The following is a 46,399-nucleotide window of genomic DNA, read 5'->3' on the forward strand; positions in this document are numbered from 1 at the left end:
GGTATTGTCATTGCGAGCGATAGCGAAACAATCCAGTCCTGATTTCGAACAAGATCCGGCCAATGAGAATGAATATGACGGGCATGACTTGCTGAATCTGCGGGTGACAACCAGGGTGACTGAAAAACTGACATTGCATGGACAAATCAAAAATATTCTGGATGAAGAATATGCTGACCGTGCTGACTTTGCTTTCGGAGAACATCGTTTCTTCCCCGGTCGGGAGCGTACTTATCAGATCGGGGCTACTTATAGTTTCTGAGTCTGAGGAACTCCAAAAATTTGGCTGGCTCCCATGCTCCGCGTGGGAGCCTGTTCCAACAAATCCACATATTTCGCCGATTCTTGCGGCTCAGAGCAAGTCTATCGTGTGGCTGGCACCCGACACCAAAAAGGAATCGTCATCGCGTGGCCATCTCTTTTTGAATAATCTGCGCTTATCTGCGAAATCTGCGGATTTATGAATGGCTACGGCCCGCCGATTTTTTCTGCTCCAGCCGGCGCAGAAATTCGCGCATGATGTCATCGTAAAGCGCCATGCCCAGATAAGCGTCTTCAACCCCGGCATCAATGCTGGGATTGTCATTGATTTCGATGATCACAATCCGGTTGCCGCTTTGTTTGATATCAATACCATACAAACCATCGCCGATCAGTTTGGCGGCTTTGGTTGCGATACGAATCACCTTTTCCGGTACTTCGCTGATGGGGATCGCGCTGGATTTACCGCTGGCAGTGCCTTTTTTACTGTGATGGTTGTAGATCTGCCAGTGCCCCTTGCTCATAAAATACTGGCAGGCATAGATAGCCTGATTGTTAAACACGCCAATGCGCCAATCGTAATCGGTGTACATATATTCCTGTAACAGGATAATGGCCGATTGCTGGAAAAACGCTGGCGCCTGCTGCCGCAGTTCGTCGGCATTTTTGACTTTGATGATGCCCTTGGAAAAAGCGCCATCCGGGATTTTCATCACCAGCGGAAATGAGGCCTGTTCACACAGGGCGTCCAGTCCGGCCTGATCATTGCGATAGAGCAGGTACGAGTCCGGCATCGGCAGATCATGGGCGGCCAGCAGTTCTTTCAGGTAGATCTTGTTGGTGCAGCGAATAATCGATGTAGGATCGTCGACGACGATCAAGCCTTCGCTTTCAGCACGACGGGCAAATTTATAAGTATGGTTATGCGTGGCCGTGGTTTCACGGATAAATAAGGCGTCGTACTCGGCGAGGCGGATATATTCCTTCGGCGTGATCAGTTCGACATCAATACCGATACGGCGGCCACTGCTGATAAAACGTTTCAGTGCGGCGGCATTACTGGGCGGCATGGCTTCCTGCGGATTATGCAGAATCGCCATGTCGTAACGAAACTGACGGCGTTTCAGCGGCTTGCGCCACAGGCGGTGACTGAAGCTGTCGAGCGCCTCGGCAAAAAAGTCCTGTTCCGCTTCATTGAGCTTGTTAATGGCGCCGGCTTTGATGCGGCTGATAGTCCAGTGGCCCTTGAAGCTGAATTCAACATCCAGGATCGGGCAGGGGAACTGCTCAAAAATCTGCCGCGCCAGTTTTTGTAATGAGGCTTCCGGTGTTTGACCAAAACAGATTTTCAGCACAAAACTTTGTGACTGCGCCGCTGAAGCCAGCAGTTTATTCAGCTGTGCCGACAGATCTGACAGATCATAGGCATAGAGACTTTTGCGGGACAGGTCATTAATCGTGCGCAAACCGGGCAAAACTTTATGTCCGCGCGCTTCGGCGACCATGGAACAATAATAACCGCGACTGAGGTAGTCCAGACTGCGGCAAAGGTTGAGAATTTGCGCACGACTGTCGGCGCGCTGCGGTGGTGCTTGTAGATATTTATCTACGCCGATGACTTGCTCGCTGGGAAAGTAAGGACCCCAGTCGGCAATATTTTCAACTATTATCAAGTGCTTAGTCATTAGTTGCCTTTGCTTCCTCCTGCGCCAGCGTCTTGTTTAAATGCGAATAATAAGGGCATTCTGCAATTGAGGTGATAAAAATTTTTGCGTCTGGTTTTATTTGCTGGTCAAAATGGGAAAACTCACCTATCCTTCGCGAAAAATTTCTGTACAGGAGGCCAGTTACCATGTATGCCGATGCCGTTTTAAGTGTTTTTTCGCAGCGCTACGCTGGTGCACGAGATAAATTTATCAGTAATGTCGAGACCAGTTCGATAGTCGAAAAGCTGACCAGCCTGCCGCATCCGTTAAAAGGTCCGAAAAACGAGAAGTTATTCTGTGACATTGCCTGGACAGGTAATCCGAAGGCTGACAACGTTTTGGTATTGGTTTCCGGCCTTCATGGTGTTGAAGGGGCCGTGGGTTCAGCTATTCAATCTGATTTTGTCACCCGCCATCGGCGCCTGCCGCCGGATGTGTGTGTCGTACTGGTGCATGCCATTAACCCGTGGGGCTTTGCCTGGGCCAGTCGCAATGATCATGACGGCGTAGACGTTAACCGCAACTTTGTTGACTTCAATGCCGACCTGCCTGTTTCTCAGGCAACGGAAATCTGGCGGGAACTACAGGATGGCAAAACAGATATTGCAGCAGTGGCGGAAGATCGTCAGCAATTGGATATGTTGTCACAAGGGCAGTATGCAGATCCTCAGGCGCCATACTATGGCGGTACACAAGCCTCCTGGTCACGTCAGTGTATCGAACAGCTGGCAGCACAGCTCAAGCCGGCCAGCCGTAAAAAAATCATTGTGATTGATATTCACAGCGGATTGGGGCCTTACGGTTATGGTGAGCTGATTTGTGATCATCCTGTTGACACTGCCGGCCGGGATTATGCCGTGGAATTATTTGGCGCGACGGTAACCGAACCGGCGCTGGGTACCTCCAGTTCGGGCACTAAACTGGGCTTGCATGATTATTTCTGGCATAGCCAGGGTGAGCATGTGTGCTTTCTGACGCTGGAGTTCGGTACTTTTGGCAATCAGCAAATGCTGCGAGTGTTGTCTGACGATCAGCAACTGCAACAGCAGGGTAAGATTGACTGGCAGGATGATACGACCATGGACGTCAAACATGCGATGCAGGACTTTTTCTGTCCTGATGAAAGACAATGGCAGGAACTGGTACTGTTCCGTGGCCGTCAGGTGATCGGAATGGCGCTGGACGGATTGACAGAAAATGGCGATCACAACGGACGCTGAGCTGCTTATTCGCGAAGCGACACTCGCAGACGTCGACGCACTCAGTAAGCTGGAAAATCAATGTTTCGACTCTGATCGCCTTTCCCGCCGCAGCTTCAAGTGGATGATCGATAAAGGTCATACCTTATTGTTGACTGCGATGGCTGGCGACACCCTGGCGGGTTATGTTTTACTGCTTTACTCGCGAGGCACTTCACTGGGACGGGTCTATTCTCTGGCTGTGTCTCAGCCTTATCGCAAGTTGGGTGTGGCTGCCAAACTGATGGCGGCAGCAGAAACAAGAGCACTGGATGCCGGGCGCAGCTTCCTCAGACTGGAAGTCCGGCCCGATAATATGGCGGCGATCCGGCTATACGAAAAACTGGGTTATCAGCCGTTTGATATTGTCAGTGATTTTTATGAGGACCACGCCGACGCCCTCAGAATGATGAAGGTGTTGCATCATCTGCCGGAAATCACCCATCCGCAAGTAGCGCACTACTCACAGACTACCGATTTCACCTGTGGCTCCGCCTGCCTGATGATGGCCCTGAAAGCCTTTGCACCCGATACTATGTTGGACAGGAAACTGGAACTGCAATTATGGCGTGAAGCGACCACCATTTTCATGACATCCGGTCATGGCGGCTGCAGCCCGCAGGGCCTGGCGCTGGCTGCATTTCAGCGAGGTCTTAACACGACACTGATTTGTAATTCGGACGAGATTCCGTTTATTAATGGTGTACGCAGTGAAGATAAAAAAGCGGTGATCGAGTGCGTACATCAGAACTTTATCGAGCAAATCAACAATTTTGAAATCGAGCAGCAACAGGCCGCAGTCGATGTGGCACTATTAAGACAATACCTGGATCAGGGTGCTTTAGCTTTGGTATTGATCAGTTCTTACCGGCTCAATCAGAGTAAATCACCGCATTGGGTGCTGGTGGTGTCGGTGTCCGATACCTTTGTCTATTTTCACGATCCCGACGTGGATTGGGACGATAATAAAAGCATTACCGACAGCGGTTATATTCCGGTGACCCATAAAGAGTTCAACCGCATGTCGGGCTACGGCAAACCGCGCTATCAGGCAGCGGTTATGCTCAAACAAGCCTGAGGGTTCTGAACTTCACAACTGACATAAGGTCTATTAGACGACTTTAGGAAAGACGATGTTAGCGAAACTGAAACAGATTTTTACCGACCCGTTGTCGTTGCAAACAACTGAGGTGCCGGTTGATGACACACAATCTCGTGCATTGGCCGCGGTTGCCTTGATGGTTGAAATCATTGCCGTTGATGATGAGCAGCATGATGCGGAAAAAAGAATGCTGCGAGTGCTTTTGCAGCGTCAGTTTGATGTACCTGCGGATGAAGCGGAAGCTTTGATCGAACAGGCGGAGCAAGCGCATCAGTCAGCAACAGATTTTTACCGCTTTACCTCTGAAATCAACCGGCAGTTCAGTGCCGAAGAAAAAATCAAGCTGATTGAATCATTGTGGCAGTTGGCCTGGGCCGACAAGGAGCTGCATGAACTGGAACAGCATGTGATCCGGCGGCTGGCAAACCTGCTGCATGTTTCTCACAAAGACTTTATCGCCGCCAAATTGCGGGTAGTGGGTAAGTAAATTCAGATATTTCCGGGCCTTAGCGACTATAAACAAGCTCTTGGTTGTAGAGCCTTTCCACAGGCGTTCACTGGAAACGCTTACCAGGCAATTGCAAATCTCCTATCAGGGCAGCACTACGCATGCCCCTGACCTTTGGCTGGCGGCAAGGGAGGCCTGTTTAATAGGGGTCTAACAAAACGACAATACCATCAAATCACGGACAAAGTGGTCACAGGGTTGGCAGGGCTATCTGCGGTATCAGCCGTCGGATCACCGGCCAAAAAGCAAGATTTTCGCGTGAGAAGAGTAGCGTTACAGTGTAAAAAGAGGTTCGCTTCCTGTCTGGTCGAGCTCAAAAAATGGGTTGTGTGTTCGGGAAAGGGCTTTTATGCTTCTAAATATGTTTATTTCGCGTCAGCAAGCGGGATTGGCCGTTAGGGGTAGACATAGGACGGAAGAGAGAAGACTGAGAACAACCCGTTCCTGACTTCTCGATTCTGGCTCCAGGATTCTTGAATAAACAAGGAGATTGGTGCAATGACCACACTGCGGGCGGCTGTCATCGGCGTCGGATATCTCGGACGCTTTCATGCACAGAAATACGCTGCGCTGTCGGGAGTCGATCTCGTCGCTGTCGTTGATATCGATGCGCAACGTGCACAACAAGTCGCCACCGAAGTCGGCACCGCTGCGTATGATGATTATCGTCAGATTCTCGACAAAGCCGATGTTGTTTCGATCGCCGTTCCCACCCAGTTCCATTATGATGTCGCTAGGGATTTCCTCAGTGCCGGCTGCCATATCCTCCTGGAGAAGCCGATAACCCAAACTGTTGAAGAAGCCGATGAACTGATCGCTATCGCGACTGAAAAGAAACTGGTTTTTCAGGCAGGGCACCTTGAGCGTTTCAATCCCGCGATAATGGCTCTCAAAGGGGTACTCAACAATCCGGTCTTCATCGAATCGCACCGGCTTGCCCCCTTCAAACCTCGGGGCACGGACGTTAATGTCGTACTCGATCTTATGATCCACGATATCGATATCCTGCTGACCCTGGTCCCTTCGACCGTCAAGATGATTAATTCCGTCGGAGTTCCGGTTCTGTCGCAGGAAGTCGACATCGCCAACGCGCGTCTGCAGTTTGAAAACGGTTGCGTGGCCAATGTTACCGCCAGTCGCGTTAGCCGCGAAACGATGCGCAAAATCCGCATCTTCCAGCCCGACGCCTATATTTCCATCGACTACCAGGCTTGCAAGATTTCCATTTTGCGCAAAGGTGGAAACGGATTACCAATACCCGGACTTCCGGAAACCTCCATGGAAGAGCGCATTTTCGAACAAGTCGATGTGCTTTTGGAGGAGATTCGCTCATTTCTCGATGCTGTGCGTAAAGGAACACCGCCGCTGGTGAGTGGCGAGGAGGGGAAACGCGCTCTCGGACTGGCCTTGCGGATCAATCGCAAGCTGGCATGAAATCACTCCCTGCCCCGTTGTTATCCCAAAATCATCGGAGAGAGGGCTTTGCCGCGCTGTTCTTTTGACGTTTTTTCCGGAGCAAGAACATGGATATTCCGATGGTGGATCTCAAAATTCAGTTCGAATCGCTGCGCGACGAGATCGAAAGCGGATTTCGCCAAGTGCTAGAAACGACACACTTCATTCTCGGCCCGCAGGGGCGCTCACTGGAAACTGAAGTTGCCGCATATTGTGGTGTTCAGCACGCCATCGCCGTCGCGTCCGGCACCGATGCCTTGCACCTGGCGCTGCGTGCCGCAGGTATCGGTTCCGGTGACGAAGTCATCACGACCGCTTTTACCTTTATTGCTACCGCCGAGGCAATCTCCTACGTCGGCGCCGAGCCGGTTTTTGTCGATATCGATCCGGAGACCTTCAACATCGATGTGGATCTGATCGAGGCGGCCATAACCCCCCGCACCCGCGCCATCCTGCCCGTACATCTTTTCGGCCAGCCGGCCGATCTCGAACCGATAGCCGCACTGTGCCGCAGATACAATCTGAAGTGCATCGAGGACTGCGCCCAGTCGTTTGGTGCCGACTACGGCGGCAAGATGACGGGCAGCTTTGGCGATTTCGGCTGTTTTTCTTTTTTCCCGAGCAAAAACCTCGGCTGCTACGGTGACGGCGGCATGATCGTCACCGATAGCGATGATCTGGCCCATACGGTAAGGGTGCTGGCCAATCACGGCAGCCAGGAGCGCTACCACCACGCTGTTATCGGCTATAACAGCCGCCTTGATGAACTACAGGCTGTGGTGCTGCGGGCGAAACTGCCACAGATTGACCGCTACAACCAGGCCCGGCGTCGCAACGCGGCTTTGTATACCGAGCGCCTCCAGGATTGGGAGGGACGCTCGCCGGTGGAGGACGGCAAGGGCACCCATGTCTATCACCAGTACACCCTGCTGACGAAACGACGCGATGCGGTGCAGAAGGCGCTTGCGGAAACGGGGATCGCCAGTGCCGTCTATTATCCGATACCGCTTCACCGGCAGGAGATCTACCGTGAGCGTTTTGCAGATGTTTCGCTGCCCGTCACCGAAGCGGTCGCCTCTCAGGTCCTCTCCTTGCCTATGTATCCGGAATTGACCGAGGCGCAGATCGACAGGATCTGTGCCGTGGTGCTGACGGCGTGAAAAGTCCTGCAACGCCTCACCGGCCACAGCGTCGTGCCTTGATCGTGACCGGGGAAGCCTCCGGCGACCTGCACGGTGGCAATCTGGTGCGGGCCGCAAGGCGTATCGATCCGGAGCTTGTCTTTTTCGGCGTCGGCGGCAACAGCATGGCGGCGGCCGGCTGCGATATCCTGATCTCCAGCGAGGAACTGGCAGTGATGGGAATCGTGGAGGTCATCGAATATTTTCCGGTGATCTACCGGGCTTTGCAGCGGCTGAAAAAGATCATCCATGGACCGGAGCGTCCGGATCTGCTGATTCTGATTGATTTTCCGGAATTCAACCTGCGGCTGGCGCGGCAGGCCCAAAAGGCGGGGATTCCCGTGCTGTATTACATCAGTCCCCAGATCTGGGCATGGCGGCAGGGGCGGGCCAAAAAGATCGCCCGGCTGGTCGATCGCATGGCGGTTATTCTGCCCTTTGAGGCCGATTTTTACCGAGGCTATGACATCGACGTCAGCTATGTCGGCAATCCGCTGCTGGAAGATGCGCAAGTGCGGCTGGACAAGAAGGCATTGCTTTCGTCTCTGGGCCTCGATGCGGCGCGTCCCGTGATCGGGCTTTTCCCGGGCAGCCGGCGCAATGAGCTTCGCTATATTTTCGATACCATTGTCGATGCCGCCGAACTTATCAGGCAGCGCTGTCCTGAGGTACAGTTTCTCCTTCCCGTCGCGTCGTCGCTCGATCCCGAGATTGTCAGAGAAAAGCTCTCCCAAAGAAACCTGCCGGTCACGCTGACGCAGGCGAACATCTACGACGTCGCCAACGCCTGCTGCGCCGCCATTACTGTTTCAGGAACGGTGACGCTGCAGACGGCGCTGGTCGGCACCCCGATGGCGGTTGTCTACAAAATGGCGCCGCTAACCTACGCCATCGGCAAGCGGCTTGTGAAAATTCCTTTCATCAGCCTCGCCAATATCGTTGCCGGCAGGGGCGTGGTCAGAGAATTTATTCAGGACGCAGCGACGCCGACGGCCCTCGCGGACGAGATCATCAAGATCATCGAGGATTCGGCCTATGCCGAAGCTATCCGCGGCGGCCTGCTGAGCGTGCGTAAGCAGATGGGGGAAAAGGGCTGTTCGGAGCGTGTCGCCCGCATGGCTTCGGAGATGAGCGCGGCCTTTGCCGAGAGGAATGGCAGTGCCGGTTGACCTTTTAGCCCCGCCCTTCGGGAACTTCGCAGCGCTTCCACTGCTGCGTTGCACTGGCTTGAAAGATACTCATATTCCTTCACCAGTGCGCCTTACATTGAAAGCGCTGCGATAGCTCTGACAATTCTGTCAGGAACAGAATTGCACCTTGCCGAAGGTGGCACACAGGGATGTGTGCCATGAAACCTGCATTTTGAGGTAACTTGGGTATATATTGCCAGCGTAGATGACTTGCCAAATAGCGATGTAAAAGATAATGTATCTCATTATCAATCGTAACTTGCTGAAATATAAGCATGGCGCAGCAGAACATCGAAACACTTTACAGAGAGCACCATGGCTGGGTTTATCAATGGCTGCGGCATAGGCTGGGCTGTGATTATCAGGCCGAAGATTTGGCGCAGGATACATTTACCCGCGTATTGGCCGGACCTGAAACGGCGATTAAAGAACCCCGCGCTTTTCTGACCACGATCGCCAGGGGCATTCTGGTGAACTGGTATCGGCGCCAGTCTCTGGAGCAGGCGTATTTGGACGCTCTAGCACAACTGCCGGAACAGGCTGCCCCGTCGGAAGAGCAGCGTTACCTGATTCTGGAAAGCCTGCATGAAATCGATGCCATGCTCGACAGCCTGCCATTACCGGTCAAACATGCCTTTCTGTTATCTCAAATCGAGGGGCTTAAATATCAGGACATCGCCAGCCGGCTGGATGTGTCCTTGATTACCGTTAAGCGCTATATGAAGCAGGCATTCAGCCACTGTTTAATGGTGATGTAAAAGCAATGAGTCAGACCAAGAGCCTGAATGAGTTAGAGCCGGAAGTAATGGAGCAGGCCGTCGACTGGCTGGTCAGGCTAAACGCGGATGATGTCGGTGAAGAGGATCGCCGGGCTTTCGAACGCTGGCGGCAGGCCTGCCCGGATCATGCTGCTGCCTGGGCCCGCGCCGAGTTGTTGATGCGAAAGCTGGGCAAGCTGCCGGCATCCCTGGCCATGCCTGCATTAGGTCGTCATGTCGACAAGAAACGCCGGGCGGCGCTTAATAAGCTGCTGATGGTATTGCTTGTTGCCCCGGTCGGATGGGGCAGTTGGCGTTTTGCCAACTCGCAGGGTTGGAGCGCCGATTACCACACGGCCAGCGGCGAAAGCCGGGACTTGCAACTGGCCGACGGTACCAAGATGACACTGAATACCGCTACCGCTGTTGATATCCATTTTGATAGTCAGCACCGGGTGGTTCGGCTACACCGCGGTGAAATACTGATTGAAACAGGACAAGACCCGGGAGACGCGCACCGTCCGTTTCTGGTTGTCAGCGCACAGGGGCGAATGGAAGCCCTGGGTACCCGCTTCAATGTACGCCAGTATCCAGGTAAAACCGAACTAACGGTGCTTGAAGGGGCCGTACGTATCGAACCCGGCCAGGCCGGCGCGGAGAATAACATTGTACTTTCCGCCGGTCAGCAAGCCGTTTTTACAGAGGATGCCGTCGGCGATGTGAAACCGGCGGGACAGGCTGCCACAGCCTGGACACGCGGCATGTTGCTGGCCGATAACATACGGCTTGGAGACTTTGTGACGGAACTGTCGCGTTACCGCAGCGGGCTTTTGCGCTGTGATCCGGCTATTGCCGATTTGCGAATTTCAGGCGCTTACCCGGTGTCCGATCCCGAAAAGTCGCTGAATATGCTGGTTTCGACTTATCCTGTCGCGTTGGCTTCACGAATGGGCGGCTTTTGGGTGACGTTGCTACCGCGTTAAATTTTTTTGAGATGACGTGATACTTTTTTGTTTTTCGGCTGGCAATAAAGGTGAAAACACTTTTATTGCTTTGAATTTTAAGGAACAGCCGAATGCGTAACATTAAGCGGAACAAGCCGTCGCTTGTTCAACTCCGTCTGAAACCGGGCTTTCGTAAAACCGTTCTGGCCGTAGCGCTGGCCGCCTCTGTCAGCGTCGCCGGCAACAGCTATGCCGGTGGCCAGACGGGAGTGCAAAGCTACCAGATTCCCGCCGGTCCGCTGGGCACCACTTTGTCTAACTTCGCCGTCAATGCCGGCATGGCCCTGTCATTTGACCCGGCGCTTACTGAAGGTTTGACTGCTGCCCCGGTTTCCGGCGATTACACTGCCAGCGAAGCTGTGCAGCAAATGCTGGCCGGCAGCGGCCTGCAAATGGTCCGGCGCCAGGATGGCAGTTACACCTTGCAGAAAGCCGTGCCTGCTGAGGTGAAAGAAACACTGGCTTTGCCCGTTGTGACGGTGACCGGGGAAAAGATCGAAAGGCGATTGGAAGACACCTTGTCCAGTGTCGCGGTTATCACCAGTGACGATATCCGCAAGCATGCCGATAACGATGTGCAGAACATCATGGCGAGAACGCCGGGCGTCTATACGCAGAGCGGTAATGAAAACTGGGGCATTCGCGGCGTGCCGGTGGACGGTTTTGACGAGCAGGGCGCAGCTACCATGAATGGTGCAATATCCGTGTTTGTCGACGGTGCTGTGCAGACCCACAGACTGGTAACGCTGAATCCGCTGCGCCTGTGGGATGTGGAGCAGGTCGAGGTTTTCCGCGGTTCTCAGTCCACTACCCAGGGGCGTAACTCACTGGCCGGTGCGGTGGTGATGAAAACGAAAGATCCGACTTATGAACCTGAGTTTGCCGCCCAGACCAATATCGGCAAATACGGCGAACAGGGCGCGTCGTTCGTGGCGGGCGGCGCGCTTGTCGATGATGTGGTTGCCGGCCGCTTGGCGTTTGATTACCAGGAAGATGACGGCTACATCCGTAATGAAACCCTGGATACCGACGGCAATGCCAGCCGTGCGGTGACGACCCGCGGTAAGCTGCTTATTCAGCCGACCGACAAGCTGGATCTGCTATTGACCGTCTCGCGCAACGAAAACAAGCGTGGCGCGCATACGGTCAGTGCCGAAAACGGCAGACCTTTCTATTACAAGCATTTCCTGAACACGAAGGAATTAAACGCGCTGGATCAGAATGCGGCCGTCGCCAAGCTGGATTATTACCTGTCGGATAACTGGACGCTGACCAGCACTTCCAGCGGCACCTGGGCTAAATACCGGGCATTGCTGGATTTCGACTCGGGCGTGGATCGCGAGCGTGAGGCCGTGCGCAAACACGAGCAACGTCTGCTCAATCAGGAACTGCGATTGAATTATGACGGCGACCGCCTGACCGGATTTTTCGGGGCTTATTACGGTACTCATACCAACGATATACTCGATCAGATCAACCTGAAACTGGACGGAATCCCCGACCCGGCCCTGGTGGTGGAAGGTGATGCGCATATCAGGAACACGGCTGTTTTCGGCGAAGCGAACTGGGAGTTCGCCGACCACTGGCAACTGCATGGCGGCTTGCGCTATGACCGGGAGAAAAACCACACCAGGTTCAACTACACCGATCCACTCGGTTTTGCCACCGTGTCCAGCGCTGATATGGAAAAAACCTTCAACGAACTGCTGCCGAAGGTCGGTATCAGCCACGAGTTGTCTGACAATCATCTGATCGGGCTGGAGTGGAAGCGCGGTTACCGCGGCGGTGGCGTGGACCTGAGTACCTCGACCGAACATCTGCCCTACGATCCTGAATACACCAGCACCTACGAGTTGTCCTGGCGCGGTGCCTGGCTGGATAAATCGCTGCGCACCAGTCTTAATATCTTCCATACCAACTGGAGAGATCAGCAAGTGGAAGTCGATCGCAATGGCGATGACATCGCTGAAGTTGTCAATGCGGCCGAATCCCGCATGCGGGGTCTGGAGTTCTCGGCGGATTATCGCGTAACGCCCAAGCTGGAACTGTACTTCGGCACATCCTATGTCGACAGCGAGTTCCAAGAGTTCGTGGTTGACGGTGTTGATCTGAGCGGCAAGCGATTCGAGTTTGCACCGCGACTCAAGGCTACGTTTGGCGCTGCCTATACCTTTAACAACGGCCTGAGAGTCGCTGGCGACATTGTCTCGCAATCCAACAGCTTTACGCTGGATATTGACGACTTTGATGACGATGGTAATAACGAAGCAGTCGAACGCAAAAACCCCGGCATCACCCTGGTCAACCTGAATGCCGAATACAAGCTGAGCAACAAGGTCAGCCTGAGCGGTTATGTCAGAAACCTGTTTGACCGCGAGTACATCACCAACAATCAGGGTGATGATTCGCTGGATGTCGGTGCACCGAGAACCTTTGGAGTGGCGTTACGTGTCGATATGTAACAACGCATGTCCTGGATGACGGCTATGCGCCGGCGCCGATTCTGGATGCAGCTGCATCGGTGGATCGGCGTCTTCATTCTGCTGTTTGTGGTGATAGCCGGCCTGACGGGGTCGGCTATTGCTTTCTGGCGCACGGTTGATAGCTGGTTTAACCCGGCCTGGTACAACGTTGTCGATTCAGGGACACCCAAGTCATTTGCCAAGCTGTCAAGGGCTGTGCTTGAAAAATATCCGGGTAGCAGTGTCCATGGCTTTATCCTGCCTCGGAATGAACGTAGCAGTGTCATCATTTATCTTGCCGGAGAATCGACAGGTATTGATGAGGTATTTCTGAATCCCTATTCGGGTGAAGTCCTGGGTGACCGTGATACCGACCGGATCAGCCTGGGTCGTCAGCATTTGCTGCCTTTTTTGTACCGGCTCCACTACAGCCTGGCCGCCGGAGGTATCGGTGAGACTTTTCTGGGTATCGTAGCGTTACTCTGGTTGTTGATGACTATGGCCGGTATCTGGCTGGCCTGGCCTAAACCAGGCAAGTGGCGTAAAGCACTGTCCATAAAAAGTTCGGCCGGGATGCCGCGTTTGATGTTCGACCTGCACCGGGCGGGCGGCCTGCTGTTCGCCGTGGTTTTCCTCATTATTATCTGGACCGGGCTGTGGTGGAATATGGATTACGCAGTCAGGCCGGTTGTCTCATCGTTGTTGCCGACCACGTCCTGGTTTCCCGATACCTTGCCTGAGGTGGCCGACAAAGCGGCTGAGGATCCGGACAAGGCCATAGCCAGGGCGCTTGCTGTCAGGCCGGACGCTGAAGCCTATTACTTGAGGATCGTGCCGGATAAGGCGCTTTATACGGTTTATCTCAGACAGCCGGGTGAGGCTGCGCCGTATGGCCGTACTTTTGTGTTTGTGTCCTTTGACGGTACGGTGCTTGATATTGATGAGCCGGCAAAGAACCTGGCCGGCGACAGTTATGCCGAGTGGCAGTTACCTTTGCACACGGGCCAGTTTCTCGGCCTACCGGGCCGTTTATTCTGGTGTCTGGCTGGCCTTGTGCCTTTGATGCTCGGTATCACCGGGCTGGCACTTTGGTTGCGCAAGTCCCGTTAGCCCACCTTGCGGGAAGGGGCGGAGCGGATGGATAGAAGCCTGATTGTATAGCCGATCCCTTCTTCTTCGCACCACTGTGGCTGCATTTGGACATTTTTAGTGCATGCCCCTATGTCTGTGAATGAGATTTTATACTCAAACCTATTTATTGATTCATTGTAACCATATGAAAAATATAGGTAATTAAGGTTTGCCAGTTTCCGATAGTATCGCGGAATACATTTCGCAGCGCTTAAGCGGGGATTTGCGAGTCGGTTCGTATCAAGCGATGCCAGGCAGACAAGTCTATAGCGTTATTTTTCACTTGGAGACCTTTAATGAAAAAATCGATATGCAGTTTGATAGTGCTGTCATCAACATCTTTGTTCTCATCGATGAGTCTTGCCGATGGGGCAATGGATGTGGATAACTTCAGTGCCAATATCGGATTGACCACAAACTACCTGTTCCGCGGTATCACTTTGTCAGATGATCACGGTGCGGTCAGTGGTGGTTTTGATTGGGGATATAACGGCTTTTACTTGGGCACTTGGGCGAGTTCCATTGATGCTGTAGAAACCGAATCTTTTGAGATTGATTATTACGGAGGCTACACCGGCGAAATTAATGGTTTTGCTTATTCTCTCGATGTGATCTATTACGACTATCCGGGAGAGGCGGGTTCAGGCGATCCGGAAGATATCGGCGATCTGGCTTATTGGGAATATGGTGGCTCCCTAGCCTATAACTTTGACACTTCATTGGCTCCCACATTAGGCGTATCGGTTTTGCATTCACCCGATTTTTTTGCTGAAACCGGTGATGCTACAGCGATTGAAAGTTCTCTGGATTTGAGCTTGCCGTATGAACTGGGACTGACCCTGCATTATGGTACTCAGAAGCTGGATGACGATTTTTATGATGTTGATAGCTACGATTACTATGGTATTGCCTTAAGCAAAACGGTTGGCAAGTTTGATGTTACCGTGGGCTACAGCGATACCGATAGTGATGGAGAAACCTTCCAGGGTAGTGAAACTGATGAGCTTTATCTGAGTATCAGTGCCTCTATCTAGGGGGTATTGCTCTTTCTTCCCCGCCTCTATTGTTGCCTGAAAAATTACCATCAAACAGCCTAGTTGCTGCCCATCTCTCGGCCAGTCGCCTTCTACTCATCGGGCGGCTGGCTTTTTTATGATGAAAGTGTTCTGCAGTGTGAGTCAGTTTTGACTGCGTATCAGTGTAACCGAGGGGTTCTCACCAAATAACCGGGTGTAATCATGGGTAAATTGGCCTGCATGCAGGAATCCCCACTGTTGCGCCACCATTGAGATAGTCTCCCCCTCTTCGAGTCCCTGCAGCAGTCGTCTTCTTACTGCATTAAGGCGTGATATACGGATACAGCGTAAAGGACTGATCCCCAGTACATCCTCAAAACAGTATTGCATTGTGCGTCGACTGACATGGGTTAGTTCGCACAGTTCGGTAATTGTGAAGGGTTTATCGGGATGGGCTTCAAGATAGGCGCTGACTTTTTCAACTACCGCACGGCGTTTGATAAAGCTGGGTTTTTCATGAATCTGGCCGTCATTTTGCTGCAACACGTCTAATACTGCCATGATCAGGTTTTCTTCCTGGATAGGTCTGGAAAGACCAGCATGCTCAGGTTTAAGCAGTTCATTCAACACATATCTCAGGATGTTCAGTTTACGGGACTGCCAGGCACGTAAAGGTGAGTTAAATACGGTTGCGTCCAGAATGATGCCTTGCTTCTGAGCCACTTCATGCAGGCTTTCTTGACTGACAACAATACCGAAAATATTAAATTCTTCAGGTGTGACCAGTTCAAATTGGGTATCACCCGGTCTGACAATCAAGAGCTGATGGTTTACCTGATGGCCGTTAATTCGGCAGGATTTCTCGTCCGATGAAAATCCCAGCCAGACTGAATTTGGCCACACGTTACATTGCTGACGAACCGTCTGGCTTGTGTGTTCACGAAAGGCATGAATACGCTTGGAGCTGACTTCTTCAATGCGGCCATAAAACGGGCCCCGGCTTATCTGATCATATTGTTGCTGCCAGTTTCTTAGGTTATGTGCCTGCTCATCAGGATCGGTGGCCTCCAGTATTCCCCAATTTGATGCGTTACTGCTTCGTTCTGGTGCAACCCCCGCTTTGTTCTGTTCCATCGGCTTTACCTTTCGATTATTGCTTCATTTAAAAAGAAGTAAGTGGCTGAATATAAAGATAAAAGAAATTTGCCATTTTTCGATATGCCCGAGGTATAGATTTCGCATTCATTCTAGGAAACTTTGTTTATTGTAAGGCAATTTTTGTTCCAGCCATCTGGATTTAAAGCATTTTATGTCACAGACTTATCGATACTTCTTGGGAAGCAGAACCTATCAGTTTGCGGATTTAGCAGAACTGATGGCTAAGGCTAGTCCGTCTCGTTCGGGAGATCGCTTGGCAGGTGTGATAGCTGAAAGTGCTGAAGAGCGGGCTGTAGCACAAATGCTGTTGGCTGAAACCCCACTGAAAGTCTTCCTTAATGAAGCTTTAGTGCCTTATGAACAGGATGAAGTGACTCGGCTGATTATTGATGACCATGATGCTGCTGCCTTTGAAAGGATTTCCCATCTGACAGTAGGTGATTTTCGTAACTGGTTGCTTTCTGATGAGACGACGACAGAGATCCTGACCCAGGTATGCTCAGGTATTACCCCGGAAATGGCTGCCGCTGTCAGCAAAATCATGCGTAATCAGGATTTGATTCTGGTCGCGCAGAAGTGTCGAGTGGTCACGGCTTTTAGAAACACGATTGGTTTACCGAAAAGATTGTCTACGAGGCTACAGCCCAATCACCCCACCGATGATGTGAATGGCATTGCCGCCAGTATTTTTGATGGTTTGCTGTATGGCTCGGGTGATGCGGTGATTGGCATTAATCCGGCCACAGATAATGTCACGCAGGCGACACGCCTGATGTCGTTAATGGATGAAGTGATTTCACTTTATGAGATTCCGACACAGTCCTGCGTGCTGACCCATGTCACCAATACCTTGGAGTGTATCGAAAACGGTGCACCGGTGGATTTGGTATTTCAATCCATAGGCGGTACAGAAAAAACCAACAGCAGTTTTGGTTTTAATCTCGCCATACTAGCAGAGGCGCAACAGGCCGCGCTGGCATTAAAACGCGGCACCGTGGGCCAGAATGTCATGTATTTCGAAACCGGGCAGGGCAGTGCGCTTTCTGCTAATGCCCATCATGGCCTGGATCAACAAACCTGCGAGGCCCGAGCCTATGCCGTGGCCAGAAAATTTAATCCGCTGTTGGTGAATACCGTGGTGGGATTTATTGGCCCGGAATATTTGTTTGATGGCAAAGAAATTATCCGCGCCGGCCTGGAAGATCACTTCTGCGGCAAATTACTCGGCCTGCCAATGGGCTGTGATGTCTGTTATACCAACCATGCTGAAGCCGATCAGAATGATATGGATAATCTGCTGACCTTGCTGGGTACCGCCGGTTGCTCCTTTGTGATGGGGATTCCCGGTTCTGACGACATTATGCTGAACTATCAGACCACTTCTTTTCATGATGCCCTTTATGCCCGTCGTGTGCTGGGATTGGGGGCCGCCCCGGAATTTGAAACCTGGCTGGAAAAGATGCAGATCATGAGTAATGCGGCTGGGGTCCGGCTGAATGCTCAACTGCCACCGGCATTTGCTGCCAGGGTGACTGTTTTACCTGACAGGGAAACAGCAGGGAAGCACATAGTTAAACCCGTTGAGTCCCCTAACCATGAGGCGTATGGCCAGGATTGGCGCGGTGTGATTGATAATCCCTGGCGTCGTTTGCGTCAGTTTACTGCTGCCCGAATCGGGATTGGCCGGGCAGGTATCAGCACCCCGACACAGGCGTCACTCGACTTTCAGCTGGCCCATGCCCAGGCGCGTGACGCTGTACATACCGCGATGGACTGGGACAGCCTTAAACAGGCCCTGCTTCAACTCGCTGAGGACTATCCGCTGTTAAATTCAGCGCCACCTTTGACACTCCACAGCCAAGCGCCGGATCGGAGGACCTATTTACAGCGTCCGGACCGGGGCAGACAACTGAATGAAGCATCACGGCAGTTATTAACGCAGTGTCGGTCACAGCAGCCATTTGATTTGGTTTTGGTGGTGGCTGATGGCCTATCAGCGACGGCGATTAAGCAAAATGCGCTGCCGTTCATCCGTGAACTGGTCTCGGCACTCAGCCATGAACAGGCGTCTGTTTCCCTGGCACCGATTGCTTTGGTGGAACAGGGCCGTGTCGCCATTGGCGACGATGTCGGCGAATGTCTTAAGGCCCATGCGGTTTTGGTACTCATTGGAGAACGACCTGGTCTCAGTTCTCCCGACAGTTTGGGGCTGTATCTGAGCTGGGCTCCTAAAAGAGGCCTGACCGATGACAAACGCAATTGTATTTCCAACGTACGTATAGCCGGCCTTTCTTATTCAGGCGCGGCCAGGAAATGTCTTTATCTGCTGAGTGAAGCGCGAAGACTGCAGTGTTCAGGCGTAGCTATCAAGGATCGCTCTACTGACAAGATCATTGATAGCCATGCCGTACAAACCAGCTTTTTGCTGGACAACAAAACTGACCTACAAGTGGTTTCAACTGAGAAAGAGGACTGAAAGATGGAAAAAACGCCTACGCTAGAGTCGCTGCAGGCAACGCTAGATGCGCAGCAAGCAGTTTTTGAAATGCATCAGGCAATGAATGTTGAGGTGTTCTATTGGTGGTGTACCGCCATTATGATCATGATTCATGCCGGTTTCCTGGCTTATGAAATGGGGGCATCACGCAGTAAAAATGCGCTGGCCGCAGGGATAAAGAATATTCTTGCAGTGGCGGTGATTATCCCGACCTTCTATCTGTTTGGCTGGTGGATTTATAATGCATTCCCCGGTGGATTTATTCCGGTGGAGGCGACGGCAGCCTTGCCTTGGTCGGCCAGTATGGGACCGGATGTGCAGGATATGGGAACCGGTGTCTTCTGGGCGGCATTTGCCCTGTTTGGTGCGACTACAGGATCTATCATGTCTGGCGCGGTCATCGAACGTATCCGTGTCAGCGCGTTTCTGATATTGACCGTGATCCTGGGCAGTGCGGTCTGGATTCTGGCCGGTGCCTGGGGTTGGCATCCGGACGGCTGGTTGCTGACTAAACTGGGTTATCACGATGTCGGTGCATCAGGGGTTGTACATGCTGTGGCCGGCTTCTTTACGCTTGGCGTATTGATAAACCTGGGCGCGCGTAAAGGTAAATTCATCAATGGTGTGGCCCAAACGATAGCGCCCCATAATCTGCCGATGACACTGATTGGCCTGATGATGATTATCTTTGGTTTCTTCGGCTTCCTGGGTGGCTGCATTATCTTTAATGGCGGTGAAACCGGTTGGACAACCATTTACGGCACCCCAACCAATCTCTCTGCTTTTGCCTTCAATACGCTGATGGGCTTTGCCGGCGGTGTGATCGGTTGTTATCTGGCGACCCGTGACCCATTCTGGACCATGTCAGGTGGTCTGGTCGGCATCATCTCTGTCGCGGCCGGTCTGGATATCTATGACCCGGCACTGGCTTTTGTGATTGCCACTTGTATGGGGCTGCTGTCCGTTCATTTTGCTAAATTTCTGGAAAAACGCGGGATTGATGATGCCGTGGGTGCAGTGTCTGTGCACGGCTTTGCCGGTATCGTCGCTGTCGCGCTGGTTGGCGTATTTGCTAGCGGCACACCTAACGCGGTTGATGGTGCGCCTGCGATAAGCTTCGTCGGCCAGTTAGTGGGCGCAGCCATAATGGGGCTAGTGGGCTTTATCCCGGGCTATGGTTTGTCACTGCTGCTCAAGAAAGCCAATATTCTGCGTGTACCTGACGCGTGTGAAGATATCGGCATCGATGAAGTGGAAATTCTTGCCAAGCCTTATCCGGAAGCGAACGGTGTACCCGCTGTGGCTTCAAGTGATGTCCCAAACAAACTGGCTAACGAAACAACAGGAGCGTAATCATGGGTAGTTCAATTACAACTTGGGAAAATGTGAGTGCCTATTTTACCTTTGCAGATAATCCTTTTGCACTGGTTGTGTTTGCACTTGGTGTTGCAGCCATCGTGGCTGGCCTTATTGTCTCAATTATCAAACATGAAAATGAGGCATTTGAACACCACAACTAAGATCAGTGAAATCATCATTGATGAACTTGGTTAAGAGCTGAGTAGAAATAACCCCGGCATGTTTGCCGGGGTTATTTTTTTCAGATTAATCATTCTTTGCAGCTTTGAATTTCGATCGCTGCGGGCCTGAAAAATATCTTCGACCAGGAATACTATGCCCTGACCCCGGACCGGATCAGCCTTATGGTGCCGGGATTGATATTGGTGCGCCGCGTACAGCTTATATCGAGCTGTCGATGAGATTTTAAGTGGGTTCCCTGATGAATAACGGCGGCCAGTGGCCGCCGTTATGGTCAGTCATCATGCAGCTATCAAGTCTGCATTAACGCTGTTGTCGGGCTTTCTTGATTGCAGCCCGGACTTGTTCTGGTGCTGTGCCGCCAAGATGGTTACGGGCTGCTACCGAGCCTTCCAAGGTCAGTACTTCAAATACATCGTCGCTGATTTGATCGGAGAACTGCTGCAGTTCTTCCAGGCTCATTTCTGACAGATCCTTGTTATGTTTAATGCCGTAGGCGACTGATAGACCGACCACTTCATGAGCATCACGGAACGGCGTGCCCTTGCGCACCAGGTAATCGGCCAGATCGGTGGCGGTGGCATAACCGCGTAAAGCGGCCTGACGCATATTGTCTTTTTTCACGGTAATGACCGCCATCATATCGGCATAAACGCGTAATGAGCCGAGCAGGGTGTCAATGGTGTCAAACAGCGGTTCCTTGTCTTCCTGGTTGTCCTTGTTGTAGGCCAGCGGCTGGTTTTTCATCAAAGTCAGCAGGTTGAACATATTGCCGTAGACGCGGCTGGTCTTGCCGCGAATCAGTTCGGGCACGTCGGGATTTTTCTTCTGCGGCATGATCGATGAGCCGGTGCAGAAGGCATCGCCGAGATCGACAAAATCGAACTGTGCCGACGACCAGATAATCAGCTCTTCGGAGAAACGCGACAGGTGCATCATCAGAATCGCCGCGAAGCTGTTGAACTCGATGGCAAAGTCGCGGTCACTGACCGCATCCAGCGAGTTCTGGCAGATCCTGTCAAAACCCAGCAAGTTCGCTGTCATTTCGCGGTCAATCGGGAAAGTTGTGCCCGCCAAAGCGGCAGCGCCCAGCGGCATGCTGTTAACCCGTTTTGCGCAGTCATCGAGACGTTCGGTATCACGGACCAGCATTTCATACCAGGCCAGCATATGGTGGCCGAAGGTCACCGGCTGCGCGGTTTGCAGATGGGTAAAACCGGGCATAATGGTGTCGGCTTCGCGTTCGGCGACATCCAGTAACGCTTCCTGCAAGCGGTTAAGCTGCAGGCGAATCGGCGCAATCATGTCACGCAAATACAAACGCACATCGGTCGCCACCTGATCATTTCGCGAGCGGCCGGTATGCAGTTTTTTACCGACTTCGCCAATCAGCGCGATCAGCCGCGCTTCGATATTCATGTGCACGTCTTCCTGGGCAATCGACCACTCGAATTCGCCGTTTTCGATTTCCTGCTCGATCTGCTGCAGACCATTGATAATCTGATCCCGTTCTTTCGTAGTCAGCACCGCGACTTCAGCCAGCATGGTGGCATGGGCGATCGAGCCACGGATATCCTGGCGGAACATGCGCTGATCGAATTGCACCGAAGCGGTAAATTCCTCGACAAATTTGTCGGTGGGTTGGGTCAGTCGGGCCGATGAGAGTTTTTTATTGGCTGTTGTCATGGTGATCAATTCAGGACTATAAATAAGGCGCCATTATAACGCGGTTACTCGAGAGTCAAGGTGTGAAATGCTAGAATCAGATATTGTTTATCGATAAATCAATTTGAAGTGACCGCATTAATGAGCATTAAAACCGTACGCATCGCCACCCGCAACAGTCCTCTGGCTATCTGGCAGGCTGAATTTATCAAAGCCCAGTTGATGGCTCTGTACCCCGATCTTGAAGTCGAGCTGATAGGGATGAAAACCCAGGGAGATATCATTCTGGACACGCCTTTGGCGAAAGTGGGCGGCAAAGGGCTGTTCGTCAAAGAACTTGAGCAGGGCATGCTGGAAGGCCGCGCCGATATTGCGGTACATTCGATGAAAGACGTGCCAGTTGAGTTTCCGGAAGGCTTACATTTGCCGGTGATCTGCAAGCGTGAAGATCCGCATGATGCGTTTGTCTCCAATCATTATCAAACCATCGATGAACTGCCGCAGGGCGCCCGGGTCGGCACTTCCAGCCTGCGCCGCGAATGTCAGCTGCGCATGTACCGACCGGATCTGGAAGTATTGCCGCTCAGGGGCAATGTGAATACGCGGCTGCGCAAACTGGATGAAGGTCAGTTTGATGCCATTATTCTGGCCATGGCCGGTTTGAAACGACTGGGTTTTGATGATCGCATCCGCAGCGCGTTAACCCCGGAGCAAAGCCTGCCGGCTATCGGCCAGGGCGCGCTGGGTATAGAGACCCGCATTGACGATGAAGACATGAATGCGCTGATAGCGCCGCTGCATTGTCCTGAAACGGCGATTGTATTGGCTGCGGAACGGGCTCTGAACCGCCGTCTGGCCGGGGGCTGTCAGGTTCCTATTGCCGGTTATGCCATATTGGAAGGCGATCAATTGTGGTTGCGCGGCCTGGTGGGCCGTCCGGATGGCACTGAAACCCTAACGGCGGAGGTTCGCGGCGATGCCTCCCGCGCTGAGGCACTGGGTATCGAGGTTGCAGAAATCCTGCTTGGTAAAGGGGCTGACAAGATCCTGGCCGATGTTTATGGTGACTGAGCAGGTACTGGCCGGGCAGAAAATTCTGATTACCCGGCCGCTTAAACAATCCAAAATCCTGGCAATCCTGATTGAGAATGCAGGCGGTGAAGCGATTGTTTTGCCTGTTATTGATATTGAAGCGGTGGATCCGGCTTTGTGGAATCAACAGCCGTTAAATGTTTATGATTGGCTGATATTTGTCAGTCGTAATGCGGTTGACTGTTTTGTTGCTGGCTGGCAGCACCCTTTGCCTGAGGCCTTGCAACTGGCAGCTGTCGGTAATGGCACGGCAGCGGCGATGCGTGCCCAGGGGCTTAAGGTCGACCTGCAACCGGCCCGGGCAACTGGCAGTGAAGGTTTGTTAGCGATGGAGGCCATGCAGCAGATTGCCAATCAACAGGTACTCATTGTCAGAGGTGTGGGGGGGCGTGAACTGCTCGCTGATACCCTTGCGGCCAGAGGTGCTAGTATTAGCTATATGGAAGTGTATCGACGTGCGCTGGCAGCGCCTGATACCTCGGCCCTGGCCACAGCGCTGACAGCGGATAAAGTCATTTGTACCAGCGTCGCAGGGGTCAATAATCTGTACCAGCTGTTCGGTCCGGATATGGCTATACTGATAAAAAAACCATTGGTGGTGCTGAGTGAGCGCATCAAACAACATGCTTTAGCACTGGGATTCGAACGGGTGTTTGTGACGGCCGATGCCGACGATAAAGCAATATTACAACGTTTGACAGAAATGGATGGATAGCATGGCAAACAACGGCGAAAAACAGCAAATTGACGACAACGTTCAGGATGCTGAAGTTGTCAGTGATGAAGCAAAGCAATACACCACAAACAGGTGGCTCTGGCTGGCCGTTGTTTTACTGCTGATTTTGTCAGTTTCCAGCAGTGGCTGGTTATACCTGCAGCAACAGCAGTTTCAGCAGCTGCAGCAACAACAGCTGGAACGGCTCAACAGTGATACAGATGCTGTGACCCAGGCCCTGCAACAAAATAGACAACAGTTGGGCGAGGTACAGCAACAACAGCAGCAATTGGGCAAACAGCTCAATGAACTGCTGGCGCGCGAGCAATATTCCAGCACTGATCTGCTCAGGTTATGGGCCTTGCAGGAAATTGAATACCTGCTGAGTATGGCTAATCAACGCGCTTTACTGGCACATGATGTCGCCGGTGCCCAACAGGCATTGACCTTGGCGGATAAGCAGCTGGAAGCACTGTCTGATTATCGCCTACATCCGCTTCGTGCGCTGATTGCAGAAGAAAGAATGGCGCTGGATTCGCTGGCGGATATTGATATTGCCGGCATGGCCATACAGCTGCAAACGGCCGCGAATCGAATCGATAGCTTGCGTGTGGTGAAAGGCCCGGAAGTCAATTCCGCCAAAGCGCCTATCACCCCTGACTCTTCAGCCGACGCCGACTGGCGTCAGGCGTTGAAAGCTGTCTGGCAGCAAATCCGTTCGCTGGTGGTGATTCGACATGATCAAAACGGCGAAGCTGCAGTATTAGTCCCCGAGCAGCGCTATTTCCTCTATCAGAATCTGAGGTTGCAACTGGAAAGCGCCCGGCTGGCGTTACTCAATGCGGACGCTGCCAGTTATGAGCATAGTCTGCAAACTGCCGCCGACTGGCTGAAACGCTATTTCACCGGTGATGAACGTGATGCGATGCTCAACACGCTGACCCAGTTACAACAACAGAATATAGATATCAACATTCCCGATATCTCAGCTTCGCTGAACTGGCTGGTGGAGTATCAGCAATGAAACTATTAATCATTGTTGCGTTGGCGCTGGCGTTGGGGGCGGCTTTTATCTGGGCCGCGGATTTTGAACCCGGTTTTGTGTTGCTGCAATACGGTAACTGGAGTCTGGAAACGTCGCTGGTGGTGTTTTCAGTGGCCTTTATCTTATTGCTGGTTGCGGCTTATATGCTGCTGCGCAGCCTGGTGCTGGTCAAACAGTCACCTACCCGCCTGTCTTCCTGGAAACAGACGCAGAGACATAAACGCGCCAGTCAGGCGTTGACGCGTGGCCTGATTACTTTGGAAGAAGGACGCTGGGCGGAAGCTGAGCGTATCTTGCTCAAACATGCCGGTAACAGTGAGACACCGCTTTTGCATTATCTGGCAGCAGCCCGTGCGGCGCAAAAGCAAAACGCACCAGACAGGCGTGATAACTATCTGCGTCTGGCACATGAAACCACGGAAGGTGCGGACATTGCTGTGGGGGTGGTGCAGGCTGAGTTGCAACTTTCAGCGGGCCAGAAGGAGCAGGCACTGGCGACATTACAGCATTTACGTGAAATGGCACCTAAACATCCTTATATTTTGCAATTGCTGCAAACGCTGTATCAGGACACGAATCAGTGGCAGGAAGTGCAAGCTGTATTGCCGGCTTTGCGCAAACAACATGTGCTGGAGTCTGTTGAAGTGCAGGCATTAACCAGAGAAGCTGCAGTGGGGCAGTTGGAAGCCGCACTGACCAGGCAGGATTGGACAAAAATGGCATCTGTCTGGGAAAAGTCACCCACCAGAATACGGCAGTCGGAGGCGATGCTTAAACCTTATATCAATGGCTTGATCAAGCAGGGTGAGCATGAACAGGCGATTACCTTGATAGAGCAATTTATGCGTAAAGACTGGAGTGAGGCGTTGGTCTACCAATACGGACAGATTAAGCAGGGTGATTTGCTTAAACGGCTGGCAACGGCTGAAAAATGGCTCAAGAACAAACAGGACAATCCGTGGTTATTGCTGACCCTGGGCCGTTTGGCTAAAGCCAGCGAGCTGTGGACCAAGTCTGAGGAATATCTGCGAGCCAGTATCGAACATGGCGCCCGGGGCGAGACTTATCAGGCTTTGGCTGAAGTGCAGATGGAGCAGGGTAAAAAAGAACTGGCAGCCGAAACATACAAGGCCGGGCTGAATTTGATGTTAAACCCTGTCACAGTCCCAGCGAAATGAGGTAAACAATGCAAGAGGCTGGGGGATACCTGATTGATATTCTGGCGTTGCTGCTGGCAACGGTAGTGATTATCCCTTTTTTCCATGCCATCCGTCTGGGAGCCATTCTGGGGTATCTGACTGCGGGCGTGATCCTCGGCCCCTGGGGTTTCGGTGTCATCACTGAAGTGGAAGATATCCGCCATTTAGCCGAATTTGGCGTCGTCTTCCTGCTTTTTATACTCGGTATTGAACTCAAACCCGATAAATTGTGGCAGATGCGCAGGATGGTGATTGGTCTGGGGATGGGGCAGGTTTTTATCACCGCCGGCCTGATTTATGGCCTTGCCTTGTGGTTTGGCGTGTCACAAAAAAGTGCCATCATCGTCGGTTTCGGTCTGGCATTATCCTCTACCGCATTCTGTCTGAAACTGCTGTCCGAGCGCGGCGGCATCTCGACCGTGATGGGTCGTATGTCATTTTCTATCCTGCTGCTGCAGGATCTGGCTGTGGTGCCCTTGCTCGCGCTGGTGTCATATTTTGCCAGTGGTGGTGACCCGGCAGCGATGGAAGTCGGCCTCAAACCCATCTATGCCGTATTGATGATTATTGCTTTATTGGTTGCCGGTCGTTATCTGCTCAATCCGGTGATGGGCCGTATTGTCGCCAGTCAGGATCCCGAGGTTTTTATCGCGTTGTCCGTGTTACTGGTTCTGGGCGTGGCATGGATCATGGAATCGGTGGGGTTTTCAATGGCGCTGGGAGCATTTCTCGCCGGGGTGATGCTGGCTGAATCACATTATCGCCATCAGATTGAAGCCGATATCCTGCCGTTCAGGGGAATTTTGCTGGGACTGTTTTTCATGACAGTGGGCATGGGCATCAATTTTGCCCTTTTATGGGAACATTTGTTTACCATCATTGCGTTAACGCTAGGCCTGATGATATTGAAAGCACTGGTGGTTTATCTGCTATCAAGGTTAACCGGCGCCAGGCATGATATTTCGTTGCAGACCGGTGTGTTGCTGTCCCAGAGCGGTGAATTTGGTTTTGTGTTATTCGGTTTTGCCGCGGCCTCTGGGGTGTTGGAATCTTCTCTGAGTCATATCCTGACCCTGGTGATTGCGCTGACCATGGTGTTGACACCGTTTGTAGTGAAAGGAACCAACATGCTGCTGCTTCGTTTTTATATACCGGAACCTGATGATGAAGATTATGCTGAGTTCGTTGATCACAGCGAAGAGCATGTCATCCTGGCCGGTTTCGGCAGAGTAGGCGCCCGCGTTGGTACGTTATTGGGCGCTGCCGGTGTGCCTTATATCGCGCTGGATATGAAACAGCAGCGGGTCAAAGAAGCCCGCGCGCAGGGTTTTCCGGTGTTTTTCGGTGATGCCAGCAAGGTCAAGGTATTACAGTCTGCCGGCGCTGATCATGCCAAAATGATAGTGGTAACTCTGGATGAGCCGAACCAGGTCGACCGGCTGGTGACGCAGGTGCGCCAGTTTTATCCCAATATGCCGATTCACACCCGTGCCAGGGACCGTAAGCACTGTGCGGAATTGATCAGTCAAGGGGCGACCACAACCGTTTCTGAAACGCTGGAAACCAGCCTGCGTCTGACAGAAGAAGTGTTGTTAGGCAGTGGTGTGGAAGAGGCGGTGGCTAAAAATGTTATTAACGAATTCCGCGATGATTATTATTCCAATGTGGTGCAGAAAGTTACCGAGAATAAAGTCGTATTAGGTGAGCTTAAACACTAAGAATCGCTGCAGCGCGCATAGGGATCCTTTATTCAGGGCCCTGGACTGGACTTAAAGCCGCATCGGCATGACAACATACTGCCGTTCATACTGCGGGTCGGCAGGGGTGATCAACGCGCTGCTGGTTTCATCTGTAAACAGGATTTTGACCTTATCGTCGGGAATCGCGTTTAACAGATCCAGCAGGTAGGCATTGTTAAAGGCGATCTCCAGCGGCGTGCCTTTATAGTCAACGCTGATTTCCTCTTCCGCTGATTCCTGTTCCTGGTTGGTCACAGTGGCTTTGAGCTGATCGGTATCCAGATTGATACGCACACTGCGATGTTTGTCATTAGACAGGATCGCGGCACGCGACAAGGCTTGTTTGAGCTCATCGCGCTCGGCCAGCACTTCCTTGTCACCGCCCAGCGGCAGTACCCGTTCGTAGTTAGGGAATTGACCGTCAATCAGTTTGGAGGTGAAATGCAGATCCGGCAGTTCAACTTTGATTTGCTGATTGCTGAACGCCAGTTTGACATCATCATCGCTGTCATTGAGTAAGCGCCCCAGTTCAATGATCGCTTTGCGGGGCACAATCACGCTGTTTTTCTCCGCAACCGGTGTGGCTGTGGTCAGGCTGCCCAGCGCCAGACGGTGCCCATCTGTGGCGACAGCGCGCAGCGTGGTGTCTTCACGCTCCAGCAACAAACCGTTGAGGTAGTAGCGTACATCCTGACTGGCCATGGCGAAGCTGGTTTCATCGAGCAATGATTTCAGCGCTGATTGCGGCAGGCTGATTTCATCCACGTAGTTAGCGCCTTCACTGTCAGGGAAATCATCGCTGGACAAAGTGGACAGTGAGAAACGGCTCTTGCCGGCCTTGACTACCGCCTTATTGTCGCTGGCGTTAAAACTGATGGTTGCATTGCCGGGCAGGGCTCTGACGATATCGAGAAATTTGCGCGCAGACACCGTGGTTTTTCCTTCCTGTTCGACGGCGACCGGCAGGGTGGTAATCATCTCCAGCTCCATATCGGTACTGGTCATGGACAGGTGGTTACCATGAGCACGTAACAACACATTGGATAAAATCGGCAAAGTCGCACGGCGTTCAACAATGCTGCACACCAGTTGTAGAGGCCGGACGAGGGTTTCTTGGCTGACAGTGAATTGCATGATGATTCTCTCGGATTAACTCGACAGGGTTCGAAGTAGGTTACGGTAATCTTCTGCCACACGGATGTCCGACTCTTTGAGTTCGGCCACTTTTCGACAGGCATGAAGCACTGTAGTGTGATCGCGGCCGCCAAATGCGTCGCCAATTTCGGGCAAACTGTGGCTGGTCAGTTCTTTGGCCAAAGCCATGGCAATCTGTCGCGGGCGGGCAATGGAGCGGGTACGTTTTTTTGCCAGCAGGTCGGACACGCGAATTTTGAAGTATTCGGCAACGGTTTTCTGAATGCTTTCCAGCGTGACCAGTTTCTGGTGCAAAGCCAGCAAATCTTTCAGTGCTTCCTGTGCCATATCAATAGAGAGCGGCTGATTGGTAAAGCGGGAAAAAGCCAATACGCGTTGCAAAGCGCCTTCCAGATCGCGCACATTGGATTTAATGCGTTTGGCGATAAAGAAAGCAACATCTTCCGGCAGGGTGATCAGGTTCTGATGGGCTTTTTTAATCAAAATAGCGACACGGGTTTCCAGTTCCGGCGGCTCAATCGCAACCGCCAGCCCCCAGCCCAGACGTGACTGTAGTCTTTCATCCAGGTTTTCCACTTCCTTGGGAAAGCGATCGCAGGTCAGGATGATTTGCCGCTGGCCTTCCAGCAAACTGTTGAAGGTGTAGAAGAATTCTTCCTGCGAACGTTCTTTTTTGGCAAAGAACTGGATATCGTCGATCAGCAAAGCATCGGCACTGCGATAATGGGCCTTGAACTGATCAATCGCATTGTTTCGCAGGGCGGTAATCATGTCCTGCACAAAGCGTTCAGAGGAGAGGTAAATCACCCGCGCTTTGGGGTTGTTGTGTTTGATCTTATTACCCACGGCCAGCATCAGATGGGTTTTACCCAGGCCGGTACCGCCATAGAGAAACAGCGGATTGTAACCACTGGTTCCCGGGGCTTCAGCGACATGCAATGAGGCGGCGCGGGCAATTTGATTTGATTTGCCTTCGACGTAGCTATCAAAGGTAAACAGCGGGTTCATCGGGCTGCCGAGAGCGGGGGCGGCTTTGGGCGGCGCCGTCTCTACCATAGCTTGTTTAGCCGGTTCTGGCTGATCACTTTGGCGGGGGCGATTGTTAACGGCGTGTGTTTTGGTGCCAACTTCAATATTAACCTTGCCGATAGCACCTTGACTGAGGGCCTGAATCAGTCCGTTGATCTGCTGTTCCAGTTGTTCCTGTACCCAGGCTTTAACGTACGGGTTAGGCGCAAGCAGCTGTAAACTGTCTTCGGTTTCGATTGCCTGCAGAGGGCGAAGCCATGTGTTCAGCTGTTGTGCCGAAAGATCACCTTCGAGATGGGATAGACATTTTTCCCAAAGGGGTGAAGACACATTAACTCCTTGATTATAAAGTGATTATAAGTGTTTAGAGGACGCATTACACATCTTCTGATGGTATAGTATAACCATCAGCACAAGACCACTAAAGTTATCTGCAAAGGCTTATTTTGGCAAGTAAAATAACTGACAGTGCTTTGTATACCGAAACAATCTGGCAATGCACAATATCAGCGAGACAAGAAGAGGGTAGCTTATCGCCTCGCCCTGCGGGAGCTCCTGTAAACAGCCGGTACTGTATTACAACGCTTGCAAAGGGAAATAATCATTCACTGCGGGCCGCGCCTTGTCCTGACTGTTTACATGGGCCCTAAGATGCGGTTTGACTTAGTATGGCTACAAACTTTATAATCTCATGCCTTTTGCCCCGGCGGTTTTTGCTATTTTTAGCGCTGCGGGCCGCAAAACAATCATTTTTTCTGGAGTTGGTGAAATGAAAAGAACTTTTCAGCCTAGTAATCTGAAGCGCAAACGTACCCACGGTTTTCGCGCTCGCATGAAAACTGTAGGTGGTCGTCGCGTAATTAACGCTCGTCGTGCCAAAGGTCGCGCAAAACTGTCAGTATAAGCTCTCTGATCTCTCAGGGAGGCCATGACTTGGCAACATTCCGCCGAGCCATGAAAATGAATCGCCCGGGAGACTTTTCTCGGGTATTTCGTCAGGGGAAACGCACCGGAGGCGGTGGCCTGACGGTATTAACGGTTGAGAATTCGGTCGGTTATCCCCGACTGGGGCTGGCAATAGCCAAAAAGCATGTGAAGCAGGCCAGTCATCGCAATCGTTTGAAGCGGATTATTCGAGAATCTTTTCGTCAGAACCAATCCGCATTCTCCAATATAGATATTGTCGTGTTGTCACGTCCCGGCATTGATCAGCGTGACAGTTCGCAGATATGGGCAGCATTGGAGCGACATTGGTTAACAGTGGTGGCGCAATGGCAAAAATCCTGATCGGCCTTGTTCGTATGTACCGGCTTTTATTAAGTCCGTTTGTCGGCATGCACTGTCGCTTCCAGCCTACTTGTTCACAATATATGATCGATGCAATTAGCCGTCATGGTGCCTTGCGCGGTATCTGGCTTGGTCTGCGCCGGCTTTCACGTTGCCACCCCTGGCATGCGGGGGGTCTGGATCCTGTTCCCGAATTAAAGACAAAGAATCACAATGGATAATCTCAGAACGCTATTTATCTTCGGCCTGCTCATCGTCTCGCTGTTATTGTGGGAAGCTTGGCAAAATGACTATGTCCGTCCGCAACAACAAGCTGCCGAACAAGCCGAGCAAACGGTAGCTACGAATGATGTGACTGCGCAGGCGGAGTTACCGGATCTGCCCGCTGCCCAGTCTGCGGATGCCTTGCCGGATGTTCCGCAGGCGCAATTGGCTGATAGCGGCGCTGACAAGATTCACGTAAAAACCGATGTGATGGATTTGCATATTGCCACGCAAGGCGGCGATATTCGTAACCTGGCGTTGCTGAAATATGCGGTCAGCTCCGAACAACCGGACACACCGGTCCAGTTTCTTAATGATACGGCCAGTCATTTCTTTGTGACCCAATCCGGCTTGCGTGCCGAGGGTGCTGCGCCAACACATTACGAAAAATACCGCGCCGAACATAATGACTATACGCTGCAGGAAGGCCAGGACGAGCTGAAAGTCCCGCTCTACTGGCAAGCTGATAATGGCCTGCAGGTGGTAAAAACCTATACCTTCAAGCGTGACAGTTATGTGGTGGACGTCGATTATCAGGTATTGAACTACAGTGGTGACAGCTTCAGTGCTTATCCCTATGCGCAATTAAACCGGAACCGCGGTGATGACGGTTCGATGTTTATCTACACCTATACCGGTGCAGTATTCTCCAGTGAAAGCAATAAATACGAAAAGGTCAAATTTGAGGATCTGGATGATACTGCCTTTAACCGCAATGTGACCGAGGGCTGGGCGGCAATGCTTCAGCATTACTTTGTGGCCGCCATCGTGCCGCCGCAGGATCAGCAGCAAAAAGGTTTCTACGGCAAATCAATCAACGGCAGTAACTACACGGCTGGTGTCAGAATGCCTGCTATCAGTGCTGAAGCCGGTGAGCAGGCTTCTGCCAGTTATCGAATGTACCTGGGGCCGAAAAAACACGACCGTCTGGAAAACGTAGCCGACAATCTGCAATTGACGGTTGATTACGGCATTTTGACCATTATCTCCGAGCCGTTATTCTGGGTCATGCAGTGGATTCACAAACTCACTAACAATTGGGGCTGGTCAATTGTATTTTTGACTGTGCTGATCAAACTGGCATTTTATCGTTTGTCAGCAGCCAGCTACCGCTCAATGGCCTCCATGCGTAAGTTGACACCGAAACTGGCTAGCCTGAAAGAGCGTTACGGTGATGATAAACAGCAGTTCAATAAAGCCATGATGGACTTGTACCGTACCGAGAAGATCAATCCGCTGGGAGGCTGTTTGCCGATTCTGGTGCAGATGCCGGTATTTCTGGCCTTTTACTGGGTACTGGTCGAAAGTATCGAGCTGCGTCAGGCCGACTTTATTTTATGGATTCACGATCTGACCGCCATGGATCCATACTTTATCTTGCCGGTGCTGTTTGGTCTTTCCATGTGGTTCCAGCAAAGACTGAACCCGGCGCCTCAAGATCCGGCGCAGGCAATGATGATGAAAATCTTCCCGCTGGTCTTCACCGTGTTCTTTGCCTTCTTCCCGGCCGGGCTGGTGTTGTACTGGGTGGTGAACAATGTATTGTCCATCGCGCAGCAGTGGTATATCACCCGTAAGATGGGTGCTTTGTAACGACGGATATGGAAACGATTGTCGCAATTGCCACCGCGCCGGGCCGCGGTGGTGTGGGCGTGGTGAGGATCTCAGGCAAGCTCAGTGCCGCTATTGCCAGCCAAATCTGCGGTAAATTGCCACAGCCCCGTTATGCGCAGTTCTGTCATTTCCGCGATGACGGCGGTGAAATCATCGATAGCGGCATTGCCCTGTATTTTCCGGGACCGGCCTCATTTACCGGCGAAGATGTGGTGGAACTGCAAGGGCACGGCAGTCCGCTGGTCATGGACCGGCTTTGTCAGCGGGCGATTGGGCTGGGTGCCAGAATGGCGCGTCCGGGTGAATTCTCCGAGCGGGCATTTCTCAACAATAAAATGGATCTGGCGCAGGCCGAAGCCGTTGCTGATCTGATCGAAAGCTCGACGGAGCAGGCCGCGCGTAGCGCAATGCGCTCATTGCAGGGTGATTTCTCCAACCGCATTAATGCTTTTCTTGCAGAGCTGACCCATTTACGCATGTTTGTCGAAGCCTCTATCGATTTCAGTGATGAAGAAATCGATTTTCTGGCCGAAGCCCAGGTCGATAAGCAATTGCAGGATTTACTGAAAACGCTGGACGGTATTTCCGGCAGTGCCCGCCAGGGCCGCCTGCTGCGAGAAGGTATTAGCGTGGTGCTGGCCGGTCAGCCCAATGCCGGCAAGTCCAGTTTGCATAACCAGCTTGCCGGCCATGATGCCGCCATAGTGACTGAAGTGGCCGGTACCACGCGGGATGTGCTGCGCGAACAGATTCATCTGGGCGGCCTGCCGTTGCGTATTTCCGATACTGCCGGTTTGCACGAAGCCACCGATGATATCGTCGAGCTGGAAGGCATACGCCGCACTCAAAATGAGCTGGCCCAGGCCGATCATATTCTGCTGATTATTGATGACAGTTTGGGCATGACACCGCAGGATCTGAAAATTCTCAACGATATGCCCGCCGATAAACCGCTGACCGTGATCCGCAATAAAATCGATCGCAGCGGCCATATCGTTGAAGAAAGCGTCGAAGAAGGGCGTCCGACCCTGTATCTGTCAGCCAAAACCGGCGACGGCATCGATCTGCTGCAACAGCATTTGTTCAAGGCCGTGGATTTCCACCCGGAAGAGGAAGGCGTGTTTATCGCCCGCCGCCGCCATCTGGATGCCTTGTCACGGGCACGGAAAGCCATTGTTTCCGGCTATGAATGCCTGGCCGGTATGGGCGCGGGGGAATTGCTCGCCGAGGAGTTGAGGCAGGCGCAGAATGCATTGGGCGAGATCACCGGTACTTTCACCACCGAAGATCTATTGGATCATATCTTCTCCAGTTTTTGTATCGGGAAGTAGAAACCCAAAAACGGCGCTAGAAAGATCTTTGTAGTAAGCATGAAAAAGCCACCTGTTATGCGGTGGCTTTTTATTTATTGCATTTACAGAATTTCGACTATCAATTATTCGAGGTTATCCGTGAAGTACTCGGTTAACTTATTGAAAGGAATGAGATTGACACGGTCATAAAGATCTACATGGCCAGCGCCGGGCACAATGCATAGCTCTTTCGGTTCTGGGGCAAACTTGTATGCCTCTTCACTGAATTCTATGGCGTGTGCATTTTCACAGGTGATGAACAGCATCGGCCGTGGCGAAATGGTCTCGATATCATTGAATGGAGAGAAGTTCATGGAATTGACGTTGCTGGTGAGCGTCGGATGTGTAGTCAGTTCCGGCGATGAGTTTTCAGGAGTGTATTCACCTCTTGGTGTCCGGTAGAAGTCATAGAATTCTCGCTGAGTGGGATGGGGGGGTTGTGGTGTGCAGTGAACCAAGGTAGGTAAGCATAGGAGATAAAGTCACCGAGCTTTGGCATACTGGCTTCACATCACGGGCCGCCTGTTTTTGCAGTCAGAGGTCACGCCAGGGTTTGATTTGTGCGTATAGCTTTTCAGTTATGTTACGAGCGGCAGAGACAGACAAAGCCGGGTAGTTTATATTGGAAGTCAGTAACTTGAGAGTATAGTAACCAGAAAGTTCATATTAATCAGAGGATTGATCCATGAAAAAGTACTCGAGAATCCTGATACTATTAGCCACTCTCCTTTTCACGACTACAGCTTTTGCTTTGCCGCCATTTATGCCAGGTCAGGTTGTCGTGAAATCTGATGCTCGTAGTATCGAAGGCTATGAGATTATAAAACGTCTTCCCAAATCTGGCCTGATGGTTTTGCGAGTGGAAAAAGGCAAAGAGTTTGGGCAAGCCATGAAACTGAGAAGAAAGGGGATCCTGGCTAGTCCTAACTATATTGCTCACGCTAGTTTGAAGCCACTTGATCCATTTTACCCGTACCAATGGCATCTGCCTGCTATTCAAAGTGAATTAGCATGGGATATTTCAAAAGGTGCCGGTGTTAATGGTGCTGTAAGCGTAGCCGTTTTGGATACTGGGATCGTTTATGGTGGTGGCGATGGTGTCAACCTATGTAGTAGTGGACACTATGATGTTGTCAATCTTGATAATGACCCCTCAGATAACAGTCAGTTAAGTCATGGTACCCATGTGGCAGGTACTATCTCTCAAATAACCTCTTTCTCTGAGGGAGATGGTGTCTCCTCTGTTGGCGCTGCAGGTGTAGCGCCGAGTGCCTGCGTGATTCCAGTGAAAGTGCTTGATGACAGAGGTCGCGGTACATTTGCCGATATAGCAGAAGGTATTTATCATGCTGTAGACACCGGAGCTAAAGTCATCAACATGAGCTTGGGCGTTAATGCCGAGGATGGATTGTATAACGACCCGATTGTAGATCCCGCTCTGGATTATGCTGATGCAAAAAACGTCCTTGTGGTTGCAGCAGCGGGCAATGACGGTTATTCAAAGAATGTAAGTTACCCAGCTATCTATCCAACAGTTGTTGCTGTGGGGGCCACTGATTTCAATGACAATGTGGTGGCTTATTCTAATCGCGGTGATGGTCTTGATATTGTTTCTCCGGGAGGAGATACGTCTGCTGACGTAAATGGCGATAGTTATCCTGATGGGGTCTTGCAGGAGACGGAGTACCGAAATAAGTTTGGTCACTATTTTCTGCAAGGCACATCAATGGCTAGTCCGCATGTTGCAGGGGTAGCTGCTTTAATGTTTGCCTACAACTTTAGCGCTGTTGATGAAGTTAAAAATGCACTCTACTCATCAACAAAGGATCTTTACGAGATTGGTTATGACCATACATCGGGGTATGGGCTGGTGCAGGCTTACAATGCACTGTTATCAGGAGGTGAGGCCACATCGGAACCATCTTTGGGCTTACCCTTGGGGCTTGATCCAGCTGATGGCGAGGAAAATGTGAGTGTTAAACCCACTTTCAGTTGGAATGCTGTCAGTGGCGCGAATGGATATAGAGTTAAGGTAGGCCTGAGCCTAGAAGAGCCAATCGCTTCGTCAGGTGATATAACTGAGACCAGTTATATCATTCCAACCACACTGGAATATTCAACTAACTACTCATGGTCTGTACAAGCCTTCAAAATCGATAGTGATGGTCAGGAACAAACTAGTACTGCAAGTGCTAGCTTCCTTACCGAGAGCGCTCCCGACACTAGTGAAAATGAGTGTGTACCAACGGCCAACAACGAGAAAGGGTCAAGATCTAAGGATGGTCTAGATAATGACTGCGATGGTCTTATAGACAGTGAAGACCCATTCTGATCCCACCTTCTCTGGTAATGTAATTCATGGTTTTTCATCAACTAAACTCACTAATGTCAATGAGCAGCGGCACCATTACTGGTGCCGCTCTCAAACCGTACAGGTTTGCCTGGTTAGGACCTTCATTCTGATGACAACCGCTCATATCGTCGTGCTGGCAGCGTAGGGTTCCCAATGGGGAATATAAGCCTGACGGCGCTAGGACAATCACTGTTGGAACCGTTATCATCGTGCTATGCAGCCATCCGAACGGTGTGGGCAGCTTTTGAGCACGTTGATGTTTGCTTTATTCGTTCTCTCGGGGGCTTACGATGCCCGCTACAAGCCGTATCCGCTGTAGGAACATGCGCTGACAGGCTAATTGAATTCGACAATATCACATTGAAAGCGCACTAATTGTTTACATGGACTCCCGCAGGGTGAGACGATAAGTCACCTTCTTTTTTGTCATAACTCTTGCCAGACAATAGTGATTGTCTACGATGTTATGCCGCGCATAAGGCCGCTCGTTGCTTCGCTGGTATCGTGCATTTTCAGGTTATTTCAGTATATTAATCAGGCCTATACAGAATTAAATCCAAAGGAGGAAAGAGAAGATGAGCAGACATTTTGATAAGGCGGAAGGATTAAGCGAGTTACACGATCCTGCTACTCATGATTATGTATTTAATCAGACCATGTTCCGTATTAAGGATCCCAAACGCACTTTGGCTTTTTATACCGATGTGATGGGCATGACGCTGGTGAAGCGTTTTGATTTTCCGGCAATGGAGTTCACCTTGTATTTTATGGCGGCGTTGTCACCTGATGAAGTCAATGACTGGTCGGAAGATAATGACGAGCGTATCAAGCAGACCTTTGCCCGTCCGGCCCTACTGGAGCTGACACATAACTGGGGCGATGAGGACAAGGATGATGTTAGTTATCACAATGGCAACAGCGATCCGCGAGGTTTCGGCCATATCGGCTTTGCGGTGCCGGATATTGATGCCGCCTGCGAACGCTTTGAGAAAATGGGTGTACCGTTTGTGAAAAAGCCCAATGACGGCAAAATGAAAGGTATTGCCTTTATCCAGGATCCCGACGGTTACTGGATTGAAATCTTCACCCCGGAGCGTCAGCCCGGCTTGTTAAAAGAACATCTGGCCTGATCGCAGGCATAAAAAAGAGGCTTAGCGCCTCCCTTTTTCATTTGCCTCAGCCCTTGGGCCCGAGGAAGAACCATATAATCAGGCCGATGACCGGGAACACTAACAGGATGACAATCCATAACGCTTTTACGCCAGCGCCTGCCGGGCTGTTCGCCACTTTGATAATGGCCCATATAACAATAATCAGCCAGATCAGGCCCAGTAAACCACTTACTTCTAACATCCCTAACTCCTTGTTGTTGTGAGGCTCCGGCTAAGCTTAAAAGAAAGCGGATTAATTTTCTACACCGGGCTGGTTTGTGGTCTCCAACAGACCACCCCCCAACGCTTTATACAAAGTCAGCTGATTACGCAGCCGCTGCAGGCGGATATCAATCTGGTTCAGCTTGCTGCTGATCGCGCTGCGCTGGGCATCCAAGACATCGAGATAACTGTCTATGCCGGCGTCAAAGCGGGAGCGGGCCAGTGCCAGGCTGCGCTCGGTCGCAGCAATCAGGTCGTTTTGTGCCTTGATTTGCTCATCCAGCGTGTAACGAGCTTCCATCTGATCCCGGACTTCCTTAAAGGCCTGCTGAATCACCTGCTGATAGTTGGCGATATTGATGTCTTTCTGCAATTCGGACACATCCAGGTTGGTCTGATTTACGCCGAAATTCAGCAAAGGCACGGTAAACTGTGGCGCTATCTGCCACTGGCGGCTGCCGGTTTCGGTCAACTGTGCCGGCTCGCTGCCGGCGAGACCGAGACTGGCGGTCAAACTGATACGCGGGAAAAATGCGGCGCGCGCTGCACCGATATCGGCATTAGCTGATTTAATTTGATGTTCAGCCTGCAATACATCGGGTCGCTGCAATAATACTTCGGAGGAAAGGTTAGCCGGGATGTCCTGAAGTTGACCGATTTGTTGCCAGTCCGCCTGCCACTGGCTTTTATCCAGCGTCTGGCCGGTCAGTAATTGTAAAGTCGTGAAGTTTTGATTGGCTTGCTGTTGATGTTGCGCCTCCAGAATGCTGGCTTCATGTACCGCGGTTTCTGCCTGGCGCAGATCCAGTTCAGAAACGAGGCCGTTATCAAAACGTTTTTGGATAAGTCGATAACTTTCCTCGCGTACTTCGCGGGTGCCCGTTGCCAACTGGTATTGCGCTCGTGATGCCTGCCAGCTTAACCAGCCATCGGCGACCTCGGCAATCAAGCTGAGTTGGGCACTGTCACGGGCAGCCTGACTGGCAAAATACTGCTGCAAAGCCGATTGCGACAGACTTTCAATACGGCCGAAAAAGTCGATTTCCCAGGCGGTGATGCCAAGGCCGACGCTGTACTGTTCACTGATGCCGCTCCTGGCAGAGAATCCCAGTGCCTGTGGGCTGCGTTCGCGGCTAGCGGCACCTTCGACATCGACGGCAGGTAATCTTGCTGCACGTTGGATGTGATACTGCTTTTGCAGTTGTTCGACACTGAGCGAAGCCGCGCGCAGTTCCTGATTGTTGTCGAGCGCCAGTTGAATCAGCTGCTGTAAGGCCGGATCCCGGTAGAACTCACGCCAGCCCAATTCTGCCACCGAGATGCTGCCCGCTTCAGTATTTTCAACAATGTCGATAGTTGGTTCGGGACGTTGATAATCAGGTATCAGCGAGCAGGCCGTTAGCAGTGACAGAGTGCTTACTATCACCGTTAGTCTAAGTTGTGGCTTCATGCCGATGCTCCCGTGTTTGCTTCCGTATCGGCTTTATTACCACTGAGTTTCTTAGCCAAGCGGAACACCACCACAAAAAACACCGGAATAAAGAATATAGCCAGCATTGTGGCAGTCAAAACGCCACCGAATACACTGGTGCCAATGGCATTCTGGCTGCCGGAGCCGGCACCGGTGGCAAGCATCAGAGGGGTGACACCGAGCATAAATGCCATTGAGGTCATGATAATGGGGCGCAGCCGCATGCGAACCGCTTCCAGCGTTGCGTCAATCAGTGGCAGGCCGTCTTCATACAAAGATTTGGCGAACTCGACTATCAAAATAGCATTTTTAGAAGCCAGCCCCATGGTGGTTAACAGACCGACCTGGAAATAAACATCGTTGGATAAGCCCCGGCCCATGGCAAACAATACCGCACCCAATATACCCAGCGGTACGACCAGCATCACTGCAAACGGTACTGACCAGCTTTCATACAAGGCGGCCAGACACAGAAACACGACCAGAATCGACAAGGCATAAAGCTGTGGTGCCTGGGCGCCGGCCTGCCGTTCCTGCAATGACAACCCTGTCCATTGGTAGCCAAATCCTGCAGGCAGTTTGGCGATTAATTCTTCCATTGCCAGCATTGCATCACCGGAGCTGATACCCGGCGCGCTCTGACCCTGGATATTGACCGAAGACACACCATTGTATCTTTCCAGTCGCGGTGAACCATAAATCCAGCGACCCTGAGTCAGGGAGGATAAGGACACCATTTCATTCTCATTATTGCGCACATACCAGTTACTGACGTCTTCCGGCATCATCCGGTAGGGAGCATCACCCTGCACATAGACTTTTTTGATACGTCCGTTATCAATAAAATCGTTCACATAAGTCGAGGCCCAGGCAGTGCTGAATGTATTGTTGATCTGATCCAGCGAGACGCCGAACGCCGATGCTTTGGTATGATCCACATCCAGTTTGAATTGCGGTGTATCGTCCTGGCCGTTGGGACGAACACCCACCAGTCGCGGCTCCTGAGCCGCCATGGCCAGTAGTTGGTTGCGTGCGGCCATCAAGGCCTGATGACCTTGTCCGCTCAGATCCTGCAGTTGCAGATCAAAACCGCTGGCGTTACCCAGTTCGCGGATAGGCGGTGGTGCAATGGCAAATGCTGTCGCATTCTTCAACTGGGCAAAATAGGTATTGGCTCGTGCGGCAACTTGCTGCACATTCTGTTCCGGTGCTGGCCGTTCATCCCAGTCTTTCATGTTGATAAAGGCCAGACCATTATTCTGACCCCGACCGCCAAAGCTGAAACCAATGACCGAGAACACCGAGTCAACATTGTCTTTCTCTTCTTCCAGAAAGAAATCCTCGATCTTGTTCATCACTTCCATTGACCGGTCTTTAGAGGCGTTGACCGGCAGGGTCATCTGATTGAACATCAGGCCCTGATCTTCATCTGGCAGAAATGAGCCGGGCAGGCGGTTAAACAACAGGCCCAACAGCACGACAATCAGCAGGTAAATCACCATATAACGCCCGGTTCGGCCAATCATGTGCTGCACACTGTTTCGATAACCATGGCTGGCGCTGTTGAAGCTGCGGTTGAACCAGCCGAAAAAGCCCTTGCGCTCGAAATGGTCGGGGTCGGATGGTTTCAGTAACGCGGCACACAGCGCCGGACTCAATGTTAACGCCACCAGCACCGACAAACCCATGGCAGAGACGACGGCGATGGAGAACTGGCGGTAGATAACACCTGTAGAACCACCGAAAAATGCCATCGGCACAAATACTGCTGACAATACCAGGGCGATGCCTACCAGTGCACCGGTGATCTGGTCCATCGATTTACGGGTGGCTTCACGTGGCGATAGCCCGTCCTCATGCATGACCCTTTCCACGTTTTCCACCACTACGATGGCATCGTCCACCAGCAAACCGATGGCCAGTACCATCGCAAACATAGTCAAAGTGTTAATGGTAAAACCAAATGCGTAAAGAATGGCAAACGTGCCGAGCAAGACGACCGGCACGGCAATGGTAGGTATCAAGGTGGCGCGGAAATTCTGTAAAAACAGATACATCACCAGAAACACCAGCACAATCGCTTCCAGCAAGGTGTGTACCACCCCTTCAATGGAGAGTTTTACAAAAGGTGTTGTGTCATAGGGGTAAACGACTTCCAGCCCCGGAGGGAAAAACGTCTCCAGCTCGGCCACACGTTCGCGTACCGCTGCCGCGGTCTGCAAAGCATTGGCGCCAGAGGCGAGCGTGATGCCGAGGCCGGCGGCGGGCTGGCGATTGTATTCGGTTTCGTACTGGTAATTTTCGCCGCCCAGTTCGATCCGGGCGACATCGCGCAGTTGAATCCTGGAACCTTCTTCAGTCACGCGCAGCAGGATGTTGCCGAATTGTTCCGGTGTTTCCAGCCGTGTCTGCACCACAATGTTGGCATTGAACTGCTGCCCCGGCACAGCCGGCGCGCCGCCTAGCTCACCGGCGGCAATCTGCACATTTTGTGAGCGGATGGCAGTCACGACATCGGCGGTTGTCAGTTGATAATGACTCAGCCGTTCGGGATTGAGCCAGATGCGCATAGCGTATTGGGAGCCGAAGATCTGGATGCGGCCCACGCCATTAACCCGGCTGAGCGGATCCTGAAGATTGGCACCGACAAAGTCGGCGATATCGTATTTATCCATTTTGCCGTCGGCGGAGACAAAGCCCAATACCATTAAAAAACCGGTACTGGATTTGGTCACTCTGATTCCCTGTTCCTGCACTTCTTGCGGTAACAGCGGCATGGCGGCCTGCAGTTTGTTTTGTACTTGTACCTGAGCAATATCCGGATCGGTGCCGGCCTCGAAAGTGACCGTTACTTCACCGATTCCGGTGGAATCACTAGTGGCAGACATGTAAATCACATTATCAATACCGGTCAGGTTCTGTTCCAGAATCTGAATGACCGAGTCTTCAATCGTTTTGGCGGAGGCGCCGGGATAGTTGACCCTGATTGAGACCGAGGGTGGGGCGACTTCCGGATATTGCGAGACCGGCAACTGGAAAATAGACAATATACCGGCCAGCATGATGATGATGGCTATAACCCAGGCAAATACCGGACGATCAATAAAAAATCTGGCCATGACTTACTCCTGAACCTGAGGTGTCTGGCGATGGTTCTGATCAATATTGACGCTGATGCCGGGGCTGATTTTCTGCAGACCGGCTACGACTAATCGATCGTCAGCCTCAAGACCGGATTCAATCAACCAGCTATCTGTGATGGCCCGTTTGACTTTAAGTTGACGGGCTTCCACCTTATTTTCCTGATTGACCACCATGGCGGTGGCATGGCCTTCCCGATCAAAGCTGACACCACGTTGCGGAGCCAGAATCGCATTTTCCAGCTCACCTTCAACGATTTTTGCTCTGACAAACATGCCCGGCAATAGCAAATGATCGGGGTTTGGCATGATGGCACGCAGCACCACATTACCGGTGGACTGCTGCACATTCACCTCGGCAAACTGCAGCTCGCCAGTCAAGGGATAAGTACTGCCGTCTTCCAGCATCAATGTGACCTTCGGTGCCGTTTTCCGTTGCAATTTATTTTCAATGAGCTGTTTGCGCAGTTGCAGCAGGTCTCTGGATGGCTGAGCGATATCGATATAAATCGGGTCCAGTTGATGGATGGTGGTCATGATTTCGGCCTGTTGCGCAGTGACCAGAGCGCCTTCTGTGACATTGGATTTACCGATGCGACCGGAAATAGGCGCATTGACCCGAGTGTAGTTTAGATTGGTTTTTGCTGATTTGACCGCAGCTTGCTGAACCTGAATTTCAGCCTGGGCCTGCCGGTAGGTGGCCAGTGCATCATCATATTCCTGACGACTGATGGCTTTGTCGTCCATCAGGTTTTTGTATCTGGCTTCGCGGGCTTTGGCTGTCTGCAGACCTGCGCGGGCTCGGGCCAGCTCCGCCTGGGCATCTGCTAATGCCGCTTCATACAATGCCGGTTCAATCTGATACAACTGTTGTCCAGCTTCAACCTGAGCACCTTCTTCAAACAAACGCTTATCGATAATACCGTTGACCTGTGGGCGTACTTCGGCTTTGCGGTAAGCTACCGTTCTCGCTGGCAGGGAATTGGTCAGCGTGACGGGCTGTGTGATCAGGGTGATGACATCCACCGTTGGGGGCTGGGGAGACTGTTTGGCAGCAGACGTGTCGTTATCAGCATCAGACTGACAGGCGCTTAATAGTGTTGTGATAACTACAATACCGAGCCATTTTTTGGTTAATTGAGAGATCATGGTTGACTCCTGACAATTCCTTTTTAGTTATCTTAATTAGCGGGAGATCGCATCCCACGATGCTTCCATAATATTGCTCAGCTCCTTGGTATCGACTTCGATAACACCTAGCAGATGTTGCCTTGCCAGAAACATGTAAGGCTCAAAGCTGAGGCTGGCTAGCACATCATTGGGCAGGTTTTTAATTTGCTGTGTGCTGCGGCCCAGTTCAAACAGATCCATCAATGGTTGAAATAATGACCAGGCATCGGAGCGCTGGCTGCGCAGTATTTCCGGGGGCAGGTGGTCGAATTGCGCTTTGCTGAGCGTGACATCGGGGTGATTGATACAAAAATGCCATATGTTGCTGCAGATCCGCTGATACTGTTGTTTCAGCGACTGCTCCAAATCGTGGCCTTCAAATGCCGCTTCGGCAAATGCCAGAATAATGGCTGCATGCAACTCAGAAATGAGCGCTTCCCGATCTTTGAAATAAAGATAGACGGTGCCGGTGGCAACGCCTGCTCTGGCCGCCAGTTGTTTGATCGAAAAACCATGAAATCCGCAACTGGCGAGCAACTCCAGCGTGGCCGAGAGTATTGCCTGTTTTTTATCAATTTTTGCTGCCGCTGGTGCCATTTTGAATGCTCTAGATGAATGAACGTTCATTCATAATAGGCAAGCTATTAATGAAAGTAAATGGAATTTTATAGGGTCTGTTAACCAGAAAAGGTATGGAAACCTCTGGATTTCAGGCATAAAAAAGCCGGTGGGCTAATTGCGCACCGGCTTTTAATTAATATGTGGACTCTGATTCAGGGTGAGAAGGATGAACCGCAACCACAAGTCGTTGTGGCATTAGGGTTACGAATTACAAACTGCGAACCTTCAACACCATCAGTGTAATCAATTTCTGCGCCGACCAGGTATTGGTAACTGGCAGGATCGATCAAGAGGGTAACTCCCCCTTTTTCAACCTGGGTGTCGCCTGCGCTGACTTCTTCCTCAAAAGTGAAACCGTATTGGAAACCGGAACAGCCGCCACCGGTGATAAACACGCGCAGTTTTAGTTGATCGTTACCTTCATCAGCAATGAGTTCGCTGACTTTAGTTGCCGCTGCCTCGGTAAAGATGATTGGGCTGGGCATTTCGCTGGTCATATGACTACTCCAAAAAATATTTAAGTGTTGTCTGTTTATTATCCAATTCTGAGTAAAATAGTCAAGATTTAAGCTTTCTGTTCCAGATGAAACTGCTCTTCATTATCAAAAACTTCGTGCTCCACGCTGAGAATATCCTCGCTCTGCTCTTGGGCGCGGATTAAGTGACCGTTCACTTCGCTACCCATTGCCATTTCCAGCATACGATAGTAGAGGTTGCCGTTAATGCGTGCTTTGGGCGCTAACTCAACATGTTGTGAAGCGTAAACATTGCCGGTCACCTGGCCATTGATGATGACGTTGGGGACGCGGACTTCACCTTCGATATTGCCATGATCGCTGAGAGTGAGCAGGGAGGTGTCATCCTCTGTGGCATTGATATTGCCGGCAATACTGCCGTCAATGCGTAAACCGCCGCTGAAATTGATATCGCCTTTAATATGCGTATGACGACCGATCAGTGTGTCGATACGATTGGTCGATTTGCTTTTTTTAGGTTTATCTTTCTTAAACATGGTTTACCTCATGACTCCGGGGGAGAGGCTTCGACTTCCCATTCGAATGTCCGCTCTGCAAGGGTTTTATTGCCCTGTTTCAGTTTAACCAGCAAGTTTGCCGGATGTTCATTCTCTTTTAATCTCAGTGTGCCTTCAAGCACTTGTACATGGCGCAATTTCAGGGAATGTTCATTGATCAGACGCGGTGAGTTTGTCTGATCGTCTTTCAGGTTCAGCATCAGTTGGATATCGCCCTTGATAGCCTTGGTGATTTTTTTTCCCTGCGTAATGACGATACGATAATGAAATAATGCAGGATTATCAGCCGCTGATCTCAGATGTAGTTCACGAACTTGTAATTCACTGGTGGCATTACCCTGCGTAATGTCTTGGTAAAACAGCAGCTCTTTGTTGAGATTGATGACCTGATCCTGCAGAGCCTGTAGTTCCGTTTGCAGATGCGAGTCAGTGGCCTGTTGCATCGCTTGCATTTGATGGAGGTTATTGAGCTTGCTGCTTAATTTCCGATTTCGCTCGGTGAGCCGCTGGTTTTCGGCCAGTAACTGCTGGTGCTGAACTTGCAAAGCGCTGAGTTTCTCGGTTTGTTGCAAGCGCCATTGCTGACTAAAATACCACAAACCGGCGACCGTCAGCATGATGGCAACGACAAGCAGAAAAAGGCAGCGGTAAGGCCGGCGGTAATGAATAACGTAAGGTCTGTCTAATGCCATCAGGGCATGGTCGCAATATTGTTGATAGCGGTTGTCTCGGCCAGGCCAAACATGATGTTCATATTCTGTATCGCCTGGCCGGAGGCGCCTTTGACCAGATTATCGATAACAGATAGCACCACCACGGTATCGCTTTGTTGTGGTTGATGAACGGCTATGCGGCAGACATTGGCACCGCGTACGC

General features: G+C 51.6%; 39 protein-coding genes and 2 pseudogenes. 27 read left to right on the forward strand and 14 right to left on the reverse strand.

Annotation, left to right across the window (positions count from 1 at the left end):
* A pseudogene (locus tag OMP95_RS08915) lies at positions 1-262 on the forward strand (TonB-dependent receptor); the annotation flags it as partial.
* A gap of 196 nt (positions 263-458) precedes the next feature.
* On the opposite strand, the gene OMP95_RS08920 reads toward OMP95_RS08915, so the two are convergent.
* The gene (locus OMP95_RS08920) at positions 459-1,946 is read right to left on the reverse strand and encodes a RimK family protein (RefSeq protein ID WP_266327963.1); all 1,488 of its coding nucleotides are present in this window, start codon (positions 1,944-1,946) and stop codon (positions 459-461) included.
* 167 nt (positions 1,947-2,113) lie between these two features.
* Here OMP95_RS08920 and OMP95_RS08925 point away from each other — a divergent pair, with 167 nt between their 5' ends.
* The 11 genes from OMP95_RS08925 (at position 2,114) to OMP95_RS08975 (ending at position 15,030) form a co-directional block, all read left to right on the forward strand.
* The gene (locus OMP95_RS08925; protein ID WP_266327965.1) at positions 2,114-3,187 is read left to right on the forward strand and encodes a DUF2817 domain-containing protein; all 1,074 of its coding nucleotides are present in this window, start codon (positions 2,114-2,116) and stop codon (positions 3,185-3,187) included.
* Positions 3,165-4,283, forward strand: a complete 1,119-nt coding sequence (locus OMP95_RS08930; protein ID WP_266327967.1) for a GNAT family N-acetyltransferase/peptidase C39 family protein — start codon at positions 3,165-3,167, stop codon at positions 4,281-4,283. The genes OMP95_RS08925 and OMP95_RS08930 overlap by 23 nt, the downstream gene beginning before the upstream one ends.
* A 55-nt stretch (positions 4,284-4,338) precedes the next feature.
* Positions 4,339-4,794: a TerB family tellurite resistance protein gene (locus OMP95_RS08935; RefSeq protein ID WP_266327969.1), complete on the forward strand. Its 456-nt coding sequence runs from the start codon at positions 4,339-4,341 to the stop codon at positions 4,792-4,794.
* 519 nt (positions 4,795-5,313) lie between these two features.
* Positions 5,314-6,249 (forward strand): Gfo/Idh/MocA family protein, encoded by a 936-nt coding sequence (locus OMP95_RS08940; RefSeq protein WP_266327971.1) that lies wholly within the window; start codon positions 5,314-5,316, stop codon positions 6,247-6,249.
* Positions 6,250-6,338: 89 nt separating this feature from the next.
* Positions 6,339-7,430 (forward strand): DegT/DnrJ/EryC1/StrS family aminotransferase, encoded by a 1,092-nt coding sequence (locus OMP95_RS08945; protein WP_266327973.1) that lies wholly within the window; start codon positions 6,339-6,341, stop codon positions 7,428-7,430.
* On the forward strand, positions 7,427-8,620 hold the full coding sequence (lpxB, locus tag OMP95_RS08950) for a lipid-A-disaccharide synthase (RefSeq protein WP_266327975.1): 1,194 nt from the start codon (positions 7,427-7,429) through the stop codon (positions 8,618-8,620). The genes OMP95_RS08945 and lpxB overlap by 4 nt, the downstream gene beginning before the upstream one ends.
* Positions 8,621-8,916: 296 nt before the next feature.
* The gene (locus OMP95_RS08955; protein ID WP_266327977.1) at positions 8,917-9,399 is read left to right on the forward strand and encodes a sigma-70 family RNA polymerase sigma factor; all 483 of its coding nucleotides are present in this window, start codon (positions 8,917-8,919) and stop codon (positions 9,397-9,399) included.
* Positions 9,400-9,404: 5 nt separating this feature from the next.
* On the forward strand, positions 9,405-10,382 hold the full coding sequence (locus OMP95_RS08960; RefSeq protein ID WP_266327979.1) for a FecR domain-containing protein: 978 nt from the start codon (positions 9,405-9,407) through the stop codon (positions 10,380-10,382).
* 92 nt (positions 10,383-10,474) lie between these two features.
* Positions 10,475-12,865 carry a TonB-dependent receptor domain-containing protein gene (locus OMP95_RS08965; protein ID WP_266327981.1) on the forward strand — a complete coding sequence of 797 codons (2,391 nt, stop codon included), beginning with the start codon at positions 10,475-10,477 and terminating at the stop codon, positions 12,863-12,865.
* A gap of 24 nt (positions 12,866-12,889) precedes the next feature.
* Positions 12,890-13,975: a PepSY-associated TM helix domain-containing protein gene (locus OMP95_RS08970; protein WP_266327983.1), complete on the forward strand. Its 1,086-nt coding sequence runs from the start codon at positions 12,890-12,892 to the stop codon at positions 13,973-13,975.
* A gap of 317 nt (positions 13,976-14,292) precedes the next feature.
* Entirely contained in the window at positions 14,293-15,030 is a 738-nt protein-coding gene (locus tag OMP95_RS08975) for a TorF family putative porin (RefSeq protein ID WP_266327985.1), read from the forward strand.
* Between the two features lie 144 nt (positions 15,031-15,174).
* Here the strand turns inward: OMP95_RS08975 and OMP95_RS08980 are convergent, their stop codons facing one another.
* On the reverse strand, positions 15,175-16,146 hold the full coding sequence (locus OMP95_RS08980; protein ID WP_266327987.1) for a helix-turn-helix domain-containing protein: 972 nt from the start codon (positions 16,144-16,146) through the stop codon (positions 15,175-15,177).
* A 241-nt stretch (positions 16,147-16,387) separates the two neighbouring features.
* Between OMP95_RS08980 and eutC the strand changes: the two genes are divergently transcribed.
* Genes eutC through OMP95_RS08995 form a run of 3 tightly spaced genes read left to right on the forward strand, consistent with a single transcriptional unit; the run spans position 16,388 to position 20,187 of the window.
* Positions 16,388-18,646, forward strand: coding sequence for an ethanolamine ammonia-lyase subunit EutC (gene eutC, locus OMP95_RS08985; RefSeq protein WP_416234642.1), 2,259 nt, complete (start codon positions 16,388-16,390; stop codon positions 18,644-18,646).
* Between the two features lie 3 nt (positions 18,647-18,649).
* Positions 18,650-20,020, forward strand: a complete 1,371-nt coding sequence (locus OMP95_RS08990) for an ammonium transporter (RefSeq protein ID WP_266327991.1) — start codon at positions 18,650-18,652, stop codon at positions 20,018-20,020.
* A gap of 2 nt (positions 20,021-20,022) precedes the next feature.
* Positions 20,023-20,187: a hypothetical protein gene (locus OMP95_RS08995; protein WP_266327993.1), complete on the forward strand. Its 165-nt coding sequence runs from the start codon at positions 20,023-20,025 to the stop codon at positions 20,185-20,187.
* A gap of 322 nt (positions 20,188-20,509) precedes the next feature.
* Here the strand turns inward: OMP95_RS08995 and argH are convergent, their stop codons facing one another.
* A complete protein-coding gene (argH, locus tag OMP95_RS09000; protein WP_266327995.1) occupies positions 20,510-21,892 on the reverse strand; it encodes an argininosuccinate lyase in 1,383 nt (460 codons plus the stop codon).
* 120 nt (positions 21,893-22,012) lie between these two features.
* On the opposite strand from argH, the gene hemC reads away from it, so the two are divergent.
* From hemC to OMP95_RS09025, 5 genes are read left to right on the forward strand one after another with little or no spacing between them, the layout of a single operon-like run.
* On the forward strand, positions 22,013-22,942 hold the full coding sequence (hemC, locus tag OMP95_RS09005; protein ID WP_266327997.1) for a hydroxymethylbilane synthase: 930 nt from the start codon (positions 22,013-22,015) through the stop codon (positions 22,940-22,942).
* Positions 22,926-23,678 carry a uroporphyrinogen-III synthase gene (locus OMP95_RS09010; RefSeq protein WP_266327999.1) on the forward strand — a complete coding sequence of 251 codons (753 nt, stop codon included), beginning with the start codon at positions 22,926-22,928 and terminating at the stop codon, positions 23,676-23,678. Before hemC ends, OMP95_RS09010 begins: the two co-directional genes overlap by 17 nt.
* 1 nt (position 23,679) lies before the next feature.
* The gene (locus tag OMP95_RS09015; RefSeq protein WP_266328001.1) at positions 23,680-24,702 is read left to right on the forward strand and encodes a uroporphyrinogen-III C-methyltransferase; all 1,023 of its coding nucleotides are present in this window, start codon (positions 23,680-23,682) and stop codon (positions 24,700-24,702) included.
* On the forward strand, positions 24,699-25,901 hold the full coding sequence (locus OMP95_RS09020; RefSeq protein ID WP_266328003.1) for a heme biosynthesis HemY N-terminal domain-containing protein: 1,203 nt from the start codon (positions 24,699-24,701) through the stop codon (positions 25,899-25,901). Before OMP95_RS09015 ends, OMP95_RS09020 begins: the two co-directional genes overlap by 4 nt.
* Before the next feature lie 8 nt (positions 25,902-25,909).
* The gene (locus OMP95_RS09025; protein ID WP_266328005.1) at positions 25,910-27,640 is read left to right on the forward strand and encodes a monovalent cation:proton antiporter-2 (CPA2) family protein; all 1,731 of its coding nucleotides are present in this window, start codon (positions 25,910-25,912) and stop codon (positions 27,638-27,640) included.
* 51 nt (positions 27,641-27,691) lie between these two features.
* Here the strand turns inward: OMP95_RS09025 and dnaN are convergent, their stop codons facing one another.
* Complete coding sequence (dnaN, locus tag OMP95_RS09030) at positions 27,692-28,795, reverse strand: DNA polymerase III subunit beta (RefSeq protein WP_266328007.1); 1,104 nt, start codon at positions 28,793-28,795, stop codon at positions 27,692-27,694.
* A gap of 15 nt (positions 28,796-28,810) precedes the next feature.
* A complete protein-coding gene (gene dnaA, locus OMP95_RS09035) occupies positions 28,811-30,175 on the reverse strand; it encodes a chromosomal replication initiator protein DnaA (protein WP_266328009.1) in 1,365 nt (454 codons plus the stop codon).
* A gap of 439 nt (positions 30,176-30,614) precedes the next feature.
* Between dnaA and rpmH the strand changes: the two genes are divergently transcribed.
* The 7 genes from rpmH to gloA all read left to right on the forward strand — a co-directional run bounded on the left by rpmH (position 30,615) and on the right by gloA (position 37,845).
* The gene (rpmH, locus tag OMP95_RS09040; RefSeq protein ID WP_036311011.1) at positions 30,615-30,749 is read left to right on the forward strand and encodes a 50S ribosomal protein L34; all 135 of its coding nucleotides are present in this window, start codon (positions 30,615-30,617) and stop codon (positions 30,747-30,749) included.
* A gap of 29 nt (positions 30,750-30,778) precedes the next feature.
* Positions 30,779-31,132: a ribonuclease P protein component gene (rnpA, locus tag OMP95_RS09045; RefSeq protein ID WP_266328011.1), complete on the forward strand. Its 354-nt coding sequence runs from the start codon at positions 30,779-30,781 to the stop codon at positions 31,130-31,132.
* A 47-nt stretch (positions 31,133-31,179) separates the two neighbouring features.
* Entirely contained in the window at positions 31,180-31,353 is a 174-nt protein-coding gene (gene yidD / locus OMP95_RS09050; RefSeq protein WP_416234643.1) for a membrane protein insertion efficiency factor YidD, read from the forward strand.
* On the forward strand, positions 31,346-32,989 hold the full coding sequence (gene yidC, locus OMP95_RS09055; RefSeq protein WP_266328015.1) for a membrane protein insertase YidC: 1,644 nt from the start codon (positions 31,346-31,348) through the stop codon (positions 32,987-32,989). Before yidD ends, yidC begins: the two co-directional genes overlap by 8 nt.
* A gap of 8 nt (positions 32,990-32,997) precedes the next feature.
* The gene (mnmE, locus tag OMP95_RS09060; RefSeq protein WP_266328017.1) at positions 32,998-34,341 is read left to right on the forward strand and encodes a tRNA uridine-5-carboxymethylaminomethyl(34) synthesis GTPase MnmE; all 1,344 of its coding nucleotides are present in this window, start codon (positions 32,998-33,000) and stop codon (positions 34,339-34,341) included.
* Positions 34,342-35,047: 706 nt separating this feature from the next.
* Entirely contained in the window at positions 35,048-36,694 is a 1,647-nt protein-coding gene (locus tag OMP95_RS09065; protein ID WP_266328019.1) for a S8 family serine peptidase, read from the forward strand.
* A gap of 596 nt (positions 36,695-37,290) precedes the next feature.
* Positions 37,291-37,845, forward strand: coding sequence for a lactoylglutathione lyase (gloA, locus tag OMP95_RS09070; protein ID WP_266328021.1), 555 nt, complete (start codon positions 37,291-37,293; stop codon positions 37,843-37,845).
* Between the two features lie 46 nt (positions 37,846-37,891).
* Here the strand turns inward: gloA and OMP95_RS09075 are convergent, their stop codons facing one another.
* The 9 genes and pseudogenes from OMP95_RS09075 to OMP95_RS09115 form a co-directional block, all read right to left on the reverse strand.
* The gene (locus OMP95_RS09075) at positions 37,892-38,068 is read right to left on the reverse strand and encodes a PLDc N-terminal domain-containing protein (protein ID WP_266328023.1); all 177 of its coding nucleotides are present in this window, start codon (positions 38,066-38,068) and stop codon (positions 37,892-37,894) included.
* A 51-nt stretch (positions 38,069-38,119) separates the two neighbouring features.
* Positions 38,120-39,538 carry an efflux transporter outer membrane subunit gene (locus OMP95_RS09080; RefSeq protein WP_266328025.1) on the reverse strand — a complete coding sequence of 473 codons (1,419 nt, stop codon included), beginning with the start codon at positions 39,536-39,538 and terminating at the stop codon, positions 38,120-38,122.
* The gene (locus OMP95_RS09085) at positions 39,535-42,678 is read right to left on the reverse strand and encodes an efflux RND transporter permease subunit (RefSeq protein WP_266328027.1); all 3,144 of its coding nucleotides are present in this window, start codon (positions 42,676-42,678) and stop codon (positions 39,535-39,537) included. The genes OMP95_RS09080 and OMP95_RS09085 overlap by 4 nt, the downstream gene beginning before the upstream one ends.
* 3 nt (positions 42,679-42,681) lie before the next feature.
* Positions 42,682-43,848, reverse strand: a complete 1,167-nt coding sequence (locus tag OMP95_RS09090; protein ID WP_266328029.1) for an efflux RND transporter periplasmic adaptor subunit — start codon at positions 43,846-43,848, stop codon at positions 42,682-42,684.
* A 36-nt stretch (positions 43,849-43,884) separates the two neighbouring features.
* Positions 43,885-44,466, reverse strand: a complete 582-nt coding sequence (locus OMP95_RS09095; protein WP_266328031.1) for a TetR/AcrR family transcriptional regulator — start codon at positions 44,464-44,466, stop codon at positions 43,885-43,887.
* 176 nt (positions 44,467-44,642) lie between these two features.
* The gene (erpA, locus tag OMP95_RS09100; protein ID WP_266328033.1) at positions 44,643-44,987 is read right to left on the reverse strand and encodes an iron-sulfur cluster insertion protein ErpA; all 345 of its coding nucleotides are present in this window, start codon (positions 44,985-44,987) and stop codon (positions 44,643-44,645) included.
* A 68-nt stretch (positions 44,988-45,055) separates the two neighbouring features.
* Positions 45,056-45,502: a bactofilin family protein gene (locus OMP95_RS09105; protein ID WP_266328035.1), complete on the reverse strand. Its 447-nt coding sequence runs from the start codon at positions 45,500-45,502 to the stop codon at positions 45,056-45,058.
* Between the two features lie 8 nt (positions 45,503-45,510).
* Positions 45,511-46,215: a DUF6776 family protein gene (locus OMP95_RS09110; RefSeq protein WP_266328037.1), complete on the reverse strand. Its 705-nt coding sequence runs from the start codon at positions 46,213-46,215 to the stop codon at positions 45,511-45,513.
* Positions 46,215-46,399: pseudogene (locus OMP95_RS09115) on the reverse strand (N-acetyl-gamma-glutamyl-phosphate reductase); the annotation flags it as partial. The gene OMP95_RS09110 and the pseudogene OMP95_RS09115, both read right to left, overlap by 1 nt.

Origin of the sequence: Methylophaga sp. OBS4 (assembly GCF_026319305.1) — a bacterium.
Taxonomy (GTDB): Bacteria; Pseudomonadota; Gammaproteobacteria; order Nitrosococcales; family Methylophagaceae; genus Methylophaga.

Bases quoted from the DNA above. Each gene is read 5' to 3' on its own strand.
- OMP95_RS08920 (WP_266327963.1), bottom strand. From the start codon at position 1,946: ATGACTAAGCACTTGATAATAGTTGAAAATATTGCCGACTGGGGTCCT.
- OMP95_RS08925 (WP_266327965.1), top strand. From the start codon at position 2,114: ATGTATGCCGATGCCGTTTTAAGTGTTTTTTCGCAGCGCTACGCTGGT.
- OMP95_RS08930 (WP_266327967.1), top strand. From the start codon at position 3,165: ATGGCGATCACAACGGACGCTGAGCTGCTTATTCGCGAAGCGACACTC.
- OMP95_RS08935 (WP_266327969.1), top strand. From the start codon at position 4,339: ATGTTAGCGAAACTGAAACAGATTTTTACCGACCCGTTGTCGTTGCAA.
- OMP95_RS08940 (WP_266327971.1), top strand. From the start codon at position 5,314: ATGACCACACTGCGGGCGGCTGTCATCGGCGTCGGATATCTCGGACGC.
- OMP95_RS08945 (WP_266327973.1), top strand. From the start codon at position 6,339: ATGGATATTCCGATGGTGGATCTCAAAATTCAGTTCGAATCGCTGCGC.
- OMP95_RS08955 (WP_266327977.1), top strand. From the start codon at position 8,917: ATGGCGCAGCAGAACATCGAAACACTTTACAGAGAGCACCATGGCTGG.
- OMP95_RS08960 (WP_266327979.1), top strand. From the start codon at position 9,405: ATGAGTCAGACCAAGAGCCTGAATGAGTTAGAGCCGGAAGTAATGGAG.
- OMP95_RS08965 (WP_266327981.1), top strand. From the start codon at position 10,475: ATGCGTAACATTAAGCGGAACAAGCCGTCGCTTGTTCAACTCCGTCTG.
- OMP95_RS08970 (WP_266327983.1), top strand. From the start codon at position 12,890: ATGCGCCGGCGCCGATTCTGGATGCAGCTGCATCGGTGGATCGGCGTC.
- OMP95_RS08975 (WP_266327985.1), top strand. From the start codon at position 14,293: ATGAAAAAATCGATATGCAGTTTGATAGTGCTGTCATCAACATCTTTG.
- OMP95_RS08980 (WP_266327987.1), bottom strand. From the start codon at position 16,146: ATGGAACAGAACAAAGCGGGGGTTGCACCAGAACGAAGCAGTAACGCA.
- eutC (WP_416234642.1), top strand. From the start codon at position 16,388: ATGGCTAAGGCTAGTCCGTCTCGTTCGGGAGATCGCTTGGCAGGTGTG.
- OMP95_RS08990 (WP_266327991.1), top strand. From the start codon at position 18,650: ATGGAAAAAACGCCTACGCTAGAGTCGCTGCAGGCAACGCTAGATGCG.
- OMP95_RS08995 (WP_266327993.1), top strand. From the start codon at position 20,023: ATGGGTAGTTCAATTACAACTTGGGAAAATGTGAGTGCCTATTTTACC.
- argH (WP_266327995.1), bottom strand. From the start codon at position 21,892: ATGACAACAGCCAATAAAAAACTCTCATCGGCCCGACTGACCCAACCC.
- hemC (WP_266327997.1), top strand. From the start codon at position 22,013: ATGAGCATTAAAACCGTACGCATCGCCACCCGCAACAGTCCTCTGGCT.
- OMP95_RS09010 (WP_266327999.1), top strand. From the start codon at position 22,926: ATGTTTATGGTGACTGAGCAGGTACTGGCCGGGCAGAAAATTCTGATT.
- OMP95_RS09015 (WP_266328001.1), top strand. From the start codon at position 23,680: ATGGCAAACAACGGCGAAAAACAGCAAATTGACGACAACGTTCAGGAT.
- OMP95_RS09020 (WP_266328003.1), top strand. From the start codon at position 24,699: ATGAAACTATTAATCATTGTTGCGTTGGCGCTGGCGTTGGGGGCGGCT.
- OMP95_RS09025 (WP_266328005.1), top strand. From the start codon at position 25,910: ATGCAAGAGGCTGGGGGATACCTGATTGATATTCTGGCGTTGCTGCTG.
- dnaN (WP_266328007.1), bottom strand. From the start codon at position 28,795: ATGCAATTCACTGTCAGCCAAGAAACCCTCGTCCGGCCTCTACAACTG.
- rpmH (WP_036311011.1), top strand. From the start codon at position 30,615: ATGAAAAGAACTTTTCAGCCTAGTAATCTGAAGCGCAAACGTACCCAC.
- yidD (WP_416234643.1), top strand. From the start codon at position 31,180: ATGCACTGTCGCTTCCAGCCTACTTGTTCACAATATATGATCGATGCA.
- yidC (WP_266328015.1), top strand. From the start codon at position 31,346: ATGGATAATCTCAGAACGCTATTTATCTTCGGCCTGCTCATCGTCTCG.
- mnmE (WP_266328017.1), top strand. From the start codon at position 32,998: ATGGAAACGATTGTCGCAATTGCCACCGCGCCGGGCCGCGGTGGTGTG.
- OMP95_RS09065 (WP_266328019.1), top strand. From the start codon at position 35,048: ATGAAAAAGTACTCGAGAATCCTGATACTATTAGCCACTCTCCTTTTC.
- gloA (WP_266328021.1), top strand. From the start codon at position 37,291: ATGAGCAGACATTTTGATAAGGCGGAAGGATTAAGCGAGTTACACGAT.
- OMP95_RS09075 (WP_266328023.1), bottom strand. From the start codon at position 38,068: ATGTTAGAAGTAAGTGGTTTACTGGGCCTGATCTGGCTGATTATTGTT.
- OMP95_RS09080 (WP_266328025.1), bottom strand. From the start codon at position 39,538: ATGAAGCCACAACTTAGACTAACGGTGATAGTAAGCACTCTGTCACTG.
- OMP95_RS09085 (WP_266328027.1), bottom strand. From the start codon at position 42,678: ATGGCCAGATTTTTTATTGATCGTCCGGTATTTGCCTGGGTTATAGCC.
- OMP95_RS09090 (WP_266328029.1), bottom strand. From the start codon at position 43,848: ATGATCTCTCAATTAACCAAAAAATGGCTCGGTATTGTAGTTATCACA.
- OMP95_RS09095 (WP_266328031.1), bottom strand. From the start codon at position 44,466: ATGGCACCAGCGGCAGCAAAAATTGATAAAAAACAGGCAATACTCTCG.
- erpA (WP_266328033.1), bottom strand. From the start codon at position 44,987: ATGACCAGCGAAATGCCCAGCCCAATCATCTTTACCGAGGCAGCGGCA.
- OMP95_RS09105 (WP_266328035.1), bottom strand. From the start codon at position 45,502: ATGTTTAAGAAAGATAAACCTAAAAAAAGCAAATCGACCAATCGTATC.
- OMP95_RS09110 (WP_266328037.1), bottom strand. From the start codon at position 46,215: ATGGCATTAGACAGACCTTACGTTATTCATTACCGCCGGCCTTACCGC.